The sequence below is a fragment of the Pseudomonas sp. AOB-7 genome, assembly GCF_003696305.1.
In the GTDB taxonomy this organism is placed as follows: domain Bacteria; phylum Pseudomonadota; class Gammaproteobacteria; order Pseudomonadales; family Pseudomonadaceae; genus Aquipseudomonas.
The window spans coordinates 220,171-275,926 of the sequence record NZ_RFFK01000005.1; the positions used below are offsets into that span (position 1 = coordinate 220,171).

General features: G+C 67.0%; 56 protein-coding genes and 1 pseudogene (2 of these 57 running past the window's edge). 17 read left to right on the plus strand and 40 right to left on the minus strand.

The features are described from left to right. The 4 genes in view from EA796_RS12120 to EA796_RS12135 are tightly spaced (at most 47 nt apart) and all read left to right on the plus strand, a layout consistent with a single transcriptional unit that may run on beyond the window. Positions 1–920, plus strand: the 3' portion of a protein-coding gene (locus EA796_RS12120) for an ABC transporter permease (RefSeq protein ID WP_110681182.1). Its footprint begins 25 nt before the window's first position; the window shows 920 of its 945 coding nt (coding positions 26–945); its start codon lies beyond the left edge, outside the window; the stop codon is at positions 918–920. Continuing rightward, on the plus strand, positions 910–1,716 hold the full coding sequence (locus EA796_RS12125; protein ID WP_122108793.1) for an ABC transporter permease: 807 nt from the start codon (positions 910–912) through the stop codon (positions 1,714–1,716). Before EA796_RS12120 ends, EA796_RS12125 begins: the two co-directional genes overlap by 11 nt. A gap of 40 nt (positions 1,717–1,756) precedes the next feature. After that, positions 1,757–3,181 (plus strand): gamma-aminobutyraldehyde dehydrogenase, encoded by a 1,425-nt coding sequence (locus tag EA796_RS12130; RefSeq protein WP_122108794.1) that lies wholly within the window; start codon positions 1,757–1,759, stop codon positions 3,179–3,181. 47 nt (positions 3,182–3,228) lie between these two features. Then, positions 3,229–3,705, plus strand: coding sequence for an ester cyclase (locus EA796_RS12135; RefSeq protein WP_122108795.1), 477 nt, complete (start codon positions 3,229–3,231; stop codon positions 3,703–3,705). Positions 3,706–3,745: 40 nt separating this feature from the next. On the opposite strand, the pseudogene EA796_RS12140 reads toward EA796_RS12135, so the two are convergent. Then, a pseudogene (locus tag EA796_RS12140) lies at positions 3,746–4,169 on the minus strand (nucleoside deaminase). 29 nt (positions 4,170–4,198) lie between these two features. Next, positions 4,199–5,908 (minus strand): single-stranded-DNA-specific exonuclease RecJ, encoded by a 1,710-nt coding sequence (recJ, locus tag EA796_RS12145; RefSeq protein WP_122108796.1) that lies wholly within the window; start codon positions 5,906–5,908, stop codon positions 4,199–4,201. A gap of 303 nt (positions 5,909–6,211) precedes the next feature. Here recJ and pxpB point away from each other — a divergent pair, with 303 nt between their 5' ends. Continuing rightward, positions 6,212–6,916 (plus strand): 5-oxoprolinase subunit PxpB, encoded by a 705-nt coding sequence (gene pxpB / locus EA796_RS12150; protein WP_122108797.1) that lies wholly within the window; start codon positions 6,212–6,214, stop codon positions 6,914–6,916. Further along, positions 6,913–7,830: a biotin-dependent carboxyltransferase family protein gene (locus tag EA796_RS12155; RefSeq protein ID WP_122108798.1), complete on the plus strand. Its 918-nt coding sequence runs from the start codon at positions 6,913–6,915 to the stop codon at positions 7,828–7,830. The genes pxpB and EA796_RS12155 overlap by 4 nt, the downstream gene beginning before the upstream one ends. 22 nt (positions 7,831–7,852) lie before the next feature. Here EA796_RS12155 and EA796_RS12160 read toward each other — a convergent pair whose 3' ends face one another. Then, positions 7,853–8,395, minus strand: a complete 543-nt coding sequence (locus EA796_RS12160) for a YaeQ family protein (RefSeq protein WP_021446137.1) — start codon at positions 8,393–8,395, stop codon at positions 7,853–7,855. A gap of 132 nt (positions 8,396–8,527) precedes the next feature. On the opposite strand from EA796_RS12160, the gene EA796_RS12165 reads away from it, so the two are divergent. Continuing rightward, positions 8,528–9,727, plus strand: a complete 1,200-nt coding sequence (locus tag EA796_RS12165) for a CaiB/BaiF CoA-transferase family protein (protein ID WP_122108799.1) — start codon at positions 8,528–8,530, stop codon at positions 9,725–9,727. 4 nt (positions 9,728–9,731) lie between these two features. Beyond that, positions 9,732–9,983 (plus strand): hypothetical protein, encoded by a 252-nt coding sequence (locus tag EA796_RS12170; RefSeq protein WP_021446139.1) that lies wholly within the window; start codon positions 9,732–9,734, stop codon positions 9,981–9,983. Between the two features lie 104 nt (positions 9,984–10,087). Here the strand turns inward: EA796_RS12170 and thrC are convergent, their stop codons facing one another. The 4 genes from thrC to xerD form a co-directional block, all read right to left on the minus strand. Then, a complete protein-coding gene (gene thrC / locus EA796_RS12175; RefSeq protein WP_122108800.1) occupies positions 10,088–11,497 on the minus strand; it encodes a threonine synthase in 1,410 nt (469 codons plus the stop codon). A 57-nt stretch (positions 11,498–11,554) separates the two neighbouring features. Then, entirely contained in the window at positions 11,555–12,859 is a 1,305-nt protein-coding gene (locus EA796_RS12180; protein ID WP_122108801.1) for a homoserine dehydrogenase, read from the minus strand. 102 nt (positions 12,860–12,961) lie between these two features. Next, positions 12,962–13,687, minus strand: coding sequence for a thioredoxin fold domain-containing protein (locus tag EA796_RS12185; RefSeq protein WP_021446142.1), 726 nt, complete (start codon positions 13,685–13,687; stop codon positions 12,962–12,964). Positions 13,688–13,779: 92 nt separating this feature from the next. Then, positions 13,780–14,676, minus strand: coding sequence for a site-specific tyrosine recombinase XerD (gene xerD, locus EA796_RS12190; protein ID WP_122108802.1), 897 nt, complete (start codon positions 14,674–14,676; stop codon positions 13,780–13,782). A 208-nt stretch (positions 14,677–14,884) separates the two neighbouring features. Here xerD and EA796_RS12195 point away from each other — a divergent pair, with 208 nt between their 5' ends. Then, a complete protein-coding gene (locus EA796_RS12195) occupies positions 14,885–15,565 on the plus strand; it encodes a hypothetical protein (protein WP_122108803.1) in 681 nt (226 codons plus the stop codon). Here the strand turns inward: EA796_RS12195 and EA796_RS12200 are convergent. From EA796_RS12200 to ffh, 6 genes are all read right to left on the minus strand, one after another. Continuing rightward, a complete protein-coding gene (locus EA796_RS12200) occupies positions 15,549–15,986 on the minus strand; it encodes an acyl-CoA thioesterase (RefSeq protein WP_122108804.1) in 438 nt (145 codons plus the stop codon). The genes EA796_RS12195 and EA796_RS12200 overlap by 17 nt on opposite strands. Before the next feature lie 115 nt (positions 15,987–16,101). Continuing rightward, on the minus strand, positions 16,102–16,452 hold the full coding sequence (gene rplS / locus EA796_RS12205; RefSeq protein WP_106736850.1) for a 50S ribosomal protein L19: 351 nt from the start codon (positions 16,450–16,452) through the stop codon (positions 16,102–16,104). Positions 16,453–16,494: 42 nt separating this feature from the next. Beyond that, the gene (gene trmD, locus EA796_RS12210; RefSeq protein ID WP_021446147.1) at positions 16,495–17,238 is read right to left on the minus strand and encodes a tRNA (guanosine(37)-N1)-methyltransferase TrmD; all 744 of its coding nucleotides are present in this window, start codon (positions 17,236–17,238) and stop codon (positions 16,495–16,497) included. Between the two features lie 5 nt (positions 17,239–17,243). Further along, a complete protein-coding gene (gene rimM / locus EA796_RS12215) occupies positions 17,244–17,780 on the minus strand; it encodes a ribosome maturation factor RimM (RefSeq protein ID WP_021446148.1) in 537 nt (178 codons plus the stop codon). An 8-nt stretch (positions 17,781–17,788) separates the two neighbouring features. After that, positions 17,789–18,040, minus strand: coding sequence for a 30S ribosomal protein S16 (gene rpsP / locus EA796_RS12220; protein WP_003246162.1), 252 nt, complete (start codon positions 18,038–18,040; stop codon positions 17,789–17,791). Between the two features lie 141 nt (positions 18,041–18,181). Further along, entirely contained in the window at positions 18,182–19,558 is a 1,377-nt protein-coding gene (gene ffh / locus EA796_RS12225; RefSeq protein ID WP_122108805.1) for a signal recognition particle protein, read from the minus strand. A 158-nt stretch (positions 19,559–19,716) separates the two neighbouring features. On the opposite strand from ffh, the gene EA796_RS12230 reads away from it, so the two are divergent. Next, entirely contained in the window at positions 19,717–20,514 is a 798-nt protein-coding gene (locus EA796_RS12230; RefSeq protein ID WP_122108806.1) for an inner membrane protein YpjD, read from the plus strand. A 10-nt stretch (positions 20,515–20,524) separates the two neighbouring features. Continuing rightward, on the plus strand, positions 20,525–21,811 hold the full coding sequence (locus EA796_RS12235) for an HlyC/CorC family transporter (protein WP_021446151.1): 1,287 nt from the start codon (positions 20,525–20,527) through the stop codon (positions 21,809–21,811). Here the strand turns inward: EA796_RS12235 and EA796_RS12240 are convergent. From EA796_RS12240 to EA796_RS12260, 5 genes are read right to left on the minus strand one after another with little or no spacing between them, the layout of a single operon-like run. Next, positions 21,783–22,517 (minus strand): SGNH/GDSL hydrolase family protein, encoded by a 735-nt coding sequence (locus EA796_RS12240; RefSeq protein ID WP_122108807.1) that lies wholly within the window; start codon positions 22,515–22,517, stop codon positions 21,783–21,785. The two genes, EA796_RS12235 and EA796_RS12240, sit on opposite strands and share 29 nt — an antisense overlap. Then, the gene (purT, locus tag EA796_RS12245; RefSeq protein ID WP_122108808.1) at positions 22,514–23,695 is read right to left on the minus strand and encodes a formate-dependent phosphoribosylglycinamide formyltransferase; all 1,182 of its coding nucleotides are present in this window, start codon (positions 23,693–23,695) and stop codon (positions 22,514–22,516) included. The genes EA796_RS12240 and purT overlap by 4 nt, the downstream gene beginning before the upstream one ends. A 22-nt stretch (positions 23,696–23,717) precedes the next feature. After that, positions 23,718–23,918: a DUF1289 domain-containing protein gene (locus tag EA796_RS12250; protein WP_122108809.1), complete on the minus strand. Its 201-nt coding sequence runs from the start codon at positions 23,916–23,918 to the stop codon at positions 23,718–23,720. Continuing rightward, positions 23,911–24,435, minus strand: coding sequence for a gamma carbonic anhydrase family protein (locus EA796_RS12255; RefSeq protein WP_122108810.1), 525 nt, complete (start codon positions 24,433–24,435; stop codon positions 23,911–23,913). The genes EA796_RS12250 and EA796_RS12255 overlap by 8 nt, the downstream gene beginning before the upstream one ends. A gap of 22 nt (positions 24,436–24,457) precedes the next feature. Continuing rightward, positions 24,458–25,063 (minus strand): CoA pyrophosphatase, encoded by a 606-nt coding sequence (locus EA796_RS12260; RefSeq protein WP_021444538.1) that lies wholly within the window; start codon positions 25,061–25,063, stop codon positions 24,458–24,460. A 150-nt stretch (positions 25,064–25,213) separates the two neighbouring features. Here EA796_RS12260 and EA796_RS12265 point away from each other — a divergent pair, with 150 nt between their 5' ends. Together EA796_RS12265 and EA796_RS12270 are read left to right on the plus strand one after the other, a co-directional pair. Continuing rightward, on the plus strand, positions 25,214–25,768 hold the full coding sequence (locus tag EA796_RS12265; RefSeq protein WP_122108811.1) for an NUDIX hydrolase: 555 nt from the start codon (positions 25,214–25,216) through the stop codon (positions 25,766–25,768). Positions 25,769–25,790: 22 nt separating this feature from the next. Further along, positions 25,791–26,294, plus strand: coding sequence for a murein L,D-transpeptidase family protein (locus EA796_RS12270; RefSeq protein WP_021444540.1), 504 nt, complete (start codon positions 25,791–25,793; stop codon positions 26,292–26,294). A 61-nt stretch (positions 26,295–26,355) separates the two neighbouring features. Here the strand turns inward: EA796_RS12270 and EA796_RS12275 are convergent, their stop codons facing one another. The 3 genes from EA796_RS12275 to purL form a co-directional block, all read right to left on the minus strand. Beyond that, positions 26,356–26,673 carry a YqfO family protein gene (locus EA796_RS12275; protein WP_122108812.1) on the minus strand — a complete coding sequence of 106 codons (318 nt, stop codon included), beginning with the start codon at positions 26,671–26,673 and terminating at the stop codon, positions 26,356–26,358. 160 nt (positions 26,674–26,833) lie between these two features. Beyond that, positions 26,834–27,103 (minus strand): CDGSH iron-sulfur domain-containing protein, encoded by a 270-nt coding sequence (locus EA796_RS12280; protein WP_031303259.1) that lies wholly within the window; start codon positions 27,101–27,103, stop codon positions 26,834–26,836. Between the two features lie 141 nt (positions 27,104–27,244). Next, positions 27,245–31,141: a phosphoribosylformylglycinamidine synthase gene (gene purL / locus EA796_RS12285; protein ID WP_122108813.1), complete on the minus strand. Its 3,897-nt coding sequence runs from the start codon at positions 31,139–31,141 to the stop codon at positions 27,245–27,247. 167 nt (positions 31,142–31,308) lie between these two features. Here purL and mltF point away from each other — a divergent pair, with 167 nt between their 5' ends. After that, entirely contained in the window at positions 31,309–32,775 is a 1,467-nt protein-coding gene (gene mltF, locus EA796_RS12290; protein WP_122108814.1) for a membrane-bound lytic murein transglycosylase MltF, read from the plus strand. Position 32,776: 1 nt separating this feature from the next. Here mltF and tadA read toward each other — a convergent pair whose 3' ends face one another. The 5 genes from tadA to EA796_RS12315 form a co-directional block, all read right to left on the minus strand. Continuing rightward, a complete protein-coding gene (gene tadA, locus EA796_RS12295) occupies positions 32,777–33,253 on the minus strand; it encodes a tRNA adenosine(34) deaminase TadA (RefSeq protein WP_122108815.1) in 477 nt (158 codons plus the stop codon). A 77-nt stretch (positions 33,254–33,330) separates the two neighbouring features. Then, positions 33,331–34,695: a multicopper oxidase family protein gene (locus EA796_RS12300; protein ID WP_122108816.1), complete on the minus strand. Its 1,365-nt coding sequence runs from the start codon at positions 34,693–34,695 to the stop codon at positions 33,331–33,333. Between the two features lie 177 nt (positions 34,696–34,872). Further along, a complete protein-coding gene (guaA, locus tag EA796_RS12305) occupies positions 34,873–36,450 on the minus strand; it encodes a glutamine-hydrolyzing GMP synthase (protein ID WP_122108817.1) in 1,578 nt (525 codons plus the stop codon). A gap of 75 nt (positions 36,451–36,525) precedes the next feature. Continuing rightward, positions 36,526–37,995: an IMP dehydrogenase gene (gene guaB, locus EA796_RS12310; RefSeq protein WP_021444550.1), complete on the minus strand. Its 1,470-nt coding sequence runs from the start codon at positions 37,993–37,995 to the stop codon at positions 36,526–36,528. Between the two features lie 150 nt (positions 37,996–38,145). After that, positions 38,146–38,697: a sugar ABC transporter ATPase gene (locus tag EA796_RS12315; protein ID WP_122108818.1), complete on the minus strand. Its 552-nt coding sequence runs from the start codon at positions 38,695–38,697 to the stop codon at positions 38,146–38,148. A gap of 95 nt (positions 38,698–38,792) precedes the next feature. Between EA796_RS12315 and xseA the strand changes: the two genes are divergently transcribed. Together xseA and EA796_RS12325 are read left to right on the plus strand one after the other, a co-directional pair. Next, entirely contained in the window at positions 38,793–40,172 is a 1,380-nt protein-coding gene (xseA, locus tag EA796_RS12320; RefSeq protein ID WP_122108819.1) for an exodeoxyribonuclease VII large subunit, read from the plus strand. A 53-nt stretch (positions 40,173–40,225) separates the two neighbouring features. Further along, a complete protein-coding gene (locus EA796_RS12325) occupies positions 40,226–41,047 on the plus strand; it encodes a M23 family metallopeptidase (protein WP_122108820.1) in 822 nt (273 codons plus the stop codon). A gap of 226 nt (positions 41,048–41,273) precedes the next feature. Here EA796_RS12325 and EA796_RS23215 read toward each other — a convergent pair whose 3' ends face one another. Further along, positions 41,274–41,672, minus strand: coding sequence for a DUF6491 family protein (locus EA796_RS23215; RefSeq protein WP_021441911.1), 399 nt, complete (start codon positions 41,670–41,672; stop codon positions 41,274–41,276). Positions 41,673–42,057: 385 nt separating this feature from the next. Here EA796_RS23215 and leuA point away from each other — a divergent pair, with 385 nt between their 5' ends. Beyond that, on the plus strand, positions 42,058–43,728 hold the full coding sequence (gene leuA, locus EA796_RS12335; RefSeq protein ID WP_122108822.1) for a 2-isopropylmalate synthase: 1,671 nt from the start codon (positions 42,058–42,060) through the stop codon (positions 43,726–43,728). A 119-nt stretch (positions 43,729–43,847) separates the two neighbouring features. On the opposite strand, the gene EA796_RS12340 is transcribed toward leuA, so the two are convergent. The 13 genes from EA796_RS12340 to fdx form a co-directional block, all read right to left on the minus strand. Continuing rightward, entirely contained in the window at positions 43,848–44,630 is a 783-nt protein-coding gene (locus EA796_RS12340) for an amidohydrolase (protein ID WP_122108823.1), read from the minus strand. Between the two features lie 100 nt (positions 44,631–44,730). Then, positions 44,731–45,879, minus strand: coding sequence for a pyridoxal phosphate-dependent aminotransferase (locus EA796_RS12345; RefSeq protein ID WP_122108824.1), 1,149 nt, complete (start codon positions 45,877–45,879; stop codon positions 44,731–44,733). A gap of 140 nt (positions 45,880–46,019) precedes the next feature. After that, positions 46,020–47,495: a ribosome biogenesis GTPase Der gene (gene der / locus EA796_RS12350; protein ID WP_031302559.1), complete on the minus strand. Its 1,476-nt coding sequence runs from the start codon at positions 47,493–47,495 to the stop codon at positions 46,020–46,022. 103 nt (positions 47,496–47,598) lie between these two features. Then, positions 47,599–48,750, minus strand: coding sequence for an outer membrane protein assembly factor BamB (gene bamB, locus EA796_RS12355; RefSeq protein WP_122108825.1), 1,152 nt, complete (start codon positions 48,748–48,750; stop codon positions 47,599–47,601). Further along, positions 48,743–49,387: a tetratricopeptide repeat protein gene (locus tag EA796_RS12360; protein WP_178082559.1), complete on the minus strand. Its 645-nt coding sequence runs from the start codon at positions 49,385–49,387 to the stop codon at positions 48,743–48,745. Before EA796_RS12360 ends, bamB begins: the two co-directional genes overlap by 8 nt. Before the next feature lie 52 nt (positions 49,388–49,439). After that, positions 49,440–50,720, minus strand: a complete 1,281-nt coding sequence (gene hisS, locus EA796_RS12365; RefSeq protein WP_122108827.1) for a histidine--tRNA ligase — start codon at positions 50,718–50,720, stop codon at positions 49,440–49,442. 20 nt (positions 50,721–50,740) lie between these two features. Continuing rightward, on the minus strand, positions 50,741–51,853 hold the full coding sequence (gene ispG / locus EA796_RS12370) for a flavodoxin-dependent (E)-4-hydroxy-3-methylbut-2-enyl-diphosphate synthase (protein WP_021441919.1): 1,113 nt from the start codon (positions 51,851–51,853) through the stop codon (positions 50,741–50,743). A 2-nt stretch (positions 51,854–51,855) separates the two neighbouring features. After that, entirely contained in the window at positions 51,856–52,902 is a 1,047-nt protein-coding gene (locus EA796_RS12375; protein WP_122108828.1) for a RodZ domain-containing protein, read from the minus strand. Continuing rightward, on the minus strand, positions 52,899–53,660 hold the full coding sequence (gene pilW, locus EA796_RS12380) for a type IV pilus biogenesis/stability protein PilW (RefSeq protein WP_122108829.1): 762 nt from the start codon (positions 53,658–53,660) through the stop codon (positions 52,899–52,901). Before pilW ends, EA796_RS12375 begins: the two co-directional genes overlap by 4 nt. Positions 53,661–53,673: 13 nt before the next feature. Further along, complete coding sequence (rlmN, locus tag EA796_RS12385; protein WP_122108830.1) at positions 53,674–54,822, minus strand: 23S rRNA (adenine(2503)-C(2))-methyltransferase RlmN; 1,149 nt, start codon at positions 54,820–54,822, stop codon at positions 53,674–53,676. Between the two features lie 28 nt (positions 54,823–54,850). Next, positions 54,851–55,282 carry a nucleoside-diphosphate kinase gene (gene ndk, locus EA796_RS12390; RefSeq protein WP_017675177.1) on the minus strand — a complete coding sequence of 144 codons (432 nt, stop codon included), beginning with the start codon at positions 55,280–55,282 and terminating at the stop codon, positions 54,851–54,853. A gap of 100 nt (positions 55,283–55,382) precedes the next feature. Then, positions 55,383–55,583 carry a Fe-S cluster assembly protein IscX gene (gene iscX, locus EA796_RS12395; protein WP_021442757.1) on the minus strand — a complete coding sequence of 67 codons (201 nt, stop codon included), beginning with the start codon at positions 55,581–55,583 and terminating at the stop codon, positions 55,383–55,385. Positions 55,584–55,596: 13 nt separating this feature from the next. Further along, positions 55,597–55,756 carry the final stretch of an ISC system 2Fe-2S type ferredoxin gene (fdx, locus tag EA796_RS12400; protein WP_122108831.1) on the minus strand. Its footprint extends 182 nt past the window's final position, so the window shows 160 of its 342 coding nt (coding positions 183–342); its start codon lies beyond the right edge, outside the window — the gene reads right to left on this strand; it ends in the stop codon at positions 55,597–55,599.

A 55,756-nucleotide genomic window follows, 5' to 3' on the forward strand; every position in this document is an offset into this window, starting at 1 on the left:
CGGACGGCGGCGGACCGCTGCGCCGCCTGTCCAGCCTGCTCTACCGCAAGCCGACGCTGTACCTGGCGCTGCTGCTGATCCCGCCGCTGCTGTGGTTCGGCGCGATCTACCTGGGCTCGCTGCTGACCCTGCTGTGGCAGGGCTTCTACACCTTCGACGACTTCAGCATGACGGTCACCCCCGACCTCACGCTGGCCAATTTCAAGGCGCTGTTCCAGGCCGCCAACTTCGACATCATCCTGCGCACCCTGACGATGGCCGTGGCGGTGTCACTGGCCGCCGGCCTGCTGGCCTTCCCCATCGCCTACTACATGGCGCGCTATACCGACGGCAAGACCAAGGCCTTCTTCTACATCGCGGTGATGCTGCCGATGTGGGCCAGCTACATCGTCAAGGCCTACGCCTGGACCCTGCTGCTGGCCAAGGGCGGCGTGGCCATGTGGTTCGTCCAGGCGCTGCACCTGCAGCCCGTGCTGGAGTTCATCCTCGGCATCCCCGGTGTCGGCGGCAACACCCTGTCCACCTCGCACCTGGGGCGCTTCCTGGTGTTCGTCTACATCTGGCTGCCGTTCATGATCCTGCCGATCCAGGCGTCACTGGAACGCCTGCCGCCGTCGCTGCTGCAGGCCTCGGCGGATCTCGGCGCCAGGCCGCGGCAGACCTTCCTGCAGGTGATCCTGCCGCTGTCGATCCCGGGCATCGCCGCCGGCTCGATCTTCACCTTCAGCCTGACCCTCGGCGACTACATCGTGCCGCAGCTGGTGGGGCCGCCCGGCTACTTCATCGGCAGCATGGTCTACGCCCAGCAGGGCGCGATCGGCAACATGCCGATGGCCGCCGCCTTCACCCTGGTGCCGATCGTGCTGATCGCCGTCTACCTGTCCATCGTCAAGCGTCTGGGGGCCTTCGATGCACTCTGAGCAAGCGTCCCTCGGCCTGAAGCTGGCCGCCTGGGGCGGGCTGGTGTTCCTGCACTTCCCGATCCTGATCATCTTCCTCTACGCCTTCAACACCGAGAGCGCCGGCTTCAGCTTCCCGCCCAAGGGCCTGACCCTGGACTGGTTCAGCGTGGCCTTCGCCCGCGCCGACGTGCTCGAAGCCATCGTGCTGTCGCTCAAGGTGGCGGCCATCGCCACGCTGATCGCCATGCTCCTCGGCACCCTGGCCGCGGCGGCGCTGTGGCGGCGCGACTTCTTCGGCAAGGAGAGCGTGTCCCTGCTGCTGATCCTGCCGATCGCCCTGCCCGGCATCGTCACCGGCATCGCCCTGCTCTCGGCGTTCAAGACCTTCGGCATCGAGCCGGGCCTGCTGACCATCGTCATCGGCCACGCCACCTTCTGCGTGGTGATCGTCTACAACAACGTCATCGCCCGCTTCCGCCGCACCAGCTACAGCCTGATCGAGGCCAGCATGGACCTCGGCGCCGACGGCTGGCAGACCTTCCGCTACATCGTCCTGCCCAACCTCGGCTCGGCCCTGCTGGCCGGCGGCATGCTGGCCTTCGCCCTGTCCTTCGACGAGATCATCGTCACCACCTTCACCGCCGGCCACGAGAAGACCCTGCCGATCTGGCTGCTCAACCAGCTGAGCCGCCCGCGCGACGTGCCGGTGACCAACGTGGTCGCCATGCTGGTGATGCTGGTGACCATGCTGCCGATCCTCGTCGCCTACTACCTGACCAAGGGTGGCGAGGGCGTGGCCGGCAGCGGCAAGTAGCGCCCCCTTTCCTGCAACCCGACGACACGAGGTTCTTGCGATGCAAACCAAACTGCTGATCAACGGCGAACTGGTCGCCGGCCTGGGCGCCGCCCAACCCGTGCTCAACCCCTCGCTGGGCAGCACCCTGGTACAGATTCCCGAGGCCAGCGCCGAGCAGATCGACGCCGCCGTGCGCGCCGCCGACGCCGCCTTCGACGCCTGGTCGCAGACCACCCCGGGCCAGCGCTCGGCCCTGCTCCTGGCCCTGGCCGACGCCATCGACGCCAATGCCGACGAACTGGCCCGCCTGGAGTCGCAGAACTGCGGCAAGCCCTACGCCGCCGCGCGGGGCGACGAGCTGCCGGCCATCGCCGACGTGTTCCGCTTCTTCGCCGGCGCCGCCCGCTGCCTGCAGGGTTCCGCCGCCGGCGAGTACCTGCCCGGCCACACCTCGATGATCCGCCGCGACCCGATCGGCGTGGTCGCCTCCATCGCACCCTGGAACTACCCGCTGATGATGGCCGCCTGGAAGCTGGCCCCGGCCCTGGCTGCCGGCAACTGCGTGGTGCTCAAGCCTTCCGAGCAGACCCCGCTGACCGCCCTGCGCCTGGGCCAGCTGATCGCCGCCATCTTCCCCGCCGGCGTGGTCAACATCGTGTTCGGCCGTGGTGCCAGCGTCGGCGAGCCGCTGGTCAACCACGAGAAGGTGCGCATGGTGTCGCTGACCGGCTCCATCCCCACCGGCGCCAACATCATCGCCAGCACCGCGGCCTCGGTGAAGCGCATGCACATGGAGCTGGGCGGCAAGGCGCCGGTGATCATCTTCGACGACGCCGACATCGACGCCGCCGTCGAGGGCATCCGTACCTTCGGCTTCTACAACGCCGGCCAGGACTGCACCGCCGCCTGCCGCATCTATGCGCAGAAGGGCATCTACGAGAAGTTCGTCGCCGCCCTCGGCGCCGCAGTCGGCTCGATCAAGCACGGCCTGCAGGACGACGCCGCCACCGAGCTCGGCCCGCTGATCACCGAGGTGCACCGCCAGCGCGTGGCCGGCTTCGTCGAACGCGCCAGCGCGCAGTCGCACATCGAGGTGGTCACCGGCGGCAAGGCCGCGGCCGGCAACGGCTTCTTCTTCCTGCCCACGGTGCTGGCCGGCGCCCGGCAGAGCGACGAGATCGTCTGCCGCGAAGTGTTCGGCCCGGTGGTCTCGGTCACCCCGTTCGACGACGAGGCGCAGGCCCTGGCCTGGGCCAACGCCTCCGACTACGGCCTGGCCAGTTCGGTGTGGACCCGCGACGTCGGCCGCGCCCATCGCCTGTCGGCGCGCCTGCAGTACGGCTGCACCTGGGTCAACACCCACTTCATGCTGGTCAGCGAGATGCCCCACGGCGGCCTCAAGCTCTCCGGCTACGGCAAGGACATGTCCATGTACGGGCTGGAGGACTACACCGCCCTCCGCCACGTGATGATCAAGCACTGATCTGAGCGCCGATATTTCCCATCCGAAAATCAGCTGGAGCAACGACAATGAAAACCGCACTGCGCAGCATCGCTTTCCTCGCCCTCGGCACCCTCGCCGGCCTGGCCCAGGCGGCCGACGACGCCAAGGCCCTGGTCGACGGCTACATGGCCGCCTGGAACGCCCACGACGCCGACCGGGCCGCGACCTTCCTGGCCGAGGACGCGGTGTATTTCGACGCCACCGTCGGCACTCCGCAGAACGGCAAGGCCGCCGCCCGCGACAACGTGATCAAGGTGTTCATCGGCGCGGTGCCGGACCTCAAATGGGAGATGACCAGCGCGCCCATCGTCGGCGCCGACGGCATCGCCTTCCAGTGGAAGTTCAGTGGTACCAACAGCGGCGACTGGAGCGCCGAGACCAAGGCCACCGGCAAACCGCTGAGCTTCGAGGGTGTCAGCTTCATCCGCATCAAGGACGGCAAGATCGTCTACCAGGGCGACTACTACGATGCGCTGGGTTTCAACAAGCAACTGGGTTGGTAAAACCGCTGCGGCGCCCGGCCGGCGTGCGCCGTCTCACCCACTACTCGCCGATATCCTCGTGCCACAGCTCGGCACGGGCGGCGATGAAGTTCTCCATCAGCCGTACGCAATCGGCGTCCTGCAGCACGTCCAGCTGCACGCCGCGCTCACGCAGCAGCGCCTCCTCGCCGAGGAAGGTGCGGTTCTCGCCGATCACCACCCGCGAGGATGGCGCCGCTGCACATGACGCAGGGCGACAGGGTGGTGTAGAGCACCGCCTCGCGGTAGATGCGGGCCGGCTACCGGCCGGCATTCTCGAAGGCATCCATCTCGCCGTGGCGGATGACGCTGCCCTGCTGCACCCGGCGATTGTGGCCACGGCCGATGATGCGGCCGCCATGCACTATCACCGAGCCGATGGGAATGCCACCCTCGGCCAGGCCCAGGCGGGTCTCGTCGAGGGCGGCTTGCATGAAGGGGTCCATCACGTCGAAGTTCCCCCCTGGACGGCGCCTCAACGCGGGACGATATGCGCCACCAGCAGCTGCACGCTCTCGTTGCCGCGGAACTCGTTGAGGTCGAGCTTGTAGGCCAGCTCGGCCCAGCGCAGCGTCGGGTTGGGCCAGACCTCGCGGTCGATATTGAAGGCGATGCCGTCGAGCTGCACGCTGCCGCATTCGGTCTTGAGCACCAGCTTGAGGTGACGTTCGCCGACGATGCGTTGCTGGACGATCTGGAACACACCATGAAACAGCGGCTCTGGGAAATGCTGGCCCCAGGGCCCGGCATTGCGCAGGGCGCGGGCCAGCTCCAGGTGGAACTCGGTGGCGTCGAGCTGGCCGTCGGATAGCAGACGACCGGTCAGGTCGTCCTCGCTGAGCTGGCGGCGCACCTCGGCGTCGAAGGCGGCGGCGAAGGCGCCGAAATTTTCCTGCGGCAGCGACAGGCCGGCGGCCATGGCGTGCCCGCCGAACTTGCTGATCAGCCCCGGGTGTTTGGCCGCCACGGCGTCCAGTGCATCGCGGATATGCAGCCCCGGCACCGAGCGCGCCGAGCCCTTGAGCAGGCCGTCGCCGGCATCGGCGAAAGCGATGGCCGGGCGGTGGTAACGCTCCTTGAGGCGCGAGGCGAGGATGCCGATCACCCCCTGGTGCCAGTCGGCCTCGAACAGGCACAGGCCGAACGGCATGTCCTGCAGCGGCAAGTCCTTGAGCTGGGCCAGGGCCTCGCGCTGCATGCCCTGCTCGATGGCCTTGCGGTCCTGGTTGAGCTGATCGAGCTGCACCGCCATGTCGCGGGCCAGCGCCTCGTCGTCGCACAGCAGGCATTCGATGCCCAGGCTCATGTCGTCCAGGCGCCCCGCCGCGTTCAGCCGCGGGCCGAGGATGAAGCCGAGGTCGGTGGAGGTGATGCGCCGATGGTCGCGCCCGGCGACTTCGAGGATCGCCCGCAGCCCAGGTCGCGCCCGCCCGGCACGAATGCGCGCCAGGCCCTGGTGCACCAGAATGCGGTTGTTGGCATCCAGCGGCACCACGTCGGCGACGCTGCCGAGGGCCACCAGGTCGAGCAGCTCGCCCAGGTTCGGCTCGGCGCGGCTGGCGAACCAGCCCAGCTCGCGCAGGCGCGCACGCAGCGCCAGCAGCACGTAGAACATCACCCCGACGCCGGCCATGGCCTTGCTCGGGAAGTCGCAGCCCGGCTGGTTGGGGTTGACGATGGCATCGGCCGCCGGCAGCTCCGCCCCCGGCAGGTGGTGGTCGGTGACCAGCACCCTGAGCCCGGCGGCCTTGGCCGCGGCGACGCCGTCGACGCTGGAGATGCCGTTGTCCACCGTCAGCAGCAGGTCGGGCTGGCGCTGCAGCGCCACCGCGACGATTTCCGGGGTCAGGCCGTAGCCGTATTCGAAGCGGTTCGGCACCAGGTAATCGACATGCGCGGCGCCGAGCAGGCGCAGGCCGAGCACGCCGACCGAGCTGGCGGTGGCACCGTCGGCATCGAAGTCGCCGACGATGAGGATGCGCTGGCGCTGCTCCAGCGCCTCGACCAGCAACTGCACCGCCGCCTCGATGCCCTTGAGCTGCTGAAAGGGGATCAACCGCGCCAGGCCCTTGTCCAGCTCCTCGGCGGACTGCACGCCGCGGGCGGCATAGAGGCGGGTCAGCAGCGGCGGCAGGTTGCCCAGGTCGGGCAGTTGCACGGGCAGCGGGCGAAGGTCGATACGCATCAATCGGATTCCGGCATGGCGGCGCGCGCCATAGTGGGCGCAGGCAACGGGGTCAAGGCCAAGCGGCGGCGCTGGGCACGGCCCCTGCGTCCGGCCGCCCGGGCCGCGAGTCGGCAAGCATACAGCAAAGCAGCCCGGCCACGGCTTGCGAGCGGCCGCTGGCCTCTCTCAGAATGAGGGCGACCTTTCCATCCGCCGGCCCCAGGCCCAGGCAGGCCGCCAGAGGACACCGATGCACCGTCCCTTCCCAGTCGCCGAACTCGCCGCCCACCGCCCCGTCCCGGGGATGCGGAGCCTGCGGCCATGACCCCGCGCATCGAGGTGGTCGGCATCGACTGCCTGATCCTGCGCCTGTTCGAGCGGATCGAGGAAAGCAACATGCCCTGGCTGCTGGCCGCCGGCGAACGGCTGCGCGCCGCCTTCGGTCCGGCGCTGGTGGACCTGGTGCCCTCCTACACCACCCTGCTGCTGCACTACGACCTGCAGCAGCTGGACGACCGCCAGGCCCGCGCGCGGATCGCCCAGGCCTTCGAAAACCTCTCTCCGCAGGTCGACACCAGCGGTCGCGAGCTGCAGATTCCGGTGTGGTACCACCCCAGCGTCGGCCCCGAGCTGGCGCTGCTCGGCCAGCGCAGCGGGCTGGGCATCGGCGGCGTGATCGAGCGCCACAGCGCACACAGCTACCAGGTGTTCGCCCTGGGTTTCGCCCCCGGCTTCGCCTTTATGGGGCTGGTCGACGAATGCCTGGCCAGCCCGCGCCTGAGCACCCCGCGCCAATGCGTGGCGGCCGGCAGCCTGGGCATCGCCGACCGCCAGACCGCGATCTACCCGCTGGTCTCACCCGGCGGCTGGAACCTGATCGGGCGCAGCCCGAGCCAACTGTTCGACCGCCGGCTGGACGGCTACAGCCTGCTGCGCCCGGGCGACCGGGTGCGTTTCGTGGCGATCGAGCGCGACGAGTTCGTACGCCTGGGCGGCGACGACAGTCCCTTCGAGGAGACGCCATGAGCCTGTTGATCGAACGCAGCGGCGCCCTCGCCAGCCTGCAGGACGGCGGCCGCTTCGGTGTGCGCCACCTCGGCGTGACCCAGGGCGGCAGCGCCGACTGGTGCTCGCACCACTGGGCCAACTGGCTGCTGGGCAACCCGCTGGCGGCGCCGGTGGTGGAGATCGTCCTGGGTAATTTCGAGCTGCTCGCCGAGCGCGACAGCTGCCTGGCGCTGACCGGCGCCGACCTCGGCGCCAGCCTCGACGGGCAGGCGCTGGCGCCTGGACGCAGCTTCCGCATCGGCCAGGGCCAGCGCCTGCGCTTTGCCCAGCCGCGCCAGGGCGTACGCGCCTACCTGGCGGCGCCCGGCGGCTTTCGCGCCGAAGCGGTGCTGGGCAGTTGCGCCACGGTGCGCCGCGAAGCGCTCGGCGGCCTGCAGGGCGACGGCCGCCCGCTGACGGCCGGCGACTGCCTGCAGTGGCAGGGCCCGGCGCCGGCGCCACGCGCCCTGGCCGCCGCGCAGATCGCCCGGTTCGACGGCGATGCCCTGCTGCCGGTGATCCTCGGCGCGCAGATCGGCGACTTCAGCGGGCAGAGCCTGTTCGATGCGTTCAACCTCGAATGGCGGGTCGACCAGCGCGCCGACCGCATGGGCATCCGTCTGAGCGGCCCGGTGCTGCAGTGCGCGCGCCGGTCGATGGTGTCCGAGGGCGTGCCGCTGGGAGCGATCCAGGTGCCCAGCGACGGCCAGCCCATCGTCCTGCTCAACGACCGCCAGACCATCGGCGGCTACCCGCGCCTGGGCGCCCTCACCCCGCTGGCGGTGGCGCGTCTGGCGCAATGCCTGCCCGGCAGCCGGGTACGCCTGCGACCCATCGCCCTCGACGAGGCGCAGCGCCAGCAGCGCCGCATACTGGCGCAGTGGTGCGCCTGAGCAACCGCTCCCGCAAGCCGCCTCAGCCGCGCTCGCCGGCCAGCCACTCCAGGGGAATCTCATGCTGGCCGCGCTCGTCGGTGACGAACAGCTCGCCGTCGCTGATCATCAGGCTCCAGGACAGCGAGCGCGGCAGGTCCAGCGCCAGGTCGGCCAAGGCCTCCTGGCCGAGGGCGACCACGTTGATGTTCTTCAGGCTGCGCACCGGGTCCAGTTCCTTGCTCTGCCACACGCGCAGGTTGCCGTAGGCCACCAGGCTGAACTTCTCGGTACGCCGCGAGCACCAGGTGATGCGCTCGCTGTCCGGCTGGCCGACCTCGATCCAGTGCAGCACGCGGCCATCCAGGCTCTTCTCCCACAGCGCCGGCTCGTCGACGTCCGACAGGCCGCGGCCGAAGGCCAACTGCTCGTGATAGAACAGCGCGTAAGCGATCAGCCGCGCGGCCAGGCGCTCCTCGGTCTCCGAAGGGTGACGGGCGACGGTGAAACGCAGGCTCTCGTAGACGCTGCGGTCCATGTCGGTGAGGTTCAGGTCGATCTTGTAGGTGGTCGATGGCAGGGCCATGGCGGGCTTCTTGGCTGGTCGTAAAGGCGGCAAGTCTACCCTGATCCTTCGGCCCGTGCCCTAGCGATGCGCCCGTGGCCAGGCCACCGCCAATGCAATAGGCTTGCAGGCATTGCAACCACAGGAGCCACCATGAGCGCGCCCAGCAAACCCCTCGCCGGCCTGAAAGTGATCGAACTCGGCAGTCTGATCGCCGGCCCCTTCGCCGCGCGCATCTGCGCCGAGTTCGGCGCCGAGGTGATCAAGGTGGAATCGCCCGACGGTGGCGACCCGCTGCGCAAGTGGCGCAAGCTCTACGAGGGCACCTCGCTGTGGTGGTTCGTGCAGGCGCGCAACAAGCGCTCGATCACCCTTAACCTCAAGCACCCGCAGGGCCTGGAGGTGCTGAAACAGCTGCTGGCGGACGCCGATATCCTGATCGAGAACTTCCGCCCCGGCATACTGGAGAAGCTCGGCCTGGGCTGGGACGTGCTGCACGCGCTGAACCCCAAGCTGGTGATGGTGCGCCTGTCCGGCTTCGGCCAGAGCGGGCCGCTGAAGGATCAGCCGGGCTTTGGCGCAGTCGGCGAGTCCATGGGCGGGCTGCGCTATATCACCGGCTTCGAGGACCGCCCGCCGGTGCGCACCGGCATCAGCATCGGCGACTCCATCGCCGCGCTATGGGGCGTGATCGGCGCGCTGATGGCGCTGCGTCAGCGCGAGGTCAACGGCGGCAGCGGCCAGGTGGTGGACGTGGCGCTGTACGAGGCGGTGTTCGCCATGATGGAGTCGATGGTGCCGGAGTTCGACGTGTTCGGCTTCGTGCGCGAGCGCAGCGGCAATATCATGCCCGGCATCACCCCCTCCTCCATCCACACCTGCGCCGACGGCCGGCATATCCAGATCGGCGCCAACGGCGATGCGATCTTCCAGCGCTTTATGCGCGCCATCGGCCGCGCCGATCTGGCCGAGGCCCCGGACCTGGCCGACAACGCCGGGCGCGATGCGCGGCGCGACGAGCTGTACGGGGTGATCGACCGCTGGGCGGCGAGCCTGCCGCTGAGCGAGGTGGAAGCGCTGCTCAAGCGCGCCGAGGTGCCGGCCAGCCGCATCTACTCGGCGGCGGACATGCTCGACGACCCGCAGTTTCTCGCCCGCGAGATGTTCCTTTCGGCCAAGCTCCCCGACGGCAAGGCGTTCAAGATGCCCGGCATAGTGCCCAAGCTGTCCGACACCCCCGGCTCGGTGGAATGGACCGGCCCGACACTGGGCGAACACAACGCCGAGGTGCTCGCCAGCCTGGGCTACGACGCCGCGCAGATCGCCGCGCTGCGCGATTCGGGCGCGATCTGAGGCCGTGGACGAGCTGCCGGAGGAGGTACGCCGCCTGCTGCGCCTGGAGCAGCGCGAGGCGGCCATCGAGCTGCTGCGCCTGCGTCAGCGCCTGAGCGAGGAAGAGGCGACCCGGCGCGTTGATCTGTATCTGGAAGAGAATCCGCCGATTCGCCCGCGCGGGCCGGCCATCCTCCTCGCCAGCAGGCTCAACGCCCTGATCTGGCTGGCGCTGATCGGCCTGAGCGCACTGCTGGCACTGATCTTCGGCGGCTGACTCGGCCATCGACCCCAGGGATCGCTGCGCTCGGGTCGAGGCGCCAGCCAGCGAAACGAAACCGGCGCCACGAGGGCGCCGGCTTGCATTGCCAGGGATGACGCTTACAGCGGCTTGCCGCGGTTGCCGTGAGCGGCGACGAACTGCTGTACGGTCTTCAGATCGTTGGCCAGCACGGTGCAGCGCTCCTCGCGCTGGAACAGGTCGGCCAGGTGCGGCGGCAGCGCCGGCACCGCGTCGATGCCGGCCTTTTCCACCGCTTCGGGGAACTTGACCGGGTGCGCGGTGCCCAGCACCACCATGGGCGTGGCCAGGCTGCGCCGGCATTCGCGGGCGGCGCGCACGCCGATGGCGGTGTGCGGGTCGAGCAGCTCACCGCACTCGGCATAGACCTCGGCGATGGTCTCGCAGGTCTGCGCGTCGTCTACCGCCAGCGAGTCGAACAGCTTGCGCGCCTCGGTCCAGCGATCGTCCTCGACACTGAAGCCGCCGCCCTGCTTGAAGGTTTCCATCAGCCCGGCGATGGCGGCGCCGTTGCGGCCATGCAGGTCGAACAGCAGGCGCTCGAAGTTGGACGACACCATGATGTCCATCGACGGCGACAGGGTCGGGTGCAGGGTCTCTTTCACATACCGATTGCCACTCATGAAGCGGTGCAGGATGTCGTTGCGGTTGGTGGCGACGATCAGCTGGCTGACCGGCAGGCCCATGTTGCGAGCCAAATACCCCGCAAAAATGTCGCCGAAGTTGCCGGTCGGCACCGAGAAGGCGATGGAGCGAGCCGGCGCGCCGAGCTGCAGCGCAGCGTGGAAGTAGTAGACGATCTGGGCCATGATCCGCGCCCAGTTGATCGAGTTGACCGCCACCAGGCGGGTGCCCTTGAGGAAGCCCTGGTCGGCGAAGCTGGCCTTGACCATCTCCTGGCAGTCGTCGAAGTTGCCCTCGATGGCGATGTTGTGGATGTTCTCACCGAGGATGGTGGTCATCTGCCGGCGCTGCACTTCGGACACACGGTTGTGCGGGTGCATGATGAAGATGTCGACGTTGTCGCAGGCCTTGCAGCCTTCGATGGCTGCCGAGCCAGTATCGCCGCTGGTGGCGCCCATGATCACCACGCGCTCACCGCGCTTGGCCAGCACATGGTCGAGCAGGCGGCCGAGCAGCTGCAGGGCGAAGTCCTTGAACGCCAGGGTCGGGCCGTGGAACAGCTCCAGCACCCACTCGTTGCCGTTGAGCTGGCGCAGCGGCGCCACGGCGTTGTGGGCGAACACGCCGTAGGTTTCCTCGAGAATCTTCTTGAAGTCGGCGTCAGCGATGCTGCCGGCAACGAACGGGCGCATCACCCGGAACGCCAGCTCGTGATAGGGCAGGCCGGCCCAGGAGGCGATTTCCTCGACGGTGAAACGCGGCAGATTTTCCGGCACGTAGAGGCCGCCGTCGCTGGCCAGGCCGGCCAGCAGCACGTCTTCGAAATTCAGGGCCGGCGCCTGGCCGCGGGTACTGATATAGCGCATGGGATAAACCTTCGTTCTACTGCACCCGCAGGCCAAGACCTGCGGGCGGACACGGGATTAGTTGAGCTGCTCGACGCGGATACGGACGATGGGCGAGGCCACGCCGTCCAGCGCTTCCATGGCGGCGATGGCATCGAGGATACTCGCCTCCTCCACGCGATGGGTGACCAGGATCATCGGCACCAGGCCGTCCTGCTCCTCGGCTTCCTTCTGCATGATCGACTCGATATTGATGCCGCGCTCGGAGAGGATGCTCGCCACCTGGGCCAGCACGCCCGGATGGTCCTTGGCCTGGATGCGCAGGTAGTAGGCGCTCTCGCACTGCTCGATGGGCAGGATCGGGTGATCGGACAGCGAATCCGGCTGGAAGGCCAGGTGCGGCACGCGGTTGGTCGGGTCGGTGGTCAGCGCACGCACCACGTCGACCAGGTCGGCCACCACCGCCGAGGCGGTCGGCTCCATGCCGGCGCCGGCGCCGTAATACAGGGTGCTGCCCACGGCATCGCCATTGACCATCACCGCGTTCATCACGCCGTTGACGTTGGCGATCAGGCGATCGGCCGGGATCAGCGTCGGGTGCACGCGCAGCTCGAAACCGGCCTCGGTACGGCGGGCCACGCCCAGGTGCTTGATGCGATAGCCCAGCGCCTCGGCGTAGTTGACGTCGGCGGTGGTCAGGCGGGTGATGCCTTCGGTGTAGGCCTTGTCGAACTGCAGCGGGATGCCGAAGGCGATGGAGGCGAGAATGGTCAGCTTGTGCGCGGCGTCGATGCCCTCGACGTCGAAGGTCGGGTCGGCCTCGGCATAGCCCAGCGCCTGGGCTTCCTTGAGCACGTCGTCGAAGGCGCGGCCCTTCTCGCGCATTTCGGTCAGGATGAAGTTGCCGGTGCCGTTGATGATCCCGGCCAGCCAGTTGATGCGGTTGGCGGCGAGGCCCTCGCGGATCGCCTTGATCACCGGAATGCCGCCGGCCACGGCGGCCTCGAAGGCGACGATCACGCCCTTCTCGCGCGCCTTGGCGAAGATCTCGTTGCCATGCACGGCGATCAGCGCCTTGTTGGCGGTGACCACGTGCTTGCCGTTGTCGATGGCCTTGAGCACCAGATCGCGGGCCAGGGTGTAGCCACCGATCAGCTCGATGACGATATCGATCTCGGGATTGCTCGCGACGGCGAACACGTCATTGGTGGTGGCGATGCCGGTAATGTCGTACTGCGGCTTGGGCGAGCGAATGGCGATCTGGGCAATCTCGATGCCGCGACCGGCGCGCCGGGTAATTTCCTCGGCGTTGCGCTTGAGTACATTCAAGGTACCGCCACCGACGGTACCCAACCCACAGATGCCCACTTTGACCGGCTTCACACTCAATTCCCCATCAGCACTGCGTAAAACGGCCGGAGCATGCTCCGGCCGCCGAAAAGAGCCGCACATTACGAAGCGGCTGTTTGTTAGTCAATCCACGGCTCAGTTGGACTCCAGGGCGATCTTGGCCAGCTGCGGCGCCGGCTGATAGCCCGGGATCATCTTGCCATTGGCCAGGACGATGGCCGGCGTGCCGTTGACCCCGATCATCTGCCCCAGCTGGTACTGCTTGGCCACCGGGTTGTCGCAGTTGGCCTCGGGCACCGGCTGGCGGGTCTTGGCCAGGTTCATCGCCTCCTGCGGATCCTTGGCGCACCAGACATTGACCAGCTCCTTGGCCGCCGGACTGTTCAGCCCCTGACGCGGAAAGGCCAGGTAACGTACCTCGACGCCCAGGCGGTTGAGCTCGGGTACCTCGCTGTGCAGCTTCTGGCAGTAGCCGCAGTCGGTGTCGGTGAACACGGTGATATGGGTCTTCTTGTCCTGAGCTGCGAATACCACCATCTCCTCGACCGGGATGGCGTTGACCTGCTTGGCCACCGCGCGACTTTCCTCGATCTCGGTGAGGTTGATCGCCTTGCCGTCCTTGACCTGGAACAGGTAGCCCTGCAAGAGGAACTGGCCGTCGGCACTGGTGTAGAGCTGGCGCCCGCCCTTGAGCTGAACCTGATAGATGCCCGGCATCGGGCTCTCGGCGATGGCCTCGATCGGCAGGCGTGCATCCAGCGAGGTCAGGCTCTGGCGGATGGCCTGATCGGGATCGGCGGCCAGGCTGAGACTGCTGCCCAGCACCAGCGCCAGAGCAACGGAAATACGGGTCAGGGACATGAACACTCCTGTCGAACGAGGGACGGGCGAAGATCGATACAGCCTACCACAGATGGCCGGCCAGGCAGCTCGCTGACGACCGGACGGCAGGCCTAGCCACGCGGATGGTGCAGCGCGTGCAACTCCTGCAGGCGCGCCCTGGCGATATGGGTGTAGATCTGCGTGGTGGACAGGTCGCTATGGCCCAGCAGCATCTGCACCACGCGCAGGTCGGCGCCATGGTTGAGCAGGTGGGTGGCGAAGGCATGGCGCAGGGTGTGCGGCGACAGCGGCTTGGCGATGCCGGCCACCCGGGCCTGATGCTTGATCCGGTGCCAGAAGGTCTGGCGGGTCATCTGCTCGCCACGCAGACTGGGGAACAGCACGTCGCTGGGCTTGCCGCCGAGCAGCAGCGGGCGCGCCTCGCGGCTGTAGCGTTCGATCCAGGCGATGGCCTCCTCGCCCAGCGGCACCAGGCGTTCCTTGCTGCCCTTGCCGAACACCCGCAGCACGCCCTGGCGCAGGTTGACCTGCTCCAGGCTCAACGACACCAGCTCGGTCACCCGCAGGCCACAGGCATACAGCACCTCGAGCATGGCGCGGTCGCGCAGGCCGATGGGGTCGTCCAGATCCGGCGCCTGCAGCAGCGCCTCGACGTCCGCCTCGGACAGCGACTTGGGCAGCGGCCGGCCGATCTGCGGCAACTCGACCTGCAGGCTGGGGTCTTCGCCGATCAGCCCCTCGCGCAGCAGAAAGCGGTAGAAGCCGCGCAGCCCGGAGAGAAAACGCGCGGTGGAGCGCGCCTGATAGCCCTGCTCCAGGCGCCAGGCCAGGTGATCGAGCAGCGCCGCGCGGCCGATCTGCGCAAGCGCCAGGCCGCGCGCGTCGAGCCAGGCGTTGAAGTGTTCCAGGTCGCTGCGGTAGGCGGCACGGGTATGGGCGGACAGCCCCTTCTCGAACCACTGGGCCTCGAGGAAACGCTCGATCAAGGGATGGGACAGGGTGGCCATGAGGACTCTTCGCAGGCAGAGGGCGCCTAGTGTTCCACAGCCGAGACCGACAGGACGAGTGCAACCAATGGAAACAGCCGGACAACCGTCGGTCGGTCGTCGCGCCGCGTCATACGACCAGTGGCCCGACAAGCCTATCCTTGGTTGGGTGACAGCCGGAGTGGGCGGCGCCATGATTGCACCCTGCCATCACGCCACCGGTAGCGCCATGCCCAATCACGCCCACTCCCGTCTCGGCCAGATCCTGATCAACAAGGGCCTGATCACCCCCGCACAGCTGGACGCGGCGATCAAAGTGCAACTCGTCAGCCACAAGCGCCTGGGCGAAGTACTGATCGAGCAAGGGCTGCTGACCCAGAAGCAGCTGAGCAAGGCCCTGAAGAAGCAGAGCAACTTGCGCCTGGCCGCCACCCTGGTGGCCGCCCTGATGAGCCCCTTCCAGATGGCCAGCGCCGACATCCAGCGGCTGCAGCCGCCCAGCAGCATCAGCCGCCAAGAGACCACGCGGGGCATGCAGGCGCTGAGCGACACGGAAATGAGCGCGGTCAGCGCCCAGGGCCTGGACGACGCCCTGCAAGGCCTGCTACTGCGCGCCGAGAGCGGCGACGGCCTGGGCACGATCAAGCAGCTGGCCAAGCTGGTGATGCCGGCGCTGGACAACCTGGATGCCGAGACCGGCCTGCGCGACGTGCAGTACGACACCAGCAAGCTGCGTTCGACGCTGAACGACGACGGCTCGTTCAACGTCAACCTGCCCAGCTCCATCGGCGAACTGCGCTTCGACAATATCCGCGTCAAGGACGCCCCCGCCGGACAGAGCTTCGGCAGCCTTAGCCTGCACAACATCGACCTGTCGCAGGCCAGCCTGAAGATCAGCCTGCGCCCCTGACGCCCGCCTCCGGCGCAAAGCCCGGCAGCACCGGCACCGGCCTCTGCCGCTCGTCGACCGCGACGAAACTGAAACTGCCGCTGATGGCGCGCTCGCGCCCTTCCTGATACAGCCCCTCGACGAACACCTCGACCGCAACCTTGAGGCTGGTATTGCCCACCTTGCTCACCCGCCCGACCAGCTCGACGATGGAGCCGGCCGGAATCGCATGCTTGAAGTCGATGCGGTCGCTGGACACGGTGACCAGCGGCAAGCGGCAGAACCGCGTGGCGGCGATAAAGGACACCTCGTCCATCCAGGCCAGCGCCGTGCCACCGAACAGGGTGTTGTGGTGATTGGTACTCGGCGGGAACACCGCCTTGGTCACGCGGGTTTCCGACAGCGCGATGCGCCGCTGGATTTCTTGCTCTCTCGGACTCATGCCACTACTGCTCGCAATCGATGTGGTTCGGCCGGGCCGCGAAACCCGCCGGTCGACGGGCCCAGAAACGAAAAAAGCAGCCCGTAGGCTGCTTCTTTCAGAAAGGCGTCCGAACTTAGGACAGCTTTTCCTTGATGCGCGCGGCTTTGCCGGACAGGTCGCGCAGGTAGTACAGCTTGGCCTTGCGCACGTCGCCGCGACGCTTGACGCTCAGGCTGTCGACCAGCGGCGAGTAGGTCTGGAAGGTACGCTCGACGCCGACGCCGCTGGATATCTTGCGCACGGTGAAGGCGCTGTTCAGACCGCGGTTACGCTTGGCGATGACGACGCCTTCGAAGGCCTGCAGACGCTGACGGTCGCCTTCCTTCACTTTCACCTGAACGATCACGGTGTCGCCCGGGGCGAAGGTCGGGATCTCTTTGTTCATCTGCTCGGCTTCGAGCATCTGGATAATCTTGTTGGTCATGCTGCGCTCCTAAGACAAGCCTCCCGGCCTGCCATCGATACGTTAACTATCGTCCCGCTGGCGGATGTATTCCTCCAGCAGCTTTTTCTCTTCTCCAGAAAGCGAGCGGCTATCCAGAAGATCGGTGCGACGTTCCCAGGTCCGCCCAAGGGACTGCTGCAAACGCCAGCGCCGGATGTGTTCGTGGTTGCCACTAAGCAACACCTCGGGAACACGTTTATCCGCATACACCTCCGGACGGGTGTAGTGCGGGCAGTCGAGCAGGCCATCCGTAAAGGAGTCCTCCTCGGCCGAATCGGCATGACCCAATGCACCAGGCAAAAGGCGCGTCACCGCGTCGATCAGCACCATGGCCGGCAGCTCGCCGCCGGACAGGACGTAGTCGCCAATCGACCATTCCTCGTCGACATGCGTTTCGATGAAACGCTCGTCGATACCTTCGTAACGACCGGCGATCAGGATCAGTGCCTGCTCCTGCGCCAGCTCGCGGACCGCCGCCTGATTCAGACGACGCCCCTGCGGCGACAGGTAGATCACCTTCGCCGCCTCCCCCGCGGCCTGCCTGGCACTGGCCAGGGCGTCCTCGAGAGGCTTGATCTTCATCACCATCCCCGGGCCGCCGCCGAAGGGGCGGTCGTCCACCGTATGGTGGCGATCCGTGGTGTAGTCCCGCGGATTCCAGCAGTGCAGCTTGAGCAGCTCCTGCCTAACCGCACGACTGGTGATGCCGTACTCGCCGATGGCGGCAAACATTTCCGGGAACAGGGTGATGACTTCGACGCGCATAGGCCTTAGAAGTCCGCATCCCAGTCGACCCGCATCTCGCCGGCTGCCAGGTCCACCGCCAGCACGCACTGCCCGGTATAGGGCAATAGGCGCTCGCGCTCGTCCAGGCTGCCCGCGCAGGGCTTGACCACCATCACATCGTTGGCACCGGTCTCGAACAGATGATCGACCACGCCGAGCAACTGCCCCGCCTGATCGACGACCTTCAGACCTTGCAACTGGTACCAGTAGAACTCGCCATCATCCAGGTCGGGCAGCTCGCCACGCGGCACGCAAATCTCGAAACCGGCGTAGGTACGCGCAATCTCGCGATCGTCCAGACCTTTCAACTTGGCAACCAGCACCTTGCCCTGAAGGCGGCCGCTGGCCAGTTCCACTTGCTTTACCTCGCCGTCACGCCTGAGCGTCCAGCGCGGGTAATCGAGCACGTTATCGATGGGATCGGTAAAGGAATAGACCTTCACTTCGCCCCTGACGCCGTGCACCGAAACAATCTTGCCGAGAACCACCAGATCCTCGGCGACGGCCGGCGTCGTACTCATAAAAGTGCTTAGGCGGCAGCCTTGGCAGCTTCCTTGAGCAGCTGAGCAACACGCTCAGACGGCTGAGCGCCCTGGCCCAGCCAGTAGGTCGCGCGCTCCTGGTCGACGGACAGACGCACTTCGCCACCGGCAGCGATCGGGTTGAAGAAGCCGATGCGCTCAACGAAACGACCATCGCGCGCATTGCGGCTGTTGGTCACGGTCAGGTGGTAGAAGGGGCGCTTTTTGGAGCCGCCACGAGCAAGACGGATGGTTACCATGTGAACATCGTTCCTGTAGTCGGTGCTAACTTAAGGCACACACTTAAAATGGGCCTAGGCCCGAAAGGCCGCATATTTTAAGGATTATGCGGCGGTTTGCAAATCTCTTTTTCCGCCCGGCCATCGGCCGGGGCGCAGGCCCTAGAATTTCGGCATGCCGCCGCCGGGCAACATGCCGCCCATACCGCGCATCATCTTGGCCATGCCGCCCTTGGCGGTGAATTTCTTCATCATCTTCTGCATCTGCTTGTGCTGCTTGATCAGTCGGCCGATGTCCTGCACCTGGGTGCCGGAACCCAGGGCGATACGGCGCTTGCGCGAGCCGCTGATGATGTCCGGGTCGCGACGCTCGGCCGGGGTCATCGAATTGATGATCGCCTCCATCTGCTTGAACTGCTTCTCGGCCGCGCCCTGGGCGTTGCCCATCTGCGCCAGGTTGACCCCGCCGATGGACGGCAGCTTGTCCATCAGGCCGCCGAGGCCGCCCATGTTCTTCATCTGCTGCAGCTGGTCGCGGAAGTCTTCCAGGTCGAAGCCCTTGCCCTTCTTCAGCTTCTTGGTGAGCTTCTCGGCCTTCTCGCGGTCGAGGGTCTGCTCGGCCTGTTCGATCAGGCTGAGCACGTCGCCCATGCCGAGGATGCGCGAGGCAATACGATCCGGGTGGAAGGGCTCGAGCGCATCGCTCTTCTCGCCCATGCCGATGAACTTGATCGGCTTGCCGGTGATATGCCGCACCGACAGCGCGGCACCGCCGCGGGCATCGCCGTCGACCTTGGTCAGCACCACGCCGGTCAGCGACAGCGCGTCGCTGAAGGCCTTGGCGGTATTGGCGGCGTCCTGGCCGGTCATGGCATCGACCACGAACAGGGTTTCCACCGGTTTGACCGCGGCGTGCAGGGCCTGGATCTCGGCCATCATCTCGGCGTCGATGGCCAGACGACCGGCGGTATCGAGAATGACCACGTCGATGAACTTCAGCTTGGCTTCGCGGATCGCCGCATTGGCGATGTCCACCGGCTTCTGGCTGGCATCGGAGGGGAAGAAGGTCACGCCCAGGTCGCCAGCCAGGGTTTCCAGCTGCTTGATCGCCGCCGGACGGTAGACGTCGGCCGAGACCAGCAACACCGACTTCTTCTTGCGCTCCTTGAGGAACTTGGCCAGCTTGCCGGCAGTGGTGGTCTTGCCCGCCCCCTGCAGGCCGGCCATCAGTACCACGGCCGGCGGCGCGGCATTCAGCGCCAGATCCTCGTTGGCCGCGCCCATCAGCTCTTCGAGCTCGGCGCGGACGATCTTCACGAAGGCCTGGCCCGGGGTCAGGCTCTTCGACACCTCGGTGCCGACCGCGCGCTCCTTGACCTTGGCGACGAAGTCCTTGACCACCGGCAGGGCCACGTCGGCCTCGAGCAGGGCCATGCGCACTTCGCGCAGGGTGTCCTTGATGTTGTCTTCGCTGAGCTTGGCCTTGCCCGTGACGTTACGCAGGGTCTGGGACAGGCGATCGGTAAGATTTTCGAACATGCGCGTTCCTTTGGAAGTGCGGCTCGACCGGAGTCGGGTGTACGACAGGCGGCGGATTATAGCCAAGTCGCCGCGCCACCGACACCGCCAGCGGTCTTTCGTGCGGGCGATCATCTGTGCCACACTCAGCGCCTTTCGGGCTCGCCTTACACGGATTTATGCACCCTCTGCTGCCCAGCCTCGCCGCCGCCTGCCTGTACGCCGGCGCCGCCACCTACCAGGGCCTGCGCCTGACTCAGCGCAGCACCCCCGACAAGCGCCTGCTGGCGTTGCTCGGCGTGCTCGCCCTGTGCTTCCACGGCGGCAGCCTGTTCCTCCAGCTGCACGACGTCCACGGCCTGACCCTGGACTTCTTCAATGCCGCGAGCCTGATCGCCTACGCGGTGATTGCCCTGACCCTGCTGGCCTGCCTGCGCATCCCGGTGGAGAACCTGCTGCTGCTGTTCCCCCTGGGCGGGCTGACCGTGCTGGCTGCCGAGTTCCTGCCCTCGGGTACCATCCGCCCGATCGACGAACACCCTGGCATCCTGGCCCACATCCTGCTGTCGATCCTGGCCTACGGCATGCTCACCATCGCCGTGTTCCAGTCGATCCTGCTGCTGCTGCAGGACTATCAGCTCAAGCACAAGCACCCCTCCGGGCTGATCAAGAACTTCCCGCCGCTGCAGACCATGGAGAGCCTGCTGTTCGGCTTCCTCTGGGCCGGCTGGCTGCTGCTGTCGTTGTCGCTGCTGTCCGGCGCGCTGTTTCTCGACGACCTGCTCGCCCAGCACCTGGCGCACAAGACCATCCTTTCCAGCTTCGCCTGGGTGGTGTTCGCCGTGCTGCTGTGGGGTCGCCACCGCCTGGGCTGGCGCGGGCACAAGGCCATTCGCTGGACCCTGGCCGGGTTCTGCCTGCTGATGCTGGCCTACTTCGGCAGCAAGCTGGTGCGCGAATTCATACTGCACATCTGAGGCGCCTTCCTTGGACGACCTTCATGCGAGCTACCTGCTCGGCCTGCTGATCTTTCTCATCCTCTGCTCGGCGTTCTTCTCCAGCTCCGAGACCGGCATGCTCAGCCTCAACCGCTACCGGCTCAAGCACCTGGCCAAGGAAGGGCACAAGGGCGCCAAGCGGGTGACCCGCCTGCTCGATCGCCCGGACCGCCTGCTCGGCACCATCCTGGTCGGCAACAACGTGGTCAACATCCTCGCCGCCTCCATCGCCACGGTGCTGGCGGTGGATCTGTGGGGCGAGGCCGGCATCGCCATCGCCACCGCCGGCCTGACCATCGTCGTGCTGATCTTCGGCGAGATCACCCCCAAGACCCTGGCCGCGCTGCGCCCGGAACTGGTGGCCTTCCCCGCCAGCCGCCTGCTCAACCTGCTGCAGCGCCTGCTCTACCCGGTAGTCTGGCTGACCAGCGCGATCAGCAACGGCCTGCTGCGCCTGTTCGGCATCGACCCGGCGCAACGCGCCAGCGACAGCCTGTCCACCGAGGAACTGCGCAGCGTGGTGCGCGAGTCCGGCGCAGAGCTGCCGAAGAACCGGCAGAACATGCTGCTGGGCATCCTCGACCTGGAACGGGTGACGGTGGACGACATCATGATCCCGCGCAACGAGGTGGCCGGCATCGACCTGGACGACGACCTGGAAAGCATCGTCGGCCAGCTGCGCACCACCCCGCACACCCGCCTGCCGGTGTTCCGCGGCGACATCAACCAGATCGAGGGCGTGGTGCACATGCGCCAGATCGCCCGCCTGCTCAGCCACAACCAGCTGACCAAGGAAGCCCTGCTGGCAGCCTGCCACGAACCCTACTTCGTGCCGGAGAACACCCCGCTGTCGACCCAGCTGATCAACTTCCAGAAGCACAAGCGGCGCATCGGCATAGTGGTCGACGAGTACGGCGAGGTGATCGGCATCGTCACCCTGGAAGACATCCTCGAGGAGATAGTCGGCGACTTCAGCAACCAGGACAGCCTGCGTAGCCCCGACATCCACCCGCAGGACGACGGCACCTACGTGATCGACGGCGCCGCCTACATTCGCGAACTGAACAAGACCCTCGGCTGGCACCTGCCCAGCGAGGGCCCCAAGACCCTCAACGGCCTGATCACCGAGGCGCTGGAGAGCATTCCCGACAGCGCCGTGTGCCTGAAGATCGGTCCCTACCGCCTGGAGATCCTGCAGGCGACGGAGAACCGGGTGAAAAGCGTGCGGGTCTGGCAGACGGAAAAGCTCAAAGCGGACGCCGCAGCAGCGGAGTGAGACGCTCGGCCAGGCCCTCGGCCCACAGCCGGTAACCCAGCGCCGAGGGGTGATAGCCGTCCTCGGCCAGGTAACGCGGCTCGAACGGCAACTCCAGCGCGCAATACTCTGCCCCCAGACACCCACTGAGCCTGCGCAGCTCGGCGTCGAGCAGGCGCGCGCGCCAGCCCATCAGCTGGCGCAGCAGCCAGGGCAAGGCGCTGAAGTGCTGCAACGGCGGCACCGCGCTGAACGCCACGCGCACCCCGCGCCCGCGCAAGCCGTCGGCCATGCCGGCAAGCGCCTGCATCCAGCGCGCACTCGGCGTGAGATGGGTGGTGTCGTTGACGCCGAATACCAGCAAGGCCAACTCGGCCGGCTCGGCCAGTGCCTGCGGCAGCAGGCGCTCGTGAGCCTGGGCCGCGGTGATGCCGTTCTCGCCGCAGGCCCGCCAGCGCACCGGGCGCTGCAGACGCTCGGCCAGCGCCGCCGCCAGACAGGCGGCCAGGGCCTGCTCCAGGCTCGCCACACCAACGCCGGCCACGGTGGACTCGCCGATCAGCAGCAGGCGCAGCGGCTCGCCGGACCACTGCGCGCCGCACAGGCCGTGCGTCGCTCCCGACGCTGGCGGCAGACGTAACGCCGTGCGCCGGGTATGCAATGCCAGCGGCAGCGCCAATGGCAGCAGCGGCAGCGTCGCCAGCCACCACAGCGCGTGCCGGCTCACAGCTGCACGCGTACCGCGCGGGCGCTGCGCAGCGCCTTGGCCCGCGCCGCCTCGATCGACTCGTCGCGCGCCAGGGCCACGCCCATACGCCGCTGGCCCTTGACCTCGGGCTTGCCGAACAGACGCAGCGCGGTGTCCGCCTCGCTCAGCGCCGCGCCCAGATTGGCGAAACTGGCCTGCTGCGAGTCGCCTTCGACCAGAATCACCGCCGACGCCGACGGGCCCATCTGGCGGATCGCCGGAATCGGCAGGCCGAGAATGGCCCGCGCGTGCAGGGCGAACTCGGACAGTTCCTGGGAAATCAGCGTCACCAGGCCGGTGTCGTGCGGCCGTGGAGAAACCTCGCTGAACCACACCTGGTCGCCCTTGACGAACAGTTCGACGCCGAACAGCCCGCGACCACCGAGCGCCTCGGTCACCGCCAGCGCCACGCGCTCGGACTCGGCCTGCGCCTGCGCGCTCATCGCTTGCGGCTGCCAGGACTCCTGATAGTCACCATTCTCCTGACGGTGGCCAATCGGCGCGCAGAAGCTGGTGCCGCCGGCGTGGCGCACGGTAAGCAGGGTGATCTCGTAGTCGAAGTCGATAAACCCTTCCACGATGACCCTGCCCTTGCCGGCGCGCCCGCCTTCCTGGGCATAGTCCCAGGCGCGCTGCAGGTCGGCGTCGCTCTTCAGCACGCTCTGGCCCTTGCCGGAAGAACTCATGATCGGCTTGACCACGCAGGGGTAACCGACGGATTTCACCGCCGCGGCATAGTCCTCGAAGGTGTCGGCGAAATGGTAGGGCGAAGTGGGCAAGCCCAGCTCCTCGGCGGCCAGGCGACGGATGCCCTCGCGGTTCATGGTCAGCTGTGCGGCGCGTGCGGTGGGCACCACGTTGAAGCCCTCGGCCTCCAGCTCGACCAGGGTGGCGGTGGCGATGGCCTCGATCTCGGGCACGATGAAATGCGGCTGCTCGGCCTCGATCACCGCACGCAGGGCGGCGCCGTCGAGCATGTCGATCACGTGGCTGCGGTGCGCCACCTGCATGGCCGGGGCGTTGGCGTAACGGTCCACGCCTATCACCTCGCAGCCCAGGCGCTGCAACTCGATCACCACTTCCTTGCCGAGCTCGCCGCAGCCGCACAGCAGCACGCGGGTCGCGGAAGGCGACAGGGGGGTTCCAATACGGGGCATCAAGGGTTCCTCGAACAGAGAATCAGGAAGGCATCAGCAGATGACCGGAGGCGCGGGCACGCTGCAGACAGAGTTGCAACACCGCACGCCGCTCGGCGTTGTCCATGCGGCCCCAGCGGGTGATTTCGTCAGCCGTGCGCTGGCAACCGATGCAGACGTCCTGCTCGTCCAGCGCGCAGACCTGCACGCAGGGCGAGCGCACCGGCTTTTCCACATCACTCATCGTCAGGCACCAGTTCGCGGGCATAGCGCTGGGCGTTGTGCACGTAATGGGCGGCGCTGGCCTCGAGCATCTTCCTCTGCTGCTCGGTCAGTTCGCGCACCACCTTGCCGGGGCTGCCCATGACCAGGCTGCCGTCGGGAATCACCTTGCCTTCGGGAATCAGACTGTTGGCGCCGATGATGCAGTACTTGCCGATCCTGGCGCCGTTGAGGATCACGGCGTTGATGCCGATCAGGCTGTAATCGTCCACCGTGCAGCCATGCATCATCACCTTGTGCCCCACGGTGACGCCCTTGCCCAGGGTCAGCGGAAAGCCCATGTCGGTGTGCAGCACGCTGCCGTCCTGCACGTTGCTGTGCTCGCCGATATGGATCAGTTCGTTGTCGCCGCGCAGCACGGCGCCGAACCAGACGCTGGCGCCGGCCTCCAGGCGCACCTTGCCGATCAGGTCGGCGCTCGGCGCGACCCAGCTGTCGGGGTGGGCTTCGACACGGGAGCTTCCCAGGCGGTATTTCATGGCTCGGTTTTCCTCGACGGGTTCAACGCAGATGAATGAAGTGTTCGGGCGGCTGGTGCAGGGCGATCTGCGCGTCGTCGTACAGCAGATTGACCAGCTCCACCACCATGATCGCGGTCAGGCCCCAGATGCGGTACTCGCCATAGGTGTAGGACGGCACGTACCAGCTGTGCCCGAGGTAGTCGATACGGTGGGTCAATTCGCGCGGGTCATCGCGGAAGAACGCCAGCGGCACCGAGAACACCGAGGCGATCTCGGCATCGTTGGCCTTGTACTCCACGTAATCTGGCACCAGGCCGACATAGGGGGTGACCTGGATGCCGTGGCGCGACACCAGGCTGCTGAGCGGTCCTATCACCTCGACCAGCCCCGGCGGCAGGCCGATTTCCTCCTCGGCTTCGCGCAGGGCGGTATGCACCAGGTCGCGATCCTCCGGGTCGCGCCGACCGCCGGGGAAGGCCACCTCGCCACTGTGGGTCGACAAACCGCTGGCGCGCAGGGTCAGCACCAGTTCGGGTTCGTCACTGCGGGTGATGGGGACCAGCACCGCCGCCTCGGGGAAGCTGCGCTCGGTCTCCAGAGGGCGCGGCCGATGACCGCGCACGCGATGGAGCAACTCGTCCAGCATGGGCACACTCGGGGATTGTTATGCCCGGCATCATGGCATGAAAGCGGCGCCGCGCCCAAGCCCGAAGACAGGGCAAGGCGGCCGAGTTGGCGGGCTTGCCGGCCATGCCGCCGGCGCGCCAAGATAGTCCCAACAGGCCGAGGACAAGCCATGAAATATTGCAGCCAATGCGGCCAGCCGCTGACCCGGGCGATCCCCGTCGGCGACAACCGCCTGCGCCACGTGTGCAACCACTGCCATACGGTGCACTACGAGAACCCGCGCATCGTTGCCGGCTGCCTGCCGGTGTGGGGCGAGCAGGTGCTGCTGTGCCGCCGCGCCATCGAACCGCGCCGCGGCTACTGGACCCTGCCGGCCGGCTTCATGGAAAACGGCGAAACCATCGAGCAGGCGGCGGCAAGGGAAACCCTGGAAGAGGCCTGCGCGCGGGTGCGCGACCTCAATCTCTACACCCTGTTCGACCTGCCGCATATCAGCCAGGTGTACATGCTGTTTCGCGCCGAGCTGGTCGACCTGGATTTCGCCGTGGGCGAGGAAAGCCTCGAGGTGCGCCTGTTCGCCGAAGCGGAAATCCCCTGGTCGGAGCTGGCTTTCCCGACCATAGGCCGTACCTTAGAATGTTTCTTCGCCGACCGCCGGCAGAACCTGTTTCCGGTGCGCAACGAGCCGCTGGAAGCCCTGCGCGCTCATTACCGACCCCGTTGACCCCTTGCCGAGAAGTATTCCGATGCGCTGGCTGTTGCCCCTGTTGTGCCTGACCCTCAGCCTGAACGTGCAGGCCAACGCCACCCCCATCGACGCCACGCGCCAGGTGGACAAGGTGCTGGTGCTCAAGTCCGAACGCCAGCTGCACCTGCAGCGACGCGGCGAGACCATCAAGTCCTACCGCATCTCCCTCGGCAAGCAGCCCAACGGCGCCAAGCAGCGCGAAGGCGACCTGCGCACGCCGGAAGGCTTCTACTGGATCGACTGGCGCAAGGCCAGCGACAAGTACCAGCTATCGCTGCACATCTCCTACCCCAACGCCCGCGACCTGGCCAACGCGAGCCAGGCCGGCGTGCCGCCGGGCGGCATGATCATGATCCACGGCACGCCGCTGGACGAGGAATACCCCGAGTGGTTCTTCCATACCCTGGACTGGACCGAAGGCTGCATCGCCATGAAGAACGACGACATGCGCGAGGTGTGGGAGCTGGTCAAGGACGGCACGCTGATCGAGATCCGCCCCTAGGGTGTCGCGGGGCCGCCCAGGCCGTGCGCACCGCATGAACGATATCTCCGCACCACACCCCCTAGAACTGCAGATCCGACAGGCGCCAGACATCGAACGCCGGCGTCTCGTAGGGATGGGACTGCTTGAGCGCCTTGACCGCATCGTGGATCAGCTCGTCGGCCACCACCAGCTCGACCTTCCACTCCGCCACCTGCTCGACGCCGCCGATCTGGCCGAGAAACGGCTGGCTGCCCTCCAGCGCACGGAACTGGCCCTGGCCGAGCGCCTGCCAGCAGCAGCTGTCGTAGCGGCCGATGCGGCCGCCGCCGGCGGCGAACACCGCCTTCTTCACCGGCTCCAGATGGCTTTCCGGCACGTAAAAACACAGTTTGTACATCAAGTTCTCCGCAGATGGGGCAACCGAACAACAGACAAGCCATGACGCCGAAATGATGGCATTTTGCCTCAGCGCAATACTGAGAACCACCTCGGAAATTCCGCATCCGCCAGCTCGTTCGTTACTTTCGACTCGCCGCCCGGGCAGGCGTTCCGCGGCCTCAGGCCTTGCCGATAAAGCGCCGCCACTTGTCGCCCAGACCGGGCGCCGGCGGACTGTGGCTGCCATCGCAATAGGGTAGATCGGCCGAACGGCCGCAGCGGCAGAGCAGCAGACGCTGTTCGCGCTCGGCGGTCAGCCGCAACGCCTCGGCGCAGGTGCGGTTGCAGTCGGGCAAGGCCGAGGAAGCTCCGCAGCGGCAGAGGCGCAGGCAATCCCCCGGACGAACCAGGCGGACTTCGGGAAGGATGGGTGGAGCATCGTCGGCCATGGGGGGGGGCCTGCCGGTGTAGCCCGGATGAAATCCGGGAGGGATTGCACGTGCTTCCCCGGATTGCATCCGGCGAGGGGATTTGCAAACCCTCTCCCGCATGCGGGAGAGGGTCAGCGGAAGGCCGCTGCGCGGCCGCTTTTAGTTCACCCAGACGCGGGCGTTGCGGAACATGCGCATCCAGCCGCCGTCTTCCTGCCACTCGTCCGGGCGCCAGGAGTTCTGCACGGCGCGGAACACCCGCTCCGGGTGCGGCATCATGATGGTCACACGGCCGTCGCGACTGGTCAGGCCGGTGATGCCGCGCGGCGAACCGTTGGGGTTGGCCGGGTAGCTCTCGGTGACCTTGCCGTGGTTGTCGACATAGCGCAGGGCCACGGTGCCGGACAGATCGGCTTCCAGCAGCGCCTCCTCGCTCTCGAACTCGGCATGGCCTTCGCCGTGGGCGATGGCGATCGGCAGACGCGAGCCGGCCATGCCCTGCAGGAAGATCGACGCCGATTCCTGGATCTGCACCATGGCCACGCGCGCCTCGAACTGCTCGGAGCGGTTGCGCACGAAGTGCGGCCAGAACTCGGTGCCGGGGATCAGCTCGTGCAGGTTGCTCATCATCTGGCAGCCGTTGCACACGCCGAGGGCGAAGCTGTCGCGCCGCTCGAAGAAGCCCTGGAAGGCATCGCGCGCGCGGGCGTTGAACAGCACGGACTTGGCCCAGCCCTCGCCGGCGCCGAGCACGTCGCCATAGGAGAAGCCGCCGCAGGCCACCAGCCCCTTGAACTCTTCCAGGCTGACGCGGCCGGCGAGGATGTCGCTCATATGCACGTCGACGGCGGCGAAGCCGGCGCGGTCGAATGCCGCGGCCATCTCCACCTGACCGTTGACGCCCTGCTCGCGGAGGATCGCCACCTGCGGCCGTACGCCCTTCTTGATATAGGGCGCGGCCACGTCCTGGTTGACGTCGAAGCCGAGCTTGACCGACAGACCGGGGTTGTCCTCTTCCAGCAGCAGGTCGAACTCCTGATCGGCGCCCTGGGCGTTGTCGCGCAGGCGCTGGATGCGGTAGCTGGTCTCGGCCCACTGACGCTGCAGCAGGCGACGCTCGCCGGTGAACACCGGCTCGCCGTTGAAGCTGATGCCGATTTCGCCGTTGTTCACCGCCTGGCCGATCACCGCCACGCAGTCGCCCAGACCGGCGGCGCTGAACTGCGCCAGCACTTCCGGAGTGGCGTCCTGGCGCACCTGGATCACCGCACCCAGCTCCTCGTTGAACAGCACGGCCGGCAGCTCGGCGCTGGCGTCGGCCAGCGCGTCGAGGTTCAGCGCCAGGCCGCAGTGACCGGCGAAGGCCATTTCCAAGACGGTGGTCAGCAGACCGCCGTCGGAGCGGTCATGGTAGGCCAGCAGATGGCCGTCGGCGTTCAGGCCCTGGATCACGGCGAAGAAGGCCTTGAGGTCCTCGGCGTCGTCGAGATCCGGCGCCTGCTGGCCGATCTGCGCGTAGACCTGCGCCAGGATCGAGCCACCCATGCGGTTCTGCCCGCGGCCGAGGTCGATCAGGATCAGGTCGGTCTCGCCCTTGTCCATGCGCAGTTGCGGGGTCAGGGTCTGGCGGATGTCCTGCACAGGGGCGAAGCCGGAAATCACCAGCGACAGCGGCGCGGTGACGCTCTTGTCGACGCCCGCGTCCTGCCAGCGGGTCTTCATCGACATGGAGTCCTTGCCCACCGGAATGGTGATGCCGAGCTGCGGACACAGCTCCATACCGACCGCCTTGACGGTGTCATAGAGACGGGCGTCTTCGCCGGGGTGGCCGGCGGCTGCCATCCAGTTGGCCGACAGCTTGATGTCGGACAGCTTGCCGATACGCGCCGCGGCCAGGTTGGTGATGGTCTCGCCCACCGCCATGCGGCCCGACGCCGGGGCGTCGAGCAGCGCCAGCGGGGTGCGCTCGCCCATGGCCATGGCTTCGCCGGTATAGACGTCGAAGCTGGTGGCGGTCACCGCGCAGTCGGCCACCGGTACCTGCCAGGGGCCGACCATCTGGTCGCGGGCCACCAGGCCGGTGATGCTGCGGTCGCCGATGGTGATCAAAAAGCTCTTGCTGGCCACGGCCGGGTGACGCAGCACGCGCTCCAGCGCTTCGTCGATCGCCACGCCGGCGGCGTCGAAATCATCGCCCTGCTCGGCTTCGCGAGCGACGCTGCGGTGCATGCGCGGCGGCTTGCCGAGCAGCACTTCCAGCGGCATGTCCACCGGTGTGTTGCCGAAGTGGCTGTCGGTCACGGTCAGCTGCGGTTCGGCAATGGCCTCGCCGACCACGGCGAAGGGGCAGCGTTCGCGTTCGCAGATGGCCTTGAAGCGCTCGAAGTCGGCCGCATCGACCGACATCACGTAGCGTTCCTGGGATTCGTTGCACCAGATTTCCAGCGGGCTCATGCCCGGCTCGTCGTTGGGCACCTTGCGCAGCTCGAAGCGACCGCCGCGGCCACCGTCGTTGATCAGCTCCGGCAGGGCATTGGAGATACCGCCGGCGCCGACGTCGTGGATGAACTTGATCGGGTTGGCCTCGCCCAGCTGCCAGCAGCGGTCGATGACCTCCTGGCAGCGGCGTTCCATTTCCGGGTTCTCGCGCTGCACCGAGGCGAAGTCCAGGTCGGCCGAGCTGGCGCCGGTGGCCATCGACGAGGCGGCGCCGCCGCCCAGGCCGATCAGCATGGCTGGGCCGCCGAGCACGATCAGCTTGGCGCCGACGCTGATTTCACCTTTCTGCACATGGTCTTCGCGGATGTTGCCGAGGCCGCCGGCGAGCATGATCGGCTTGTGGTAGCCGCGCACTTCCTCGCCGCGCGGGCTCTGCACGGCCTGCTCGAAGGTGCGGAAGTAGCCGTTGAGCGCCGGACGACCGAACTCGTTGTTGAACGCGGCGCCGCCCAGCGGGCCCTCGATCATGATGTCCAGCGCGGTGACGATGCGCTCGGGCTTGCCGTAGGGCTTCTCCCAGGGCTGCACGAAATCGGGGATGTTCAGGTTGGAGACCGAGAAACCGGTCAGGCCGGCCTTGGGCTTGGCGCCGCGACCGGTGGCGCCCTCGTCGCGGATCTCGCCGCCGGAGCCGGTGGAAGCGCCCGGGAACGGTGCGATGGCGGTCGGGTGGTTGTGGGTTTCCACCTTCATCAGGATGTGCACCGGCTCGACGCTGGCGCCGTACTCGCGAGTCTCCGGGTTGGGGAAGAAACGCCCGGCGGTGAAGCCTTCGATCACCGAGGCGTTGTCCTTGTAGGCGCTCAGCACTCCTTCGCGGTTCATCTCGTAGGTGTTCTTGATCATGCCGAACAGCGACTTGTCCTGAGCCTGGCCGTCGATGTCCCAGCTGGCGTTGAAGATCTTGTGCCGGCAGTGCTCGGAGTTGGCCTGGGCGAACATCATCAGCTCGATGTCGTGCGGGTTGCGCCCCAGCTCGGTGAAGCTCTTGACTAGGTAGTCGATCTCGTCCTCGGCCAGGGCCAGGCCCAGATCCTGGTTGGCCTGTTCCAGCGCGGCGCGGCCGCCGCCGAGGATGTCCACCGCGGTCAGCGGCTTGGGCTGGGCATGGCTGAACAGCGCCGCGGCGTCTTCCAGGGCGTTCAACACCAGCTGGGTCATGCGGTCGTGCAGCAAGGCGGCGACGGCGGCGCTGTCGGCTTCGCTCAGCTCGCCGGCCACGTAATAGGCGATGCCGCGCTCCAGGCGCTGGATCTTGGCCAGACCGCAATTACGGGCGATGTCGCTGGCCTTGCTCGACCAGGGCGAGATGGTGCCGAAGCGCGGGATGGTCAGGAACAGCTTGCCGCGGGGCTCCTGCACCGGCACGCTGGGGCCGTACTTGAGCAGACGGGCGAGCACCTGTTCCTCGTCGGCGTTGAGCACGCCGGTGACGTCGGCGAAATGCGCGAACTCGGCGTACAGCCCGGTCACGGCCGGCACCTTGCTGGTCAGTTGCTCGAGCAATTTGCCATGGCGGAAAGCGGAAAGGGCGGGAGCGCCGCGCAGAATCAACATCGTCGGAACAGCCTCTGGGAAGGGGGAGTGCTAGAGGCCGTGCATTCTAGCCTAAAGCGCCGCCCGCGGCACCCGTGGCCTGGCGCTTTCAAGACGGATGCGCGCTAGCAGAGAAGCGCGCCGCTGTCGAGATATGGCGCCGCCAGCGCTTTGCGTATACTGCGCCGATGTTTGCACGACCTGCGATACGCATGCGTTGCGCCACAGGGCTGTTGGCGATTGGAATCCTCCTGATGCTCGGCGGCTGTGGCGAAGAACTCAAGCCCAGCGTACTCGAGCAGGTAAAGGCGGAGGGTGAGCTGCGCGTGATCACCCGTAACAGCCCGGCCACCTATTTCCAGGACCGCAACGGCGATACCGGCTTCGAATACGAGCTGGCCAAGCGCTTCGCCACCGATCTGGGCCTGGAGCTGAAGGTCGAAACCGCCGACAACCTCGGCAGCCTGTTCGCCAGCCTCGGCCGCCCCAACGGTCCGGTGCTGGCCGCCGCCGGGCTGGTGGAAACACCGGCGCGGCAGAGCCAGGCGCGCTTCTCCATTCCCTATCTGGAAGTCACCCCGCAGGTCGTCTACCGCCAGGGCCAGCCACGCCCGACCAAGGCCGCCGACCTGGTCGGCAAGCGCATCCTGGTGCTGGCCGGCAGCAGCCACGCCGAACAGCTGGCCGCCCTCAAGCTGGAAGTGCCGGAGCTGGCCTTCGAGGAATCCGACGCGGTGGAAGTGGTCGACCTGCTGCGCATGGTCGACGAGGGCCAGATCGACCTGACCCTGGTCGACTCCAACGAGCTGGCGATGAACCAGGTGTACTTCCCCAACGTGCGCGTCGCCTTCGACCTCGGCGAGGCCAACCACATGCGCTGGGCGGTGGCGCCCGGCGAGGACGACAGCCTGCTGCAGGAGGCCAACGCCTTCCTCGAGCGGGCCGAGGCCAACGGCACCCTGCAACGCCTGAAGGAGCGCTACTACGGCCATGTCGACGTGCTCGGCTACGTCGGCGCCTACACCTTCGCCCAGCACCTGCAAAAGCGCCTGCCGCGGTACGAACAGATGTTTCGCCAGGCCGCCCGCGCCAACCAGGTGGACTGGCGCCTGCTGGCCGCCATGGGCTATCAGGAATCGCTGTGGCAACCCAACGCCACCTCCAAGACCGGCGTACGCGGGCTGATGATGCTGACCCAGCGCACCGCGCAGTCGGTCGGCGTGTCCAATCGCCTCGATCCCAAGCAGAGCATCGATGGCGGCGCACGCTACTTCGTCCAGGTCTACGAGCAGTTGCCAGAAGGCATCGAGGAGCCGGATCGCACCTGGTTCGCCCTGGCCGCCTACAACGTCGGCGGCGGCCACCTGGAGGATGCGCGCAAGCTCACCGAGGCCGAGGGACTGAACCCCAACAAGTGGGCCGACGTACAGAAGATCCTGCCGCGCCTGGCGCAAAAGCAGTGGTACAGCAAGACCCGTTACGGCTACGCCCGCGGCGGCGAGCCAGTGCATTTCGTGCGCAACATCCGCCGCTACTACGACATTCTCACCTGGGTGACCCAGCCGCAGCTGGAAGGCACCCAGGTGGCCGAGCGCGGCGTGCACCTGCCGGGCATCGACAAGCGCCAGCCCAGCGAAGAGACCCCGCCGCTCTGATTCAGCCGCGCCGAACCTTGAAAAACGCCTTCAGCAACGCCCCGCTCTCCTCCGCCAGCAGCCCCCCCTCCACCAGCACCCGGTGATTGAGAAAGTCCTGCTCGAAGAACTGGCCCTGGCTGATCGCCACCCCGGCCCGCGGCTCGCTGGCGGCGTAGACCACGCGGGCGATGCGCGCATGCACGATCAGCCCGGCGCACATGCTGCAGGGCTCCAGGGTCACGTACAGGGTGCTGCCGGGCAGGCGGTAGTTCTGCGCGGACTCGGCCGCTGCGCGGATCGCCACCATCTCGGCATGGGCGCTGGGATCACTGCGCGAGATCGGGCAGTTGAAGCCGCGGCCAACGACCTCGCCCGCCTGCACCAGCACCGCGCCCACCGGCACCTCGCCCTGCTCCGCGCCCAGGCGTGCCTGGGCCAGCGCCTCACGCATGAAATGCTCGTCGCGCGAGCGGTCGATGATCTGCGGTCTTTTCATTGAATCAATCCGTAGGGCGGAAAACCGCGCGGCGGTTTCCACCCATCAAGCTTGCGACTGCCAAAACGGCGCCCACCCTACACCACTTCGATCGCCGCCATCAGCCCGGTTTCCATATGGTCGATGACGTGGCAGTGGAACATCCACACCCCGGGATTATCGGCCACCAGCGCCACCCTGGCGGTCTCGTTCCTGCCCAGCAGATAGGTATCGGTGAACCAGGGCTCCGCGATGCGTCGCCGGTTGGAGCCCAGCACCTTGAAGGTCATGCCGTGCAGATGAATGGGGTGCTGGTACTGGCTGAGGTTGCGCAACTCGAGGATATAGCTCCGGCCGCGCTGCAGGGTGGCGACGGGGCGCTCGTAGCAGTTCTTGTCGGCGATATCCCAGGCCTGGCCGTTGATCTGCCAGAAACTGTGCGCGGCGCCCTGCTCCAGGCCGACCGAGACGGCGCCGGCCCACTCGAAGTTGAAGCGCAGGGTCTCGGCACTGGCCAGGTCCGGCTCGGCCACCGGGTTGGCCGGCAGCGCCGCCGGCCAGTCACCGGCCGGCTCGCTGGACGCCACCGAACGCAGGGTGGCCAGACGCAGCGGGCCGTTGCGCAGCGGCAACGCCTGGCCGGCCGGCGGCACCTTGAGGCCCAGCTCGATACGCATGCCCGGCCCCAGCCAGTACTCCTTGCCCAGCGGCCGCGGCGTCACCGGATTGCCGTCCAGCGCGTAGATGCGCGCCTCGCCGCCCGGCAGGTTGAGGCGATAGGTCAGGGTGTTGTCCAGGTTGAGCAGACGCAGGCGCACCACCTGGCCGGCCGGCAGTTCCACAGTCGGCGCATGCACGCCGTTGACCGTGCTCAGCACGCCGGGCGTGCCGCCGCGCGCCGCCTCGCGCGGCACGCTGAAGGCGGTGAAGGCGCCCTGCCCGTCCACGTGCCAGCTCTTCAGGCTCAGCGTGCGCTCGTGGCGAAAGCCGGTGGGCTGACGCTCCTCGACGATCAGCGGGCCGACCAAGCCGCGCCCCAGCTGCTCGCCGCTGGCGCTATGCGGGTGATACCAGAAGCTGCCGGCATCCGGCACGCGGAACACATAGTCGAAATACTCCCCCGGTAGCACCGGCAACTGCGAGAGATAGGGCACGCCGTCCATCTCCAGCGGCAGACGAATGCCGTGCCAGTGAATGGTGGTGGGCTCCGGCAACTGGTTGATGAAGCGCACCCGCAGCCAGTCGCCCTGGCGTGCGCGCAACTCCAGCCCCGGCGCCTGGCCGCCATAGGCCCAGGCCGGCGTCTGGTGCCCGGGTACCAGCTCGATATCCAGCGGCGCGGCGATCAACTCGTAGTCGTGGCTGGCGCTCTGGCTGCGGCGCAACCAGTAACCGGCACCGCCGAGGGCGAGCAGGCTGACGCCGCCGAGGCCGGCGAGAATTTGTCTGCGGGAAAAGGTCATGGTCGTATCCGTGGCCCGGCGGCAATCCGGGAAGGCCGCACCCGGCTGGCATCCGGGCTATAAGTTGCGACATCTTCTCATTTCCAACGCCAGGCTGACGACCCCGGAAACGAGACAGGTTGCCGCAGCGGCCGACAGAAACGACAAGGGCAGCTTGCGCTGCCCCTGTCGGTCACTTCACTCCCACTCGATGGTGGCAGGCGGCTTGCTCGACACGTCGTAGGTGACGCGGGAGATGCCTTCGATTTCGTTGATGATGCGGCCGCTGACGGTTTCCAGCAGTTCGTAGGGCAGGTGCGCCCAGCGCGCGGTCATGAAGTCCACGGTTTCCACGGCGCGCAGGGCGACGACCCAGGCGTAGCGGCGACCGTCGCCGACCACGCCGACCGATTTCACCGGCTGGAACACCACGAAGGCCTGGCTGGTCTTGTGGTACCAGTCGGCCTTGCGCAGCTCTTCGATGAAGATATGGTCGGCGCGGCGCAGCAGGTCGGCGTATTCCTTCTTCACTTCGCCGAGGATGCGCACGCCCAGGCCCGGGCCCGGGAAGGGGTGGCGGTAGACCATGTCGTAGGGCAGGCCCAGTTCCAGGCCGATCTTGCGCACCTCGTCCTTGAACAGTTCGCGCAGCGGCTCGACCAGCTTGAGGTTCATTTCCTCCGGCAGGCCGCCGACGTTGTGGTGGCTCTTGATCACGTGGGCCTTGCCGCTCTTGGCGCCAGCCGACTCGATCACGTCCGGGTAGATGGTGCCCTGGGCGAGGAACTGGATGTTGGGAAGCTTGCTGGCCTCGGCATCGAACACATCGATAAAGGTGCGGCCGATGATCTTGCGCTTCTTCTCCGGGTCGGCCTCGCCGGCCAGGTTGTTGAGGAACTGCTCTTCGGCGTTGGCGCGGATCACCTTGACGCCCATGTTCTCGGCGAACATGGCCATCACCTGCTCGCCTTCGTGCAGGCGCAGCAGGCCGTTGTCGACGAACACGCAGGTCAGCTGGTCGCCGATGGCCTTGTGCAGCAAGGCGGCGACCACCGAGGAGTCGACGCCGCCGGACAGGCCGAGCAGCACGTTGGCGTCGCCGACCTGGGCGCGCACCGCGGCGATCGCGTCGTCGACGATGTTGGCCGGGGTCCACAGGGCCTCGCAGCCGCTGATCTCCAGGACGAAGCGCGAGAGGATGCGGCCGCCCTGCTTGGTGTGGGTCACTTCCGGGTGGAACTGCACGCCGTAGTAGTGGCGGGCGTCGTCGCTCATGGCGGCGATCGGGCAGCTCGGGGTGCTGGCGAGGATATGGAAGCCCTCGGGCATGCGGGTGACCTTGTCGCCGTGGCTCATCCACACGTCGAGGCCGAGCACGCCGTCGGCGTCGACATGGTCCTCGATGCCTTCGAGCAGCTGGCTCTTGCCGACCACGTCGACGCGGGCGTAGCCGAACTCGCGCAGGTCGGAACCTTCCACCTTGCCGCCGAGCTGCTCGGCCATGGTCTGCATGCCGTAGCAGATGCCCAGCAACGGCACGCCGAGGTCGAACACGGCTTGCGGCGCGCGCGGGCTACCCTCCTCGTGCACCGACTCCGGGCCGCCGGCGAGGATGATGCCGCGCGGGGCGAAGGCGCGGATGTCCTCGTCGCTCATGTCCCAGGGGTGCAGTTCGCAATAGACGCCGATCTCGCGCACGCGGCGGGCGATCAGTTGGGTGTACTGGGAACCGAAGTCCAGAATCAGGATGCGGTGGGCGTGAATGTCGTGGGCCATGGCCGTCTCTCGTAGGTATTCACAAATGACACGGGGCTGATCGAACAGCCCCGTTATTCATAGCATTGCGGCGAATCAACCGACCCGATAGTTCGGGGCTTCCTTGGTGATCTGCACGTCGTGCACGTGCGACTCGGCCATGCCGGCGCCGGTGATGCGCACGAACTCCGGCTTGGTGCGCATCTCTTCGATGGTGGCGCAGCCGGTGTAGCCCATGGAGGCGCGCAGGCCGCCCATCAGCTGATGGACGATGGCGGCCATGGCGCCCTTGTACGGCACGCGGCCTTCGATACCTTCCGGCACCAGTTTCTCGGCACCGGCCGAGGAGTCCTGGAAGTAGCGATCCGAGGAGCCCTGCGCCTGCGCCATGGCGCCCAGCGAGCCCATGCCGCGGTAGGCCTTGTAGGAACGGCCCTGGAACAGTTCGACTTCGCCCGGGGCTTCTTCGGTGCCGGCCAGCATGGAGCCGATCATCACCGCGGAAGCGCCGGCGACTATGGCCTTGGACAGGTCGCCGGAGAAGCGGATGCCGCCGTCGGCGATCAGCGGTACGCCGCTACCGGCCAGGGCGGCGGCGACGTTGGCCACGGCGCTGATCTGCGGCACGCCGACGCCGGCGACGATACGGGTGGTGCAGATCGAGCCCGGACCGATGCCGACCTTGACGCCGTCGGCGCCGGCTTCGACCAGGGCCTTGGCGGCATCGCCGGTGGCGATATTGCCGCCGATCACCTGGACTTCCGGGAAGGTCTGCTTGACCCAGCGCACGCGGTCGATCACGCCCTTGGAGTGGCCGTGGGCGGTGTCGACGATGATCACGTCGACGCCGGCGTTGACCAGCGCGGCGACGCGGTCGCCGGTATCGGCGCCGGTGCCGACGGCAGCGCCGACGCGCAGGCGACCCTGGTCGTCCTTGCTCGCCAGCGGGTAGGCCTTGGCCTTCTCGATGTCCTTGACGGTCATCATGCCCTTGAGGGTGAAGGCGTCGTCGACGATCAGCACCTTCTCGATGCGGTGCTTGTGCAGCAGCTCGCGCACGGTTTCCTTGGCGGCGCCTTCCTTGACGGTGACCAGACGCTCTTTCGGCGTCATCACCTCGCGCACCAGGGCGTCCAGGCGGTTCTCGAAGCGCACGTCGCGGGAGGTGACGATGCCCACCAGGTCACCGTTGGAGAGCACCGGCACACCGGAGATGTTGTTCTGCCGGGTCAGCTCGAACAGGTCGCGCACGGTGGCGTCGGCCTCGATGGTGATCGGGTCCTTGACCACGCCGGCCTCGAACTTCTTGACCTTGCGCACCTCGGCAGCCTGCTGCTCGATGGTCATGTTCTTGTGGATGATGCCGATGCCGCCTTCCTGGGCCATGGCGATGGCCAGGCGCGCCTCGGTGACGGTGTCCATGGCGGCGGACAGCAGCGGGATATTCAGTTCGATGCCGCGGGTCAGGCGGGTCTTCAGGCTGACGTCCTTGGGCAACACCTCGGAATAACCGGGGATGAGCAGGACGTCGTCGAAAGTGAGTGCTTCTTGGCTGATGCGCAGCATGGCGGGCTCCCGGGCGGGAAAATAAGAAGCGCGGCATTATACCCAGCCACCCCCGCCCGCTCAATGCAAAGTGTGGCAGGTGCGGCCAGAAAACGGCCGACCGGTCAGTGGGCAGACGCCCTGCCCTATCCGACCTCGGCCAATCCGCCCTCAGCAGTCGACCCGCACCAGGCGCACGGCGAAGCCGATGCGCTCGGCCAGTTCGTCGAGAAAGTCCTGGCGAAAGCCGGCATCCGCCCAGTTGTTGAACACCAGGCCCAGGTCGGAGAAGCCGCAGGGCTGCAGGAACAGGAAGCCGTTGATATCGTCCTCAAAGCCGCATTCGGGGCAGGCGAAGTTGTCGGTCTCCCCCGGCCACCAGCGTTCCAGGCTGTCGAACAGCGGCGGGCCGATCTCCTGGCGGCACTCGGGGCAGCCGGCTTCTTCGCGAAAGCCCTGGGTCGGGGTGTAGATGCAGCGCTTGGTCACCAGCTCCAGGCCGTTGATCGGCCGGCCGAACGGCAGCCGCTCCGGGCGCTCGACCACCCGCCGCGCACCCGCGGCGATGGCGAAGGCCATGCGATTGCCGCTGCGCCCGCAGGTGCTGACATGCGTCTGGACGATCTCGCGCTGCGCCAGCCAGCGCAGCAGGCGCGCGGCCAACGCCTCGTTGCCCGGCAGGCTGGAGATCTGCGGCACGATGATGGCCTGGTTCTCGCCCATGGCGTGCTCCATACGAAGAAAAGTCGCGCAGCTTAGCGGTAGTGGTGTAGCGGTCAACTATGGCCGCGACGCCAAAGCCTTTATCATGCTGCCCCATGATCAACGATCCCTTTGCCCGCCTGAACCTCGACCGCGAGGTGCTCAGCGTCAGCCAACTGAACAACCGCGCCCGCCTGCTGCTGGAAGACGTGTTCGCCAGCATCTGGGTCGAGGGAGAAATCTCCAACCTGGCGCGGCCGGCCTCTGGGCATATCTACTTCACCCTCAAAGATAGCCAGGCCCAGGTGCGCTGCGCGCTGTTCCGGCAGAACGCCGCGCGGGTGCGCCAGGCGCTGCGCGATGGTCTGGCGGTGAAGGTACGCGGCAAGGTCTCGCTGTTCGAGGGCCGCGGCGACTACCAGCTGATTCTCGATGCGGTCGAGCCGGCCGGCGACGGCGCCCTGCGCCTGGCCTTCGAAGCGCTCAAGGACAAGCTGTCCGCCGAAGGGCTGTTTGCCACCGAGCGCAAGCTCGCCCTGCCCGCCCATCCCAAGCGCATCGGCATCGTCACCTCGCCCACCGGCGCGGTGATCCGCGACATTATCAGCGTGTTCCGCCGCCGCGCGCCGCAGGTGGCGCTGACCCTGATTCCCACCGCGGTGCAGGGCCGTGAGGCCACCGCGCAGATCGTCCGCGCCCTGCAGCTGGCCGACGCGCAGGGCTTCGACGCACTGATCCTGGCCCGCGGCGGCGGCTCGCTGGAGGACCTGTGGTGCTTCAACGAGGAAGCCGTGGCCCGCGCCGTGGCCGCCTGCGTGACGCCCATCGTCAGCGCCGTGGGCCACGAGACCGACGTGTCCATCGCCGACTTCGTCGCCGACGTGCGCGCGCCGACGCCGTCGGCCGCCGCCGAGCTGCTGGCCCCCGACAGCAGCGAGCTGGTGCAGCGTCTGCACAACCTGCAGCGCCGCCTGGTGCTGCAGATGCAGGGGCGCCTGGCCCGCGAACGGCTGCGCCTGGAGGGCGTGAGCCGGCGTCTGCGTCATCCCGGCGAGCGTCTGCGCCAGCAGGCCCAGCGCCTGGACGATCTGGATATGCGCCTGCGCCGCGCCTTCAACCAACAGCTCATCAACCAGCGCGAACGCCTGGCGCGCCTCGACGCCCGTCTCGCCGCCCAGCATCCGGGGCGCAACCTGGCCCTGCTGCGCCAGCGCCTGGATGGCCTGGCCGCGCGCCTGCCGCGCGCCATGCAGGGCCAGTTGCGCAGCCAGCGCCAGCAACTGGGCGCGCTGGCTGCGCAACTGCAGATCGTCAGCCCGCTGGCCACCCTCGGCCGCGGCTACAGCATCCTCCTCGACGAACGCGGCCAGGCCGTGCGCCGTGCCGCCCAGACCCGCCCGGGGCAACGCCTCAAGGCCCGCCTGGGCGAGGGCGAACTGGATGTGCGGGTCGAAGACAACCATATTCAACCGGCGACGCTGTCGCTGCTCGATTGACCTTTTGCCGGGTGGATAAGCGCCGTGCGCCGATCCACCCCAGGGATAGCCGCATGCGCCTGATCGCGTTCCTTCTGTGCACCGCCTTCGCCCTGCCCGCTCAGGCCGAAGGCTTTATCACCCGCCTGTTGAACAAGCCGGTGCCCGGCGGCGTCGCCGTGCTCGATCTCGGCGACGCCGCCAGCGCGCCAAAGGTGCGTTACCAGGACAAGCCGGTGCTGACCATCCGCGAGGACGGCCAGCGCTGGATCGCCATAGTCGGCATCCCGCTGACGGTCAAACCCGGCGCCCAGCAGCTGGCAGTCGACGGCCGGCCACACAGCTTCCAGGTCGGCGCCAAGCACTATCGCGAACAGCGCATCAACATCAAGAACCAACAGCAGGTCAGCCCCAACGCCGAGAATCTCAAACGCATCGAGCGCGAACTGGCCGAGCAGACCCGCGCCTACCAGCGCTTCAGCGCGCGCCAGCCGAGCAACCTGCTGTTCGACCGGCCGGTCAACGGCCCGTTGTCGAGCCCCTTCGGCCTGCGCCGCTTCTTCAACGGCGAGGAGCGCAACCCGCACTCGGGCCTGGATTTCGCCGCCAATCGCGGCACGTCGATCAAGGCGCCGGCGGCCGGCGAGGTGATCCTGATCGGCGACTACTTCTTCAACGGCAAGACGGTGTTCCTCGACCACGGCCAGGGTCTGATCAGCATGTTCTGCCACCTGTCGGAGATCGACGTGAAGCTCGGCGAGGAGATCGCCCGCGGCGGCCATATCGGCAAGGTCGGCGCCACCGGCCGCGCCACCGGGCCGCACCTGCACTGGAACGTCAGCCTCAACGACGCACGGGTCGACCCGGCGATCTTTATCGGCGCCTTCACCCCCTGATCGGCGCGAGCAAGCCGTTGAAAAACGTAGGCGAGGCAGGCAAGACAAGGCAAAAACGGCCGACACGCAGCGTAGCGTAGTAACAGCCGTAGGCTTGCCCCGAAGGGGTGAGCGCAGCGAATCAAAAGCGGAGTTTACGAGCTGTAAATGAGCATTTTGACTGGGCTCGCACGCGAGGCCGTTTTTAACGCTGGATTGCCAACGCAGGTAGTTTTTCAACAGCCTGCTAATGCCGGGCGATCCGCTCCAGGGCATGAATCTCGTCGATCAGGCAGGGCTCGGCAAAGCCGCCCTGGTCATGCACCAGGATGTGATCCAGCGGGGTCAGCATGCCGAGGGTGGTGCGGTAGCTGAGCAGGCTGGAGAAGTTCAGGTTGTTGCAGGGCCGGGTGAAACTCACCAGGTAGGCCCGCCCCGGGCCGCGGCCGAACAGCAGGTGCTGCTTGTCCAGGTACTGCCAGCCGTCGAGGTCATGGCGCAACACGCTGCGCAGCGACTCGCCCTGGCGATAGCCGAGCTGCTGCAGGCGTTCGTCCAGCGGCAGCGCTTCCGGCGCCGGCCGCTGCGCACAGGCGCCGAGCGCCAGGGCAAGGGACAAGGCGATAAGTGCGCTGAATCTGGCCATGACATGCCTCCTCCCGGCCGAGCCGCCGGGTTCTCGCGGGGCCGTCGCGTTCGGCGCAACCAAGCCCCGGGCCAGTTACCAGCCTACGCCTGATGGGGCCGCCGCGCAGCCTCGGCCTGCCGGATATCTCGCCAGGCAATACCTCACGCAATAACGCCAGATACCGGCAATAAAATCTCGCCATCCCATGCCGTACGCAACGAAACGGCGTTTTTCACAGCCAGCTTGCCATCTTTACCCTCGCGCATTAGGGTTGGCCTCATGAACGACGCCCATACCCTCATTCTCCAGCGACAGCACGCCTGCCTGCGTCTGGTCAGCCCGCGACTGCGTGGCTGAATCCGCTCGCCGCCCCCCCTTTCGCTGCCGCTCCAAGGATTTCGCCATGACCATGCTCAAAGACCCGTCGCAGAAGTACCGCCCCTTCACCCAGATCCAGTTGCCCGACCGCACCTGGCCGGACAAGATCATCGACCGCGCGCCGATCTGGCTGTCCACCGACCTGCGCGACGGCAACCAGTCGCTGATCGAGCCGATGGATGCCGAGAAGAAGATGCGCTTCTTCAAGTGCCTGGTGGGCGTGGGCCTGAAGGAAATCGAAGTGGGCTTCCCCTCCGCCTCGCAGACCGACTTCGACTTCGTGCGGGAACTCATTGAGGGCGGCCATATTCCCGACGACGTCACCATCCAGGTGCTGACCCAGGCGCGCGACGACCTTATCGAACGCACCTTCGAGTCGCTCAAGGGCGCCAAGCGCGCCATCGTCCACTACTACAACGCCTGCGCGCCGAGCTTTCGCAAGATCGTCTTCAACCAGGACAAGGCCGGGGTCAAGGCCATCGCCGTGGCCGCCGGCCAGACCATCAAGCGCCTGGCTGCCGCGCAGCCGGAGACCCAGTGGGGCTTCGAGTATTCGCCCGAGGTGTTCAGCTCGACCGAGACCGATTTCGCCGTCGAAGTGTGCAACGCGGTGATCGCGGTGTTCCAGCCGACCCCGGCGAACAAGCTGATCCTCAACCTGCCGGCCACCGTCGAATGCGCCACGCCGAACAACTACGCCGACCAGATCGAATGGTTCGGTCGCCATATCGATCGCCGCGACAGCGTGCTGATCAGCGTGCACACCCATAACGACCGCGGCACCGGCGTCGCCGCCTCGGAGCTGGCGGTGATGGCCGGCGCCGATCGCGTCGAGGGCTGCCTGTTCGGCAACGGCGAGCGCACCGGCAACGTCTGTCTGGTGACCCTGGCATTGAACCTCTACACCCAGGGCGTCGATCCGCAGCTGGACTTCTCCGACATCGATGCGGTGCGCAAGGTGGTCGAGGACTGCAACCAGATTCCGGTGCACCCGCGCCACCCCTATGCCGGCGACCTGGTCCACACCGCCTTCTCCGGCTCGCACCAGGACGCCATCCGCAAGGGCTTCGCCCAGCAGAAAGATGACGCCGTATGGGAAGTGCCCTACCTGCCGATCGACCCGGCCGACATCGGCCGCGACTACGAGGCGGTGATTCGCGTCAACAGCCAGTCCGGCAAGGGCGGTATCGCCTTCCTGCTCGAACAGGAATACGGCATCAACCTGCCGCGGCGCATGCAGATCGAGTTCAGCCAGGTGGTGCAGCGCGAGACCGATCGCCTGGGCCTGGAAATGACCGCGGCGCAGATCTACCAGCTGCTGGAGTCCGAGTACCTGCAGGCCAGCGCGCCCTACGCCCTGAAAGGCCACCGCCTGCAGGAAGAGAACGGCACCAGCGCGGTCGACGTGGAAGTGCTCAGCGCTGGCGAAAGCCAGCACTGGCGCGGCATCGGCAAGGGCCCGCTGGAAGCCCTGGTGGCCGGCCTGCCGGTGGCCGTGGAGATCATGGACTACAGCGAGCACGCCATCGGCGCCGGCACCAACGCCAAGGCCGCGGCCTATATCGAGCTGCGCGTCAATGGCGGCCGCGCCCTGCACGGCATCGGCATCGACGAGAACCTGACCACCGCCAGCTTCCGCGCCCTGTTCAGCGCGCTGAACCGCGCCCTGAGCCAGGCCGAGGCACAGGCGGCCTGATCGCGCCAGAAGCAAGACGAACAACGCCGGGCACTGCCCGGCGTTTTTTCTTACCAGTAGCCCGGATGCAATCCGGGCGGCGCTGGACGTCAACACACTGCTCCCGGATTGCATCCGGGCTACTTGAGTGCGAAATCGTCGGCATCCAGATGCGCCGGGAAGCGTTCGCGGTAGGCGGCCAGTTCGCCGGCATTGAGGGTCACGCGAAACACCCCGTCGCCGGCCTCGGCCGCCAGCAGCGGCTCGCCCTGGAAATCCAGCACCTGCGAGTCACCGGCATAGGCATGGCCCTTGCCGTCCTCGCCGATGCGGTTGACCGCCGCGACGTAGCACAGGTTCTCGATGGCCCGCGCCGGTAGCAGGCGGTTCCAGTGCAGGCGCCGCGCCGCCGGCCAGTTGGCGGTGTAGAGCAGCAGGTCGGTGCCGCCGGCATCGCGGCTCCACACCGGAAAGCGCAGGTCGTAGCAGATCAGCGGACGCACCCGCCAGCCCTTGAGCTCCAGCAGCACCTGCTCGGTGCCGGCGGCGTAATGCTTGTGTTCGCCGGCCATGCGGAACAGGTGGCGCTTGTCGTAGTGCGCCAGCGAACCGTCCGGGCGTGCCCAGAGCAGGCGGTTGCGGTAGCTGCCGTCGGCGGCCTGGATGATCAGGCTGCCGCAGATCGTCGCGCCGAGGGCACGCGCCTGTTCGCGCAGCCAGCTCGTGGTCGGGCCATCCTCGGGTTCGGCCAGGGCGGCGGAATCCATGGAAAAGCCGGTGGAGAACATCTCCGGCAGTATCACCAGGTCAGCGCCGCGCGCCTGCGCCAGCAGCGCCTGGAAATGCGCGCGGTTGGCGGCCGGGTCGTGCCAGGCCAGGCGGGTCTGGACCAGCGCCAGTGCGAGATCGGGTTTGTCGTTCATCTCAAGGCCTCGATAGCCGTGGCGGCGGACGCCCCGAAGGCTTGTCCGCCATTGCAATTGCCAGGTGTCCCAGGCTTGGCCATGCCCACCCTACGCCCGCCTAGACCGCGCAGAGCTTTCCCGCGGCCTGGCGCAGGGTCTCCTCGCGCTTGGCGAAGCAGAAGCGCACCAGGCGCAGGTCCGCCGGCGGGCTCTGGTAGAACACCGATACCGGAATCGCCGCCACGCCGTGCTCGCGGGTCAGCCATTCGGCCATGGCCACGTCGTCCAGCTCGGGGCGGATCGCCGAGTAGTCGACCAGCTGGAAATAGGTGCCGGGCGCGCGGCGGAAGCTGAAGCGCGAAGCGGCCAGCAGGTCGCAGAACAGGTCGCGCTTGGCCTGGTAGAAGGCCGGCAACTGCTCGACATGCTCGGGGCAGGCGGCCATAAAGTCGGCCAGCGCGTGCTGCAGCGGGGTCACCCCGCAGAAGTTCACGTACTGGTGGATCTTGCGCAGTTCGGCGGTGAGCGCCGGCGGCGCCACCACGTAGCCGGTCTTCCAGCCGGTGACGTGGTAGGTCTTGCCGAAGGAGCTGACCACGAAGGCGCGCGCGTACAGTTCTTCATGGGCCAGCACGCTGGCATGGCGCACGCCGTCGTAGATCAGGTGCTCGTAGACCTCGTCGCTGACGATATGGATGTCGCGGCCGCGGATCAGTGCGGCCAGGCGGTCCAGGTCGGCGCGGGTGAGCAGCGCGCCGCTGGGATTGTGCGGCGAGTTAAGGAAGATCAGCCGGGTGCGCGGGGTGATGGCATCGGCCAGGCGCTGCCAGTCCACGGCGAAGTCCGGCAAGGCCAGCGGCACGTGCACGCAGCGCCCACCGGCCAGCTCCACCGAGGGCTCGTAGCTGTCGTAGCAGGGGTCGAGGACGATGGCCTCGTCGCCCGGATGGATCAGCGCCTGCACCGCGCAGAAGATCGCCTCGGTGGCGCCGGGGGTGATGGTGATCTCGCTGTCGGCATCGCGCTGCACGCCGTAGCTGCGGGCGATCTTGGCCGCCACCTGCTGACGCAGCGCCGGCAGGCCGGTCATCGGGCAGTACTGGTTGCGCCCCTCCTGCACATGGCGCGCCACCGCCTCGCGCAGCGCCTGCGGGCCGTCGAAGTCGGGAAAGCCCTGGGACAGGTTGAGCGCGCCGACGTCCGCGGCGAGCTGGGACATGCGGGTGAAGATGGTGGTGCCGACGTTGGGCAGTTTGCTGACGAGCATCGCGACTTCCTGCGGGGGCTTGAGCAAGCCGCGAGGATAGCCGATGCCCGGTGCCAAGGGCAGCAGCAGGGCTTATGAAAAGCGGGAAGAAGCTTATGCCTTGCCCGCCGCCAAGGCGGCGGCGGGCAAGGCGGCGGCGCTTACTTGCGCTTGTCCTTGCGCTTCTTCTCGGCCTTCTTGTGGTGGCTCATCAGGCGGCGCTTCTTGTTCACCTGACGGTCGGTGAGGGTGTTCTTGTTGCCCTCGTAGGGGTTCTCGCCGCCCTTGTACTCGATGCGGATCGGCGTGCCGACCAGCTTGAGCACGCGCCGGTAGGTGTTCTCCAGGTAACGGGTATAGGCGCGCGGCACCGCGTCGACCTGGTTGCCATGGATCACGATCAGCGGCGGGTTGGCGCCGCCGAGGTGGGCATAGCGCAGCTTGATGCGGCGGCCGTTGACCAGGGGCGGCGCATGGTCGCTGACGGCATCCTCGAGAATCTGCGTCAGGCGGCTGGTCGGCCAGCGGGCGATGGCCGACTGGAACGAGGCCTGCACCGACTTGTACAGGTGGCCGACGCCGGTGCCGTGCAGCGCCGAGATGAAGTGGATATCGGCGAAGTCGACGAAGAACAGCCGGCGCTCCAGCTCGGTCTTGACGTAATCCTTCTGCCCCTGGTCCATGCCGTCCCACTTGTTCAGGGCGATGACCAGCGCGCGGCCGCTTTCCAGGACGAAGCCGAGCAGGTTGAGGTCATGGTCGACCACCCCTTCGCGGGCGTCCATGACGAACACCACCACGTTGGAGTCCTGAATCGCCTGCAGCGTCTTGACCACCGAGAACTTTTCCACCGCCTCGAAGATCTTGCCGCGGCGGCGCACGCCGGCGGTGTCGATCAGGGTGTACTTCTCGTCGTCGCGCTCGAAGGGGATATAGATGCTGTCGCGCGTGGTGCCGGCCTGGTCGTAGACGATGACCCGCTCCTCGCCGAGCATGCGGTTGACCAGGGTCGACTTGCCGACGTTGGGCCGGCCGATGATGGCCAGCTTGATGCCGTCCTTCTCGCTCGGCCCGGGAATGCGCTTGGCCTCCTGGCCTTGCTGCACCTCTTCCTCTTCGCCGCCCTCTTCCGGCTCGCCGGCATCCTTGGGGAAGGCGCCGAGCACGGCTTCGAGCATCTGGGTGATGCCGCGACCATGGGCGCTGGCGATCGCCAGCGGCTCGCCCAGGCCCATGGGGCTGAACTCGGCGCGGGCCAGGTCGACGTCGAGGTTGTCGACCTTGTTCACCACCAGGAAGCTCTGCTTGTTACGCCGGCGCAGGTGCTCACCGATCATCTGGTCGGAGGCGGTCATGCCGGCGCGCGCGTCCACCAGGAACAGCACGGCATCGGCCTCTTCGATGGCCTGCAGCGACTGTTCGGCCATCTTCGCGTCGATGCCTTCCTCGTCACCGGAGATACCGCCGGTGTCGATCACGATATAGGTGCGCCCCTGCCACTTCGCCTCGCCGTACTGGCGGTCGCGGGTCAGACCGGAGAGGTCGCCGACTATGGCGTCGCGGCTGCGGGTCAGGCGGTTGAAGAGCGTGGACTTGCCGACATTGGGCCGGCCCACCAGGGCTATTACGGGAACCATCAGGCTCTCCACTAGGTTATTTCATAAAATGCAAAGGCCGCTGCACGGGCAGCGGCCGGAATGTTTCAGGCTGCCGCCAGGATCACCTGGCAGCATAGCCGGTTCACTTGATGGTCAGCGCCACCAGCTTGCCGCCGTTACCGAAGGCATACAGCCAGTCGCCCACCACCAGCGGACGGGCGCGCAGGCCGGCGCTGTCGATGCGCTCGCGACCGACGAAGCGGCCGTCCACCTGGCTCAGCAGGTGCAGGTAGCCTTCAAGGTCACCGACCGCGACGTAGCTGGAGAACACCTCGGGCGCCGACAGCTGGCGACGGGCCAGGGCGTCGTTGCTCCACAGCGCCGAGGCGCTGCGCTCGTCGATGCCTTCCACAGTGCCGTTGGCCAGGCTGACGTAGACGTTGCCGAAGCCCTGCGCCACGTTCACCGAACTGGACGCCTCGCGCTGCCAGAGTATGCGGCCGCTCTCCAGGTCGAGTGCGGCGACGCGGCCCTGGTAGCTCACGGCATAGACGGTGCCGCCGGACTGCAGCAGGCCGCCGTCGATATCCACCACCCGCTCCAGCTCGGAACGGCCCTGGGGAATGGCCACGCGCTGCTCCCACACCGGCAGGCCGCGCTGGGCATCCACCGCGATCACCTTGCCGCTGGACAGACCGGCCACCACCAGGCGGTTGGTCACCAACGGGCTGCCGGTGCCGCGCAGGGTCAGCACCGCCGGGGTGTTCTCGAAGATCCAGCGCTGGCTGCCGGTATCGGCGTCGAAGGCGATCAGGCGGTCGTCCTGGGTCTGCACCACGACCACGTCGCCGTTGCTCGCCGGGGCGGCCAGCACTTCGCTGGTCACCCGCGAACGCCACTGCTCCTCGCCGGAGCTGGCATCCAGGGCGATCACCTCGCCCTTCAGCGTGCCCAGCAGCACCTGGCCGTAGCCGGCGCCGACCGCGCCGGATACCGGAATGTCCAGTTTCTTGCGCCAGATCACCTTGCCGCTCATGCGGTCCAGGGCCATCACCAGGCCTTCGACGTCGGCGGCGTAGATCACCTCGCCGTCGATGGCCGGCACCAGCATGTTGAAGGTCTCGCCCTGGCCTTCGCCAATGGAGCGGCTCCACTCGGTGCGCAGTTCGACTTCCTCGTCGAACTTGGTCAGTTCGGCCGGCGGCAGTTCCTTCTTGCTATTGCTGCTGCAACCCACGGCCAGTACGGCCAGGGCCAGCAGTGCGGCATTCTTCCAACGCATCACGTCACGCATCCCCTTTTGCCAGGTCGTCCAGCTTCATCTGCAGGCCACCGACGGCGGCGTCCTCGGCCAGGGCCGCCTTGGCCTTCTGGTAGGCGGCATGCGCCTCGTCGGTACGCCCCAGCTGCACCAGCAGGTCGCCCCTGAGCTCTTCGCGGCTGGCCAGGAAGGCCGTATCGGCTTCGCCGGCGAGCAGCGCCAGGGCCTCCTCGGCCTTGTCCTGCGCGGCCAGCACACGGGCCAGGCGCTGCCGCGCCAGTTCGCCCAGGGTGGCATCGGCCGGCTTGTCGAGCACGCCCTGCAGCGCCGCCGCGGCGTCGTCCAGCTTGCCCGCCTCGACCGCCACCTTGGCGACGAACAGGCTGCCGTACTGCGCGTAGTGGCTGCCGGCATATTCGTTGTTGAGCTTGCCGGCCAGCTCGGCGACCTTCGCCGCGTCGGGCTCGCCAGCCGGGTTCAGCGCGGTCTCCAGCAGTTGCTGGTAGATCAACGAGGCGCCCTGCGCCTGGTTGCTCTGGTACTTCTGCCAGCCCTGCCAGCCGAACACCACCACCAGGGCCAGCACGCCGCCGGTCAGCAAGGGTTTGCCGTTGCGCTGCCACCAGTCCTTGATGACCGCCAGCTCTTCTTCATCGGTACGCGAAACCACCCCAATACTCCTATCGCTCGACCCCATGACAGGTCGTTGAGAAAACTACCTGTTAAATACGGGCTGCCAGGTGTTCGGCCAGGGCCGCCCAGGCAATGTTCTGTTGTTCGCTGTCGTCGCGCAGCGGCTTGCAACCTACCACTTGCCGGGCCAGTTCGTCTTCACCCATGACCAGGGCGTACAGCGCGCCGCTCTTGTCGGCCTTCTTCAACTGGCTCTTGAAGCTGCCGCCGCCGGCGTTGAGCTGCAGACGCAGCCCCGGCAACTGATCACGCAGGCGCTCGGCCAGGGCCAGGGCGGCCAGTTCGGCCGGCTCGCCGAAGGCGCACAGGTATAGGTCGACCTGGCGGGCAATCTCCGCCGGCACCTGGTCCAGGGTCTCGATCAGCAGCACCAGACGCTCGATGCCCATGGCGAAGCCCACGCCCGGCGTCGGCTTGCCGCCCATCTGCTCGACCAGGCCGTCGTAGCGGCCGCCGGCGCAGACGGTGCCCTGGGCGCCGAGCTTGTCGGTGACCCACTCGAACACGGTCTTGCTGTAGTAATCGAGGCCGCGCACCAGCTTGGGATTGATCACGTAGGGAATGCCGGCGGCGTCGAGACGGGCCTTCAGCCCCTCGAAATGCACGCGCGATTCCTCGTCCAGGTAGTCCGCCAGCTTCGGTGCGTCGACCAGCAGGGCCTGGGTCTCGGCCACCTTGGAATCGAGGATGCGCAGCGGATTGCTGGCCAGACGGCGGCGGCTGTCCTCGTCGAGCCGCTCGGCACGTGCCGAAAGGTAATCGACCAGGGCCTCGCGGTAACGTGCGCGCGCCTCGCTGGTGCCCAGGCTGTTGAGTTCCAGGGTCACCGCGTCGCGGATGCCGAGCAGGCCCCACAGGCGCCAGGTGAGCACGATCAGCTCGGCATCGATGTCCGGGCCGTCGATATTGAAGACCTCCACGCCGATCTGGTGGAACTGCCGGTAGCGCCCCTTCTGCGGGCGCTCGTGGCGAAACATCGGGCCGATGTACCAGAGCTTCTGGGTCTGTCCGCCACCGGCCAGGCCATGCTCGAGCACGGCGCGCACGCAGGCCGCGGTGCCTTCCGGACGCAGGGTCAGGGAGTCGCCGTTACGGTCCTCGAAGGTGTACATCTCCTTCTCGACGATATCGGTGACCTCACCGATGGAGCGCTTGAACAGCTCGGTGAACTCGACGATGGGCATGCGGATCTGGCGGTAGCCGTAGCCGTCCAGCAGGCTCGCCACGCGGCCTTCGAAGTAGCGCCAGAGCGGGGTCTGCTCGGGCAGGATGTCGTTCATGCCACGAATGGCTTGCAGGGTCTTGCTCACAGGAAATCCTTAACGCCGCGTCAGCCGCGGACGATCACGGCCGCATCGGCGGCGGCCTTCTCGGCCGCCTTGTCGCGAATGAGCCGTTCCAGCTCATCCACCAGGTTGTCGTTGGTCAGTTTCGAGGCGGGCTTGCCGTCGATATAGACCAGGTTATTCGGCGTACCGCCGGTCAGGCCGATATGCGCCTCCTTGGCTTCGCCGGGACCGTTGACCACGCAACCGATCACCGCCACATCCAGCGGCACCAGCAGGTCCTCGACGCGACTTTCCAGCTCGTTCATGGTCTTGACCACATCGAAGTTCTGCCGCGAGCAGCTCGGGCAGGCGATGAAGTTGATCCCACGCGAGCGCAGGCGCAGCGACTTGAGGATGTCGAATCCGACCTTGATCTCCTCCACCGGATCGGCGGCCAGGGAGATGCGGATGGTGTCGCCGATGCCCTCGGCCAACAGCATGCCCAGGCCCACGGCCGACTTCACCGTACCGGAGCGCAGACCGCCGGCCTCGGTGATGCCCAGGTGCAGCGGCTGCTCGATCTGCTGGGCCAACAGCCGATAGGCGGCGACGGCCATGAACACGTCGCTGGCCTTCACGCTGACCTTGAAGTCGGGGAAGTTCAGCCGATCCAGGTGCTCGACATGGCGCAGTGCGGATTCCACCAGCGCCTCGGGGGTGGGTTCGCCGTATTTCTTTTGCAGGTCCTTTTCCAGCGAGCCGGCGTTGACCCCGATGCGGATCGGGATGCCCTTGTCGCGGGCAGCCTCGACCACCGCCCTGACCCGATCCTCGCGACCGATATTGCCCGGATTGATGCGCAGGCAGTCGACGCCCAGCTCGGCCACCCGCAGGGCGATCTGGTAGTCGAAATGAATGTCGGCAACCAGCGGCACACGCACCTGCTGCTTGATCTTGCCGAAGGCCTCGGCGGCGTCCATGTCCGGCACCGAGACGCGCACGATGTCGGCGCCAGCGTCTTCCAGGCGACGGATCTGCGCCACGGTGGCGGCCACGTCGTTGGTGTCGGTGTTGGTCATGCTCTGCACCGCGATCGGCGCATCGCCGCCCACCGGTACCGAGCCGACCCAGATCTTGCGCGACAGTCGGCGCTTGATCGGCGATTCGCAATGCATGCTTACAACCCCAGCTTCAGGCGCGCGGTCTCGCCCGTGATGAAGGGCGAAACGTCGACCGCCTCGCCGTTGTAACTGACCTGGGCGCCACGGGCGAAGCCCAGGCGCAGCTCCATGGGCGCCTTGCCGGTCAGCTCGATGCGCTCGCCGCTGCGTTTGAGTGCGCTGACCAGCACCTTGCCGTCGGCATCGGTGACCTGGGTCCAGCAATCGGCGCTGAACTGCACGCTGAGCGCGCCCTGCCCGGCGGCCAGCGCAACCGGCGCGGCCGGCTCCGCAGCAGCCGGCGCCGGAGCAACCGGAGCAACCGGAGCAACCGGAGCAACGCTAGCAGGGCTGCTCGGCTCGCTGGGCGCAGGTTCTGGCGCAGGCACGGACTGGCTCGGCACCGGCACGGTAACGCTGGACTCGCTCGCGGCGGGCTCGGCGGCCGCCTGCTCGGCAGCGCTGTCGGCCGCGCCGTCCACGGCTTCGCTCGGCTCGACCGGCAACAGCAGCGGGCTGGTCGGCTCGCCGCCCTGGGCGGCCACCACCGCCTGGTCTTCCGGCTCGGCCAGCGAGTGCACCTGGGTGGTGCCATCGGCGCCGTCCACTTCCACCTGTTCGAGCCCCAGGCCGGCCAGATCCGGCGCGGGACGCCCCTGCTCCTGCCACCAGAGGAAACCGGCGCCGATCAGGGCCAGCAGCAGCAGGAAACTGACCAGACGCAGAATGCTTTGCGAGTAGCGCGCCGGCTCCTCGATGCGCCCGAGGCTGTGCACGCTGCTGCCGCTGGCATCGGTGCCGGTGAACTGGTCGAACTCCAGCACCAGACGGTTCTGGTCCAGCTCCAGCAGCTTGGCATAGGCGCGGATATAACCGCGGGCGAAGGTGGTGCCCGGCAGCTTGTCGAAGGCGCCCGCCTCGAGCTGACTAAGACGTTGTGGTGTCAGGTTGAGCTGCCCCGCCACCTCGGCGACGCTCCAGCCCTTGATCTCGCGGGCCTGACGCAGGCTCTCGCCCGGATTGTTCGGCATCGGCTGGGTGACTTCGCTATGCGCCGCTTTCATTGTTGCCCCGAAACGTATTGCTGATATTCCTGAGACGCCGGATACAACCGGCGCAGTTGCAGGCCCAGGCTGGCGGCCGTGTCCCGATCCTCGAAGACCTCCGCCAGACGCGCACCGAGCAATAGGCTGCGGGCGTTCTGCGGCGACATTTCGCTGAAGGACTGGTAATAACCGCGCGCCGGCACATAGGCCTTGTCCTCGTAGGAAAGCATGGCCATCTCCAGCAAAGCCCGCGGCTGCCGGCTGCTGAGGCGCAAGGCGCGCTGGAAATGTTCCTTGGCCTGTTCGCGCTGCCCCAGCTGCAGGGCGGTCAGCCCGAGATTCTCGAATACCCTCGAGCGCTCGGGGTAGAGATTGTCTTCGGCCGCCTTGAGATAGGTGTTCATGGCGTCCTGATAGCGCTTCTGCTCGAACAGGAAACCGCCGTAGTTGTTCAGCAGGCGCGCATCCTTGGGTCGCTGCGACAGGGCCTTGCGAAAATGCTCATCGGCCAGCTGCGGCTCCATTTCCAGCTGGAAGGCCATGGCCAGCGCGGCATGCGCGTCGGCATTGGACGAATCCAGGTCCAGCGCGTTCTTCAGCGGCACCTTGGCGCGCTGAGTGTCGCCCTGCTGAATATAGGCAATACCCAGTTGCACATAAGCATCGCGCGCCTCGTCGCGCCCCTTCGCCGTACGCATGGGGTCGACATCCCCCGTGGTCACACAACCGCCAAGCAGACTAGCAACTAGCAATAACAGCGCAGGGCGCAGGGTCATGGGCATCCTCTCTTCAGCTTCGATTGGCGGCGGGGCGAGGCTCTTGCGCCTCGCTGCCCAGTTGGCGCACGGCAATATAGCGCTCGCTGCGACGGGTACGGTCCATGACCTGGCCAACCAGCTGGCCACAGGCGGCGTCGATATCGTCGCCGCGCGTGGTGCGCACGGTGACGTTGTGCCCGGCCTTGTGCAGCAGGTCCTGGAAACGGCGGATGGCGTTGTTGCTCGGCCGCTCGTAACCCGAGAAGGGGAAGGGATTAAACGGAATCAGGTTGATCTTGCAAGGCACATCGGCCAGAAGTGCGACCATCTGCTCAGCATGCTCGGGCTGATCGTTGACGCCCTTGAGCAGGGTGTACTCGATGGTCAGCACACGCTTCTCGCCGAGCCTGGCGACGTAACGCTTGCAGGCCGCCAGCAGCACGTCCAGCGGGTACTTCTTGTTGATCGGCACCAGCTGGTTGCGCAGCTCGTCGTTGGGTGCGTGCAGCGACAGGGCCAGGGACACGTCGATCACCTCGGCCAGCTTGTCGATCATCGGCACCACGCCCGAGGTGGACAGGGTCACCTTGCGCTTGGAGATGCCGTAGCCGAGGTCGTCCATCATGATCTGCATGGCGGAAACGACGTTGTCGAAGTTCAGCAGCGGCTCGCCCATGCCCATCATCACCACGTTGGTGATGGCGCGATCGATCTTCGCGGGCACGCTGCCGAAGGATTTGTTGGCGATCCACACCTGGCCGATGATCTCGGCGCTGGTCAGGTCGCTGTTGAAACCCTGTTTGCCGGTGGAGCAGAAGCTGCAGTCCAGGGCGCAACCGGCCTGCGACGACACGCACAGGGTGCCGCGGCCGTTCTGCGGGATGTACACGGTTTCCACGCAGCTGCCCGACGCCACGCGCACCACCCACTTGCGCGTGCCATCGGCGGAAATATTTTCGCTGACCACTTCCGGGCCGCGAATCTCGGCAGAGGCCTCGAGCTTCTCGCGCAAGGCCTTGCCGACATTGCTCATGGCGGCGAAATCATCGACGCCAAAGTGGTGAATCCACTTCATTACCTGGCCGGCACGAAAGCGCTTCTCGCCGATGGACTCGAAGAACTGTTCCATTTCCGGCTGGGTCAGGCCCAGCAGGTTGATCTTGCCGGTGGTATTGGTCATGGCTTCACCCTCGCATCTTTCGCCGTGATCAGCGAATGCGCGCGCACAGCTCGGTGGCGGAGAAGAAGTAGGCGATCTCGCGCGCAGCCGAAGCCTCGGAGTCGGAACCGTGTACGGCGTTCTCGTCGATGGACACGGCGAAGTCGGCGCGGATGGTGCCGGCAGCGGCTTCCTTCGGGTTGGTGGCGCCCATCAGCTCGCGGTTCTTGGCAACGGCGTTCTCGCCTTCCAGCACCTGCACGATGACCGGACCGGAGGTCATGAAGGCAACCAGGTCCTTGAAGAAGCCGCGCTCGCTGTGCTCGGCATAGAAGCCAGCGGCCTCGCGCTCGGACAGCTGCACCATCTTCGACGCGACGACGCGCAGGCCGGCCTTTTCGAAACGGGTGGTGATTTCACCGATGACGTTCTTGGCGACGGCGTCAGGCTTGATGATGGAGAAAGTACGTTGAACGGCCATGTGAAGCTCCAGAAACTTAGGGTTAAAGCGAAAAATTAAACCCGCGAATTATACGCGGGTTCCGGTTAAAAGCGTAGGGCGGGCGCCATGAGCACCTGTTTCAGTCGAGTTCTTCGATCCAGGCCGCCTGAATGGCTTCGAGCACCTTCTCGCCGCCGCGCTGCGGGTCGTCGGCGAAATCCGGCAACTCCAGCACCCAACGATGCAGATCGACGAAATTCACGTAGCGCGGATCGACATCCGCCTTGCGTTCACTGAGCTGGATGGCGATTTCCAGCACATCGGTCCACTTCAGACTCATGCTGTTTTCCTGATCAATGCGGCGCTTCGGCCGCGTGATTGAGCGAATACTTGGGAATCTCGATGGTGAGGTCTTCCTCGCCGACTCGCGCCTGACAGGCCAGACGCGACTGCGCCTCCAGCCCCCAGGCCTTGTCCAGGTAATCCTCTTCCAGCTCATCGGCCTCGTTCAGC

Excerpts from the sequence above, each read along its gene's own strand:
- EA796_RS12125 (WP_122108793.1), top strand. The coding sequence starts at position 910 with ATGCACTCTGAGCAAGCGTCCCTCGGCCTGAAGCTGGCCGCCTGGGGC.
- EA796_RS12130 (WP_122108794.1), top strand. The coding sequence starts at position 1,757 with ATGCAAACCAAACTGCTGATCAACGGCGAACTGGTCGCCGGCCTGGGC.
- EA796_RS12135 (WP_122108795.1), top strand. The coding sequence starts at position 3,229 with ATGAAAACCGCACTGCGCAGCATCGCTTTCCTCGCCCTCGGCACCCTC.
- recJ (WP_122108796.1), bottom strand. The coding sequence starts at position 5,908 with ATGCGTATCGACCTTCGCCCGCTGCCCGTGCAACTGCCCGACCTGGGC.
- pxpB (WP_122108797.1), top strand. The coding sequence starts at position 6,212 with ATGACCCCGCGCATCGAGGTGGTCGGCATCGACTGCCTGATCCTGCGC.
- EA796_RS12155 (WP_122108798.1), top strand. The coding sequence starts at position 6,913 with ATGAGCCTGTTGATCGAACGCAGCGGCGCCCTCGCCAGCCTGCAGGAC.
- EA796_RS12160 (WP_021446137.1), bottom strand. The coding sequence starts at position 8,395 with ATGGCCCTGCCATCGACCACCTACAAGATCGACCTGAACCTCACCGAC.
- EA796_RS12165 (WP_122108799.1), top strand. The coding sequence starts at position 8,528 with ATGAGCGCGCCCAGCAAACCCCTCGCCGGCCTGAAAGTGATCGAACTC.
- thrC (WP_122108800.1), bottom strand. The coding sequence starts at position 11,497 with ATGCGCTATATCAGTACCCGCGGCCAGGCGCCGGCCCTGAATTTCGAA.
- EA796_RS12185 (WP_021446142.1), bottom strand. The coding sequence starts at position 13,687 with ATGTCCCTGACCCGTATTTCCGTTGCTCTGGCGCTGGTGCTGGGCAGC.
- xerD (WP_122108802.1), bottom strand. The coding sequence starts at position 14,676 with ATGGCCACCCTGTCCCATCCCTTGATCGAGCGTTTCCTCGAGGCCCAG.
- EA796_RS12195 (WP_122108803.1), top strand. The coding sequence starts at position 14,885 with ATGCCCAATCACGCCCACTCCCGTCTCGGCCAGATCCTGATCAACAAG.
- EA796_RS12200 (WP_122108804.1), bottom strand. The coding sequence starts at position 15,986 with ATGAGTCCGAGAGAGCAAGAAATCCAGCGGCGCATCGCGCTGTCGGAA.
- rplS (WP_106736850.1), bottom strand. The coding sequence starts at position 16,452 with ATGACCAACAAGATTATCCAGATGCTCGAAGCCGAGCAGATGAACAAA.
- trmD (WP_021446147.1), bottom strand. The coding sequence starts at position 17,238 with ATGCGCGTCGAAGTCATCACCCTGTTCCCGGAAATGTTTGCCGCCATC.
- rimM (WP_021446148.1), bottom strand. The coding sequence starts at position 17,780 with ATGAGTACGACGCCGGCCGTCGCCGAGGATCTGGTGGTTCTCGGCAAG.
- rpsP (WP_003246162.1), bottom strand. The coding sequence starts at position 18,040 with ATGGTAACCATCCGTCTTGCTCGTGGCGGCTCCAAAAAGCGCCCCTTC.
- ffh (WP_122108805.1), bottom strand. The coding sequence starts at position 19,558 with ATGTTCGAAAATCTTACCGATCGCCTGTCCCAGACCCTGCGTAACGTC.
- EA796_RS12230 (WP_122108806.1), top strand. The coding sequence starts at position 19,717 with ATGCACCCTCTGCTGCCCAGCCTCGCCGCCGCCTGCCTGTACGCCGGC.
- purT (WP_122108808.1), bottom strand. The coding sequence starts at position 23,695 with ATGCCCCGTATTGGAACCCCCCTGTCGCCTTCCGCGACCCGCGTGCTG.
- EA796_RS12250 (WP_122108809.1), bottom strand. The coding sequence starts at position 23,918 with ATGAGTGATGTGGAAAAGCCGGTGCGCTCGCCCTGCGTGCAGGTCTGC.
- EA796_RS12255 (WP_122108810.1), bottom strand. The coding sequence starts at position 24,435 with ATGAAATACCGCCTGGGAAGCTCCCGTGTCGAAGCCCACCCCGACAGC.
- EA796_RS12260 (WP_021444538.1), bottom strand. The coding sequence starts at position 25,063 with ATGCTGGACGAGTTGCTCCATCGCGTGCGCGGTCATCGGCCGCGCCCT.
- EA796_RS12265 (WP_122108811.1), top strand. The coding sequence starts at position 25,214 with ATGAAATATTGCAGCCAATGCGGCCAGCCGCTGACCCGGGCGATCCCC.
- EA796_RS12270 (WP_021444540.1), top strand. The coding sequence starts at position 25,791 with ATGCGCTGGCTGTTGCCCCTGTTGTGCCTGACCCTCAGCCTGAACGTG.
- EA796_RS12275 (WP_122108812.1), bottom strand. The coding sequence starts at position 26,673 with ATGTACAAACTGTGTTTTTACGTGCCGGAAAGCCATCTGGAGCCGGTG.
- EA796_RS12280 (WP_031303259.1), bottom strand. The coding sequence starts at position 27,103 with ATGGCCGACGATGCTCCACCCATCCTTCCCGAAGTCCGCCTGGTTCGT.
- purL (WP_122108813.1), bottom strand. The coding sequence starts at position 31,141 with ATGTTGATTCTGCGCGGCGCTCCCGCCCTTTCCGCTTTCCGCCATGGC.
- mltF (WP_122108814.1), top strand. The coding sequence starts at position 31,309 with ATGTTTGCACGACCTGCGATACGCATGCGTTGCGCCACAGGGCTGTTG.
- tadA (WP_122108815.1), bottom strand. The coding sequence starts at position 33,253 with ATGAAAAGACCGCAGATCATCGACCGCTCGCGCGACGAGCATTTCATG.
- EA796_RS12300 (WP_122108816.1), bottom strand. The coding sequence starts at position 34,695 with ATGACCTTTTCCCGCAGACAAATTCTCGCCGGCCTCGGCGGCGTCAGC.
- guaA (WP_122108817.1), bottom strand. The coding sequence starts at position 36,450 with ATGGCCCACGACATTCACGCCCACCGCATCCTGATTCTGGACTTCGGT.
- guaB (WP_021444550.1), bottom strand. The coding sequence starts at position 37,995 with ATGCTGCGCATCAGCCAAGAAGCACTCACTTTCGACGACGTCCTGCTC.
- EA796_RS12315 (WP_122108818.1), bottom strand. The coding sequence starts at position 38,697 with ATGGGCGAGAACCAGGCCATCATCGTGCCGCAGATCTCCAGCCTGCCG.
- xseA (WP_122108819.1), top strand. The coding sequence starts at position 38,793 with ATGATCAACGATCCCTTTGCCCGCCTGAACCTCGACCGCGAGGTGCTC.
- EA796_RS12325 (WP_122108820.1), top strand. The coding sequence starts at position 40,226 with ATGCGCCTGATCGCGTTCCTTCTGTGCACCGCCTTCGCCCTGCCCGCT.
- EA796_RS23215 (WP_021441911.1), bottom strand. The coding sequence starts at position 41,672 with ATGGCCAGATTCAGCGCACTTATCGCCTTGTCCCTTGCCCTGGCGCTC.
- leuA (WP_122108822.1), top strand. The coding sequence starts at position 42,058 with ATGACCATGCTCAAAGACCCGTCGCAGAAGTACCGCCCCTTCACCCAG.
- EA796_RS12340 (WP_122108823.1), bottom strand. The coding sequence starts at position 44,630 with ATGAACGACAAACCCGATCTCGCACTGGCGCTGGTCCAGACCCGCCTG.
- EA796_RS12345 (WP_122108824.1), bottom strand. The coding sequence starts at position 45,879 with ATGCTCGTCAGCAAACTGCCCAACGTCGGCACCACCATCTTCACCCGC.
- der (WP_031302559.1), bottom strand. The coding sequence starts at position 47,495 with ATGGTTCCCGTAATAGCCCTGGTGGGCCGGCCCAATGTCGGCAAGTCC.
- bamB (WP_122108825.1), bottom strand. The coding sequence starts at position 48,750 with ATGCGTGACGTGATGCGTTGGAAGAATGCCGCACTGCTGGCCCTGGCC.
- ispG (WP_021441919.1), bottom strand. The coding sequence starts at position 51,853 with ATGCATTGCGAATCGCCGATCAAGCGCCGACTGTCGCGCAAGATCTGG.
- EA796_RS12375 (WP_122108828.1), bottom strand. The coding sequence starts at position 52,902 with ATGAAAGCGGCGCATAGCGAAGTCACCCAGCCGATGCCGAACAATCCG.
- pilW (WP_122108829.1), bottom strand. The coding sequence starts at position 53,660 with ATGACCCTGCGCCCTGCGCTGTTATTGCTAGTTGCTAGTCTGCTTGGC.
- rlmN (WP_122108830.1), bottom strand. The coding sequence starts at position 54,822 with ATGACCAATACCACCGGCAAGATCAACCTGCTGGGCCTGACCCAGCCG.
- ndk (WP_017675177.1), bottom strand. The coding sequence starts at position 55,282 with ATGGCCGTTCAACGTACTTTCTCCATCATCAAGCCTGACGCCGTCGCC.
- iscX (WP_021442757.1), bottom strand. The coding sequence starts at position 55,583 with ATGAGTCTGAAGTGGACCGATGTGCTGGAAATCGCCATCCAGCTCAGT.